Origin of the sequence: Chromatocurvus halotolerans (assembly GCF_004340525.1) — a bacterium.
GTDB classification, from domain to species: domain Bacteria; phylum Pseudomonadota; class Gammaproteobacteria; order Pseudomonadales; family Halieaceae; genus Chromatocurvus; species Chromatocurvus halotolerans.
Genome location: NZ_SLWX01000001.1, coordinates 230686 through 288356 on the forward strand (window position 1 = coordinate 230686; position 57671 = coordinate 288356).

The 57671-nt window shown below is 64.2% G+C and carries 52 protein-coding genes and 1 riboswitch (2 of these 53 only partly in view); of the genes, 26 read left to right on the forward strand and 26 right to left on the reverse strand.

What is annotated here, in order from left to right; translation table 11 throughout:
- Positions 1-761, reverse strand: the beginning of a protein-coding gene (locus tag EV688_RS01055; protein ID WP_205686570.1) for a BCCT family transporter. It extends 889 nt beyond the left edge of the window; only the first 761 of its 1650 coding nucleotides appear in the window; its start codon is at positions 759-761; the stop codon falls past the left edge of the window.
- Positions 762-1000: 239 nt separating this feature from the next.
- Here EV688_RS01055 and EV688_RS01060 point away from each other — a divergent pair, with 239 nt between their 5' ends.
- The 5 genes from EV688_RS01060 (at position 1001) to EV688_RS01080 (ending at position 7670) form a co-directional block, all read left to right on the forward strand.
- Entirely contained in the window at positions 1001-2725 is a 1725-nt protein-coding gene (locus EV688_RS01060; RefSeq protein ID WP_117316488.1) for a potassium/proton antiporter, read from the forward strand.
- Positions 2726-2744: 19 nt separating this feature from the next.
- Positions 2745-4436, forward strand: coding sequence for an alpha/beta fold hydrolase (locus tag EV688_RS01065; RefSeq protein ID WP_117316490.1), 1692 nt, complete (start codon positions 2745-2747; stop codon positions 4434-4436).
- 147 nt (positions 4437-4583) lie between these two features.
- Positions 4584-5798, forward strand: a complete 1215-nt coding sequence (locus EV688_RS01070; RefSeq protein ID WP_240624290.1) for a lytic murein transglycosylase — start codon at positions 4584-4586, stop codon at positions 5796-5798.
- A complete protein-coding gene (locus tag EV688_RS01075; protein WP_117316491.1) occupies positions 5785-6612 on the forward strand; it encodes a glucosaminidase domain-containing protein in 828 nt (275 codons plus the stop codon). Before EV688_RS01070 ends, EV688_RS01075 begins: the two co-directional genes overlap by 14 nt.
- Entirely contained in the window at positions 6609-7670 is a 1062-nt protein-coding gene (locus EV688_RS01080; RefSeq protein ID WP_117316493.1) for a polysaccharide deacetylase family protein, read from the forward strand. Before EV688_RS01075 ends, EV688_RS01080 begins: the two co-directional genes overlap by 4 nt.
- A 12-nt stretch (positions 7671-7682) precedes the next feature.
- On the opposite strand, the gene folD is transcribed toward EV688_RS01080, so the two are convergent.
- Entirely contained in the window at positions 7683-8579 is an 897-nt protein-coding gene (folD, locus tag EV688_RS01085) for a bifunctional methylenetetrahydrofolate dehydrogenase/methenyltetrahydrofolate cyclohydrolase FolD (RefSeq protein WP_117316495.1), read from the reverse strand.
- Positions 8580-8681: 102 nt separating this feature from the next.
- Entirely contained in the window at positions 8682-9431 is a 750-nt protein-coding gene (locus EV688_RS01090; protein WP_131917523.1) for a lipoyl protein ligase domain-containing protein, read from the reverse strand.
- 181 nt (positions 9432-9612) lie between these two features.
- On the opposite strand from EV688_RS01090, the gene EV688_RS01095 reads away from it, so the two are divergent.
- Complete coding sequence (locus EV688_RS01095) at positions 9613-12513, forward strand: DUF748 domain-containing protein (RefSeq protein ID WP_117316499.1); 2901 nt, start codon at positions 9613-9615, stop codon at positions 12511-12513.
- 12 nt (positions 12514-12525) lie between these two features.
- Here the strand turns inward: EV688_RS01095 and EV688_RS01100 are convergent, their stop codons facing one another.
- Both EV688_RS01100 and EV688_RS01105 read right to left on the reverse strand, forming a co-directional pair.
- A complete protein-coding gene (locus EV688_RS01100) occupies positions 12526-13056 on the reverse strand; it encodes a SprT family zinc-dependent metalloprotease (RefSeq protein WP_117316501.1) in 531 nt (176 codons plus the stop codon).
- A gap of 9 nt (positions 13057-13065) precedes the next feature.
- Complete coding sequence (locus tag EV688_RS01105; protein ID WP_117316503.1) at positions 13066-14766, reverse strand: class I adenylate-forming enzyme family protein; 1701 nt, start codon at positions 14764-14766, stop codon at positions 13066-13068.
- 204 nt (positions 14767-14970) lie between these two features.
- On the opposite strand from EV688_RS01105, the gene EV688_RS01110 reads away from it, so the two are divergent.
- A complete protein-coding gene (locus tag EV688_RS01110; protein ID WP_117316505.1) occupies positions 14971-15996 on the forward strand; it encodes a phosphotransferase in 1026 nt (341 codons plus the stop codon).
- Between the two features lie 10 nt (positions 15997-16006).
- The gene (locus EV688_RS01115; RefSeq protein WP_117316507.1) at positions 16007-16771 is read left to right on the forward strand and encodes a crotonase/enoyl-CoA hydratase family protein; all 765 of its coding nucleotides are present in this window, start codon (positions 16007-16009) and stop codon (positions 16769-16771) included.
- 43 nt (positions 16772-16814) lie between these two features.
- Here the strand turns inward: EV688_RS01115 and EV688_RS01120 are convergent, their stop codons facing one another.
- Both EV688_RS01120 and EV688_RS01125 read right to left on the reverse strand, forming a co-directional pair.
- Positions 16815-18500 carry a DUF3336 domain-containing protein gene (locus EV688_RS01120; RefSeq protein WP_117316508.1) on the reverse strand — a complete coding sequence of 562 codons (1686 nt, stop codon included), beginning with the start codon at positions 18498-18500 and terminating at the stop codon, positions 16815-16817.
- 118 nt (positions 18501-18618) lie between these two features.
- Entirely contained in the window at positions 18619-20181 is a 1563-nt protein-coding gene (locus tag EV688_RS01125) for an acyl-CoA synthetase (RefSeq protein WP_117316510.1), read from the reverse strand.
- Positions 20182-20258: 77 nt separating this feature from the next.
- Here EV688_RS01125 and EV688_RS01130 point away from each other — a divergent pair, with 77 nt between their 5' ends.
- From EV688_RS01130 to EV688_RS01165, 8 genes are read left to right on the forward strand one after another with little or no spacing between them, the layout of a single operon-like run.
- Complete coding sequence (locus tag EV688_RS01130; protein ID WP_117316512.1) at positions 20259-21044, forward strand: putative hydro-lyase; 786 nt, start codon at positions 20259-20261, stop codon at positions 21042-21044.
- A 16-nt stretch (positions 21045-21060) separates the two neighbouring features.
- On the forward strand, positions 21061-21801 hold the full coding sequence (locus EV688_RS01135; protein ID WP_117316514.1) for a 5-oxoprolinase subunit PxpA: 741 nt from the start codon (positions 21061-21063) through the stop codon (positions 21799-21801).
- Positions 21798-22472, forward strand: coding sequence for a 5-oxoprolinase subunit PxpB (gene pxpB, locus EV688_RS01140; RefSeq protein ID WP_117316516.1), 675 nt, complete (start codon positions 21798-21800; stop codon positions 22470-22472). The genes EV688_RS01135 and pxpB overlap by 4 nt, the downstream gene beginning before the upstream one ends.
- 5 nt (positions 22473-22477) lie before the next feature.
- Positions 22478-23410, forward strand: coding sequence for a 5-oxoprolinase subunit C family protein (locus EV688_RS01145; RefSeq protein ID WP_240624317.1), 933 nt, complete (start codon positions 22478-22480; stop codon positions 23408-23410).
- Positions 23407-24243 (forward strand): glutamate cyclase domain-containing protein, encoded by an 837-nt coding sequence (locus EV688_RS01150; protein ID WP_117316520.1) that lies wholly within the window; start codon positions 23407-23409, stop codon positions 24241-24243. Before EV688_RS01145 ends, EV688_RS01150 begins: the two co-directional genes overlap by 4 nt.
- Positions 24244-24268: 25 nt before the next feature.
- Positions 24269-25126: a D-amino acid aminotransferase gene (locus EV688_RS01155; protein WP_117316522.1), complete on the forward strand. Its 858-nt coding sequence runs from the start codon at positions 24269-24271 to the stop codon at positions 25124-25126.
- Positions 25126-26208 (forward strand): alanine racemase, encoded by a 1083-nt coding sequence (gene alr, locus EV688_RS01160; RefSeq protein ID WP_117316524.1) that lies wholly within the window; start codon positions 25126-25128, stop codon positions 26206-26208. Before EV688_RS01155 ends, alr begins: the two co-directional genes overlap by 1 nt.
- On the forward strand, positions 26205-27749 hold the full coding sequence (locus tag EV688_RS01165; protein WP_117316526.1) for a Ppx/GppA phosphatase family protein: 1545 nt from the start codon (positions 26205-26207) through the stop codon (positions 27747-27749). The genes alr and EV688_RS01165 overlap by 4 nt, the downstream gene beginning before the upstream one ends.
- Here EV688_RS01165 and EV688_RS01170 read toward each other — a convergent pair.
- The 3 genes from EV688_RS01170 to EV688_RS01180 are packed head-to-tail and all read right to left on the reverse strand — an operon-like array spanning position 27727 to position 30767.
- On the reverse strand, positions 27727-28506 hold the full coding sequence (locus tag EV688_RS01170) for a general secretion pathway protein GspB (protein ID WP_117316529.1): 780 nt from the start codon (positions 28504-28506) through the stop codon (positions 27727-27729). The two genes, EV688_RS01165 and EV688_RS01170, sit on opposite strands and share 23 nt — an antisense overlap.
- A gap of 11 nt (positions 28507-28517) precedes the next feature.
- Complete coding sequence (locus EV688_RS01175) at positions 28518-30179, reverse strand: ExeA family protein (RefSeq protein ID WP_117316531.1); 1662 nt, start codon at positions 30177-30179, stop codon at positions 28518-28520.
- Positions 30180-30215: 36 nt separating this feature from the next.
- Entirely contained in the window at positions 30216-30767 is a 552-nt protein-coding gene (locus EV688_RS01180) for a PadR family transcriptional regulator (protein ID WP_117316533.1), read from the reverse strand.
- Positions 30768-30896: 129 nt separating this feature from the next.
- On the opposite strand from EV688_RS01180, the gene EV688_RS01185 reads away from it, so the two are divergent.
- Both EV688_RS01185 and msrA read left to right on the forward strand, forming a co-directional pair.
- Positions 30897-31862, forward strand: a complete 966-nt coding sequence (locus tag EV688_RS01185) for an NAD(P)H-dependent flavin oxidoreductase (RefSeq protein WP_117316535.1) — start codon at positions 30897-30899, stop codon at positions 31860-31862.
- A 46-nt stretch (positions 31863-31908) separates the two neighbouring features.
- Positions 31909-32478, forward strand: coding sequence for a peptide-methionine (S)-S-oxide reductase MsrA (gene msrA, locus EV688_RS01190; RefSeq protein ID WP_117316537.1), 570 nt, complete (start codon positions 31909-31911; stop codon positions 32476-32478).
- Positions 32479-32496: 18 nt separating this feature from the next.
- Here msrA and EV688_RS01195 read toward each other — a convergent pair whose 3' ends face one another.
- Positions 32497-33561, reverse strand: coding sequence for a 3-deoxy-7-phosphoheptulonate synthase (locus tag EV688_RS01195; RefSeq protein ID WP_117316906.1), 1065 nt, complete (start codon positions 33559-33561; stop codon positions 32497-32499).
- 143 nt (positions 33562-33704) lie between these two features.
- Between EV688_RS01195 and EV688_RS01200 the strand changes: the two genes are divergently transcribed.
- On the forward strand, positions 33705-35786 hold the full coding sequence (locus tag EV688_RS01200; protein ID WP_117316539.1) for an alpha/beta hydrolase family protein: 2082 nt from the start codon (positions 33705-33707) through the stop codon (positions 35784-35786).
- A 52-nt stretch (positions 35787-35838) separates the two neighbouring features.
- Complete coding sequence (locus EV688_RS01205) at positions 35839-36501, forward strand: glutathione S-transferase family protein (protein WP_117316541.1); 663 nt, start codon at positions 35839-35841, stop codon at positions 36499-36501.
- A gap of 47 nt (positions 36502-36548) precedes the next feature.
- Here the strand turns inward: EV688_RS01205 and EV688_RS01210 are convergent, their stop codons facing one another.
- Positions 36549-37769: a NupC/NupG family nucleoside CNT transporter gene (locus tag EV688_RS01210; protein ID WP_117316543.1), complete on the reverse strand. Its 1221-nt coding sequence runs from the start codon at positions 37767-37769 to the stop codon at positions 36549-36551.
- On the reverse strand, positions 37766-38419 hold the full coding sequence (gene udk, locus EV688_RS01215; protein WP_240624291.1) for a uridine kinase: 654 nt from the start codon (positions 38417-38419) through the stop codon (positions 37766-37768). Before udk ends, EV688_RS01210 begins: the two co-directional genes overlap by 4 nt.
- 209 nt (positions 38420-38628) lie before the next feature.
- On the opposite strand from udk, the gene EV688_RS01220 reads away from it, so the two are divergent.
- Positions 38629-40233 carry a hybrid sensor histidine kinase/response regulator gene (locus EV688_RS01220; protein WP_117316545.1) on the forward strand — a complete coding sequence of 535 codons (1605 nt, stop codon included), beginning with the start codon at positions 38629-38631 and terminating at the stop codon, positions 40231-40233.
- Here EV688_RS01220 and EV688_RS01225 read toward each other — a convergent pair.
- Entirely contained in the window at positions 40217-40762 is a 546-nt protein-coding gene (locus tag EV688_RS01225; RefSeq protein WP_117316547.1) for a DUF501 domain-containing protein, read from the reverse strand. The genes EV688_RS01220 and EV688_RS01225 overlap by 17 nt on opposite strands.
- 82 nt (positions 40763-40844) lie before the next feature.
- A riboswitch (cobalamin riboswitch) is annotated at positions 40845-41021 on the forward strand.
- Positions 41022-41117: 96 nt separating this feature from the next.
- On the opposite strand from EV688_RS01225, the gene cobO reads away from it, so the two are divergent.
- The 4 genes from cobO (at position 41118) to EV688_RS01245 (ending at position 44538) form a co-directional block, all read left to right on the forward strand.
- Complete coding sequence (cobO, locus tag EV688_RS01230) at positions 41118-41741, forward strand: cob(I)yrinic acid a,c-diamide adenosyltransferase (protein ID WP_117316549.1); 624 nt, start codon at positions 41118-41120, stop codon at positions 41739-41741.
- 4 nt (positions 41742-41745) lie between these two features.
- Positions 41746-42786, forward strand: a complete 1041-nt coding sequence (locus tag EV688_RS01235) for a FecCD family ABC transporter permease (protein WP_240624292.1) — start codon at positions 41746-41748, stop codon at positions 42784-42786.
- Positions 42783-43571, forward strand: coding sequence for a heme ABC transporter ATP-binding protein (locus tag EV688_RS01240; RefSeq protein ID WP_205686571.1), 789 nt, complete (start codon positions 42783-42785; stop codon positions 43569-43571). Before EV688_RS01235 ends, EV688_RS01240 begins: the two co-directional genes overlap by 4 nt.
- Before the next feature lie 109 nt (positions 43572-43680).
- Positions 43681-44538, forward strand: coding sequence for a cobalamin-binding protein (locus tag EV688_RS01245; protein ID WP_205686572.1), 858 nt, complete (start codon positions 43681-43683; stop codon positions 44536-44538).
- On the opposite strand, the gene sstT is transcribed toward EV688_RS01245, so the two are convergent.
- From sstT to EV688_RS01260, 3 genes are read right to left on the reverse strand one after another with little or no spacing between them, the layout of a single operon-like run.
- Entirely contained in the window at positions 44519-45754 is a 1236-nt protein-coding gene (sstT, locus tag EV688_RS01250; protein WP_240624293.1) for a serine/threonine transporter SstT, read from the reverse strand. The genes EV688_RS01245 and sstT overlap by 20 nt on opposite strands.
- A gap of 4 nt (positions 45755-45758) precedes the next feature.
- Positions 45759-46526: a class II aldolase/adducin family protein gene (locus tag EV688_RS01255; protein WP_420867053.1), complete on the reverse strand. Its 768-nt coding sequence runs from the start codon at positions 46524-46526 to the stop codon at positions 45759-45761.
- A 23-nt stretch (positions 46527-46549) separates the two neighbouring features.
- A complete protein-coding gene (locus tag EV688_RS01260; RefSeq protein WP_117316559.1) occupies positions 46550-47071 on the reverse strand; it encodes a winged helix-turn-helix transcriptional regulator in 522 nt (173 codons plus the stop codon).
- A 115-nt stretch (positions 47072-47186) separates the two neighbouring features.
- Between EV688_RS01260 and EV688_RS01265 the strand changes: the two genes are divergently transcribed.
- Complete coding sequence (locus tag EV688_RS01265; protein WP_117316561.1) at positions 47187-48422, forward strand: M24 family metallopeptidase; 1236 nt, start codon at positions 47187-47189, stop codon at positions 48420-48422.
- Between the two features lie 63 nt (positions 48423-48485).
- Here EV688_RS01265 and EV688_RS01270 read toward each other — a convergent pair whose 3' ends face one another.
- From EV688_RS01270 to EV688_RS01310, 9 genes are all read right to left on the reverse strand, one after another.
- The gene (locus EV688_RS01270; RefSeq protein ID WP_117316563.1) at positions 48486-50084 is read right to left on the reverse strand and encodes an isocitrate lyase; all 1599 of its coding nucleotides are present in this window, start codon (positions 50082-50084) and stop codon (positions 48486-48488) included.
- Between the two features lie 146 nt (positions 50085-50230).
- A complete protein-coding gene (locus EV688_RS01275; RefSeq protein WP_117316566.1) occupies positions 50231-51313 on the reverse strand; it encodes a hypothetical protein in 1083 nt (360 codons plus the stop codon).
- Positions 51310-52170, reverse strand: coding sequence for an ABC transporter ATP-binding protein (locus EV688_RS01280; RefSeq protein ID WP_117316568.1), 861 nt, complete (start codon positions 52168-52170; stop codon positions 51310-51312). The genes EV688_RS01275 and EV688_RS01280 overlap by 4 nt, the downstream gene beginning before the upstream one ends.
- Positions 52167-52535: a GntR family transcriptional regulator gene (locus EV688_RS01285; protein WP_117316570.1), complete on the reverse strand. Its 369-nt coding sequence runs from the start codon at positions 52533-52535 to the stop codon at positions 52167-52169. Before EV688_RS01285 ends, EV688_RS01280 begins: the two co-directional genes overlap by 4 nt.
- Positions 52536-52579: 44 nt before the next feature.
- Positions 52580-53452 carry a GIN domain-containing protein gene (locus EV688_RS01290; protein WP_117316572.1) on the reverse strand — a complete coding sequence of 291 codons (873 nt, stop codon included), beginning with the start codon at positions 53450-53452 and terminating at the stop codon, positions 52580-52582.
- Between the two features lie 98 nt (positions 53453-53550).
- A complete protein-coding gene (locus tag EV688_RS01295; RefSeq protein WP_117316574.1) occupies positions 53551-54735 on the reverse strand; it encodes a M48 family metalloprotease in 1185 nt (394 codons plus the stop codon).
- Between the two features lie 53 nt (positions 54736-54788).
- Positions 54789-56213: a ribosome biogenesis GTPase Der gene (der, locus tag EV688_RS01300; RefSeq protein ID WP_117316576.1), complete on the reverse strand. Its 1425-nt coding sequence runs from the start codon at positions 56211-56213 to the stop codon at positions 54789-54791.
- Positions 56214-56216: 3 nt separating this feature from the next.
- Positions 56217-57401: an outer membrane protein assembly factor BamB gene (bamB, locus tag EV688_RS01305; protein WP_240624294.1), complete on the reverse strand. Its 1185-nt coding sequence runs from the start codon at positions 57399-57401 to the stop codon at positions 56217-56219.
- A gap of 3 nt (positions 57402-57404) precedes the next feature.
- Positions 57405-57671, reverse strand: partial view of a YfgM family protein gene (locus tag EV688_RS01310; RefSeq protein ID WP_117316578.1) — the final stretch only. 396 nt of this gene lie beyond the right edge of the window; only the last 267 of its 663 coding nucleotides appear in the window; its start codon lies beyond the right edge, outside the window; the stop codon is at positions 57405-57407.

Here is a 57671-nt window from a genome sequence, read left to right on the forward strand (position 1 = left end):
ACGTATCGCACACCGCTCTCAAGCGGTGCGAGGGAACACAGCAGGAACACAACACTGACGCCACCGAGAATCGCGATCTGGGAGGCTGCACCAAAGGGCACACCGAAGACCGAGTGCATGCCACTGTTGATCTGAATCATGCCAAGCCCGAGCGTGGTGGCAACACCGAAGACGGTGGAGACCACCGCGAGTGTGTTGATGGCATGTCCCAGGCCCCCGTCGACACGATCACCCAGCGTCGAGCGGAAGGTCTCGCTGATCAGGCCGGGGCGCTGCTGCCGGAAACGCACGTAGGCGATCGCCAGACCGACCACACAGAAGTTTGCCCACTGATGAAAACCCCAGTGGAACAGAGAATAACGCATCGCCAGCCCGGCCGATGCGGGGGAACTGGGCTCTGCGGCGCGCAGCGGGGGATCCGCGTAGTGCGTCATTGGTTCGGCCACGCCCCAGAAGACAAGTCCTACCCCCATGCCCGCCGAGAAAATCATGCCCAGCCAGGAGCGGTAGGAAAACTCTGGCGCCTCGCCATCGGCGCCCAGGCGGATATTCCCGGAGTCACTCAGAGCGACTCCCACGCTGAACAGAAGAAATCCCGTGGTCACAAACAGGTACAGCCACCCGAAATGGGATGTCGTGAAATGCAGCGCAGCCTCCGCCGCGCCGGCAAACTGTGCCGGCATCACCAGGGCGAACCCGATGAACAGCACCAGTAGCGCCAGTGACATGCCAAACACCCAGCCCGGTCGAAAGTCCCGCACGCCTTGTCTCTCCTGTCGCCCGTCAATGTCACAGCTCGCCGCAGCACGGCGGGCGCGCAGTGTAACAAACGAGGGTCGCGGCCTCGCGTTGTGCCTCTGGCGCTGCTGGCGATAGCCATACACTGTCTGTATCCTGAAAAAACCCGTGTCTGGTTTCCCGTCCCCATGGCTCTGATCGATCAACCGATATTGCTGTTGCGCTGCAGGCCTGTCTTCCCGCCACGCCGCAGAGAAGCTCGATGCTGACCGAACCGAACCTCGTGCTCCTGTTCGGCGGCCTGATGCTGCTGGCAGGCATTCTTGCCAAGTCCGTGTCCGACCGGCTGGGCTTTCCGCTGCTTCTGCTTTTTTTGCTGGTTGGCATGTTTGCCGGCGAGGATGGCGTCGGTGGCATTGAATTCGACAGCTTCGAAACCGCATTTCTGGGCAGCAATCTCGCACTTGCCATCATCCTTCTAGATGGCGGTCTGCGCACCCAGATGGATACGTTTCGAACGGCTCTGGCTCCCGCTGGCGTGCTGGCCACCGTTGGCGTCGTACTTACCGCCGCCTGTGTCGGCGTCGCGGCCACGGTTCTCCTGGGGGTCGACTGGCGGCTGGGGCTGCTTCTTGGCGCCATTGTCGGCTCCACCGATGCCGCGGCCGTTTTCAATCTTCTTCGCCAGAGCGGGATCGCCCTGAACGAGCGGGTACGCGCGACCCTCGAAATAGAGTCCGGGGCCAATGACCCCATGGCAATCTTCCTGGTGCTGCTCAGCCTGCAGTTTATCGTTGCCGCTGACAGCATGGTGGAGCCGCTGGCGATAGCTGGGCTGTTCCTGACCCAGTTCGGCATCGGCGCGGCGGCGGGTCTTGTCGGTGGTACCGCACTGGCGCGCCTGATCAGCCGCATGCGCATGGCAGAGGGACTCTACGCATTGCTGGTCGCCTCCGGCGCGATCGCCATATTCGCCGGCGTCAATCATGTGGGCGGCTCGGGCTTCCTCGCGGTCTACCTGACCGGCATTATTGTCGGCAACAGCCGCGGGCGCGCCACCGAGCATGTCAAACTGGCAATGGACGGTCTGGCCTGGCTGGCGCAGGCGGGACTGTTCCTGATTCTGGGACTGCTGGTGAAGCCGTCGAACCTGCTGGATTCTCTCGTGGTGGCGCTGCTGCTGGCCGCGGTCCTCATGTTTCTCGCCAGACCGCTGGCAGTCTTCCTGTGCCTTCTGCCCTTCCGCTTTCCCCTGCGGGAAATGAGCTATATCTCCTGGGTGGGACTGCGCGGCGCCGTACCGATTGTGCTGGCAATCTTCCCCGTCATGGCGGGGATTCCCGAGTCACAGCTGCTGTTCAACGTCACGTTTGTGGTGGTACTCGCCTCACTGGTGATCCAGGGCTCGTCGATACCCCGTGTTGCGCAGTGGCTCAAGGTCCTTATCCCCTACCGCACACGCCCGATCGACTCGCACGAGCTGTGGATCGGCAGCAATACCACGGTGGAGCTGCTGGCGTTTACCGTCGAACCGGGTGCCGCTGCCACAGGCGCGCAACCGGCAAGGCTCGAGCGTCTCGATGTGCCTGGCCTGCAGCTGGTGCAGGTAGTGCGCGATGGTCGCCGCCTGCCCCTGGCCGACTCGCTGTTTTTCCAGGAGAACGACGTACTTTGGCTCCTCGCGGATCCGGGACACACGGAGAATCTGGCCAGCTTCTTCTCGCGCCGGGAGCGCAGCGGCGAACTGGCGAGCAGCAGCTTTTTCGGTGAGTTCATGCTCAACGGCGATTCGCCGGCCGCTGACCTCGCTGTATCCTATGGCCTGACGCTGTCACCCAGTCAGCGGGAAGCGTCCGTGGGAGAGCTGATTACCCGCGAAAAAGGTCGCCGCTGCGTCGTGGGTGACCGCATCGCCCTGGGTCCGGTCAGCCTCACCGTGAAAAGCATGGACGGCAGCCGAATTACCAGTGTCGGCCTCAAACTCTGACGTCAACAAGGAACCTTCGATGAATTCTCCCTGTCATGAAACCGCCAGCCGATGGCTGCTTGCCTGTCTCTGGCTGGTACTTGCAGCGACCGGCGCTGCAGCCGCGGAGCACCCGTCCAACGACATCAGCGAGGGCGATTTCACCATCCCCGACTTCGCTTACCAGGACGGCAGCCGGGAGGCGCTGACACAGCACTTCTACACCCTGGGCACGCCCCGTCGGGACGGCGACGGACGCGTGACGAACGCCGTACTGATCATGCACGGCACCACGGGCAGTGGCGCCGGCTTCCTGAGCGAGCGCTACTCCGGCGTGCTTTTCGGCGAGGGGCAGATTCTCGACGCGGCGGACTATTTCATCATCCTGCCGGACGCCATCGGCCACGGCCAGTCCAGCCGCCCCAGCGCCGGCGCTGCCGCTGACTTTCCGCGCTACACCTACGATGACATGGTCATGGCCCAGCACCGGCTGCTGACGGAGCACCTCGACGTGGATCACTTGCGCCTGGTGACCGGCACCTCCATGGGCGGCATGATGAGCTGGGTATGGGGCTATACCTTCCCCGACTTCATGGACGCCCTGATGCCCATGGCCAGCCTGCCGGTGGAGATCGCGGGGCGCAACCGCATGCTGCGCAAGATGATAATCGACGCGGTGAAGAATGACCCTGACTACCAGGGCGGCTTCTACACCACGCAGCCGGCGGGCCTGCGGGAAGCGATGTATCCGCTGATCTTCATGGTCTCGAGTCCGCTGCAGTACCAGAAACAGGCACCCACGCGGGAAGCCGCCGAGAGCATGCTCGACGGTCTGGTAGAGCGCTATGCGTCACGTCTCGACGCCAATGACCTGGTCTGGGCGTTTGATGCCTCGCGTTTCTATAATCCCGCGCCACACCTCGAGAAGATCACAGCCCCCCTGCTCGCCATCAATTCTGCCGATGACCAGGTGAACCCGCCGGAGCTGGGCCTACTGGAATCGCATACAGAGCGCGTGCCTCAGGGTGAGGCGGTCACGCTTGCCATATCACCGCTGACCCGCGGACACGGTACCCATTCCCTCCCCAGCCTGTGGGGCCCCTACCTGTCGCGCCTGCTGGCCGCAACCGGGCCGGAGACAGCCACGGCCGCTCCCGGCGCACTCACGACGCCCGCTGCCGACGTCTGGCAGGCGCGCGCACCCGATACCTACACGGCGCGCTTTGAGACCACGGAAGGCCTGTTCCGTATCCGGGTGAAGCGCGAGGACGCACCGCGCGGTGCCGACAGATTTTATCAGCTGGTCAGCAACGGTTTTTACGATGGCGTACACATCAACCGGGTTGTCGAGGGCTTCATCGCACAGTTCGGGCTGCATGGCGTGCCACAGATCAACGCCCTGTGGAAGCGGACCACCATCGCCGACGACCCGGTCAGGCGCAGCAATATCCGCGGCACGGTCGCCTTCGCGATGACCGGCGAGAATACCCGAACGACGCAGGTCTATATCAACACGGCAGACAATACACGGCTCGACAGCGACGGTTTCGCCCCCATCGGCGAGGTCATCGAGGGGATGGATGTGGTTGATCGCCTGTACGGGCTCTATGGCGAAAACGCCGGTGGCGGACTGCGCGGCGGTCAGCAGGGCCCGCTGGAAGCCGGCGGCAGCGACTTCATTGACCGGCATTACCCGCTGCTCGATGTCATCCGGTCTGCCAGCGTGGAATAACCCGGTGGGCGCGGCGCCAGTCCGGCGCTGCGGCCACGACCCGGAACACCCGCGGGATTGCCAGCCGAGAAAACCCCGCGTCAAGCCTTTTTTAACGGCGCAGGGTTGGTATCGTAGGGCTCTTGACGCAGAGCAGGGTCCGCCCACGTGAAACCATTTGCCTTACGCCGCTATTTTGCCGCCATGCTTCCCCTGGCGGCACTCGCCACGGTCCAACCGACGGCTGCAGCCAGTGATTTTTCTGCCTGCCTGACATCTCTCCAGACCCAGGCACGCGACGCCGGCGTCAGCGAGACGATTCTGAGAGAGGTTGTGCCCGGGCTGCAGCAGCAGGAGCGCGTGATCAGCCTGGATCGCAGTCAGCCCGAATTCCTGCAGACCTTCGCGGAATATCTGGCGCTGCGGGTGACGCCAGAGCGCGTGGAGCGTGGACGCGCACTGCTCGCAGAGCACCAGTCCTTCCTGCTTGATCTGCAGCAGCAATATGGCGTGCCGCCGCAGTATCTGGTGGCTTTCTGGGGCCTGGAAACGAACTACGGCGGCTACCTTGGCCGCATGCCGACCCTCGACTCACTGGCCACTCTCGCCTGTGACGCACGGCGCAGTGAGTTTTTCTCGAGCGAGTTCATCGCGGCCCTGCAGCTGATGCAGCGTGAATCCCTGCAGCCGGATGACATGCAGGGATCCTGGGCCGGCGCCGTGGGCCACACCCAGTTCATGCCGTCTTCCTATCTGCGCTACGCCGTTGACGGCGACGGTGACGGTCGGATCGACCTGTGGCGCAGCAGGCAGGATGCTCTGGCATCCGGCGCCAACTACCTGCAATCCCTGGGCTGGGAGCCCGGCCTGCGCTGGGGCCGCGAGGTACGACTGCCCGCCGACTTTCCCTTCCAGCTGGCCGGTCGGCGCGACCAGCGCCGCCCCCTGAGTGAATGGGCCGGGCACGGCGTTGCGCGCAGCGATGGCGGCAGACTGCCCGACGTCGCGGTTGATGCGGCGCTCCTGGTGCCGGCAGGCCACCTCGGTCCTGCGTTTCTGATCTACCGCAATTTCGATGTCATCATGCGCTGGAACCGCTCGGAGCTGTACGCGATTGCCGTCGGCCACCTTGCAGACCGCATTGCGGGCGGCGGCGGGCTGCAGGATGGCGCTCTCTCCCAGAAACCCCTGCGCAAGACGGATATCGAACTGGCGCAGAAAACCCTGAATGCGCTGGGCTACGACGCCGGCCCGGTCGACGGTGTACTGGGCTCTGCGACCCGCAGCGCACTGCGGGAATTCCAGCTCGCCAACAACATGACCGCGGACGGCTACCCGAACCCATCAACACTGGAGGTCATCGCCACCCATGACAGTCGCTAATCCCTTTCAGCGGATCCCCGAACGTTTCCGAACCGCCGCCTATGTACTGACGGGCCTGCTGGCAGCCATCCTTCTCTGGCTGTGGCTTGGGGCGGAACGCGACCGCTTTGGAGACCTGCCGGACTTTGCCGCCATGGAGGAAGACGTTCCGGCGATGAAAACCGCGTTCTACGCTTACCTGACGCCCATGGTCATACACCACAATGACGCTATCCGCGAACAGCGCGAGCGTCTCGATGAGGTGCAGCAGAAAATTGCGCAGGGAGGCCCTCTCTCCGGCGCCGACCGGCGCTGGCTGGATACGCTGGCCGGGCAGTATGAGCTTGAACCCGACGAGGACGCGACGCCGCAGACGCTGGTGAATCGCCTGCTCCGGCGGGTGGATACCGTGCCGCTCGAGCTGGCGCTGGTGCAGGCTGCCAAGGAATCAGGCTGGGGGCGATCGCGCTTTGCCGTGGAGGCCAACAACCTTTTCGGTCAGTGGTGCTACGTTGAGGGATGCGGGATGGTACCGTCGAATCGCCCGGCGGGCGCGACCCATGAGGTTGAGGTATTCAGCAGTGTGTCCGAAGCCATGCGACGCTACATGAACAACCTGAACACCCATGAGAGCTACAGCGACTTTCGTCGCCTGCGCCAGCAGCGGCGCGAGAGCGGGAAGCCGTTGACGGGCATGGCGCTGGTCAACGGGCTGACGCTTTACTCGGAACGCCGGGAGGCCTACGTCGAGGATATCCGCGCCATGATGCAGCAATATCGTCGTATGCAGGCGCAGGCCAGCGCCCAGGCAGAGACAGAGGAAACGGCATCGTGAGACGCCCCCTGCTGACCCTGCTGGCGTGCATCCTGGCAGTGAAGGCAGCGGCGGACCACGGTGTGATACTGATGTATCACCATGTCGATGAGCGCACGCCCGCAAGCACCAGCGTTACCCCGGCGCAATTCAGGCAGCACCTGGACTTCATCGAGGAGAACGGGTTTGCCGTGGTGCCCCTCCCTGTGCTCCTGGATAGCGTCTATCACGGGGGTACCTTGCCAGCGAATGCCGTTGCCATCACGTTTGACGACGCCTATGAGTCCGTTTACCGCGAGGCCTTCCCGGAGCTGCAGTCCCGCAACATGCCGTTCACGGTTTTTGTCGCCACGGACGCGGTAGACCAGCAGCAGCAACACAGCCTCAGCTGGGAACAGATGCGTGATCTCGCCGACTCCGGGCTTGCCGCCTTCGGCGCGCATTCAGTGACGCACTCCCACCTGCTTCAGGGCAGTGAGCGCGGCGCCTCGAAGGCCTGGGTTGCCCGGGTCGAGGCGGAGGTCGATGACAGCGTCGCGCGGCTTGAGACCGAGCTGCCGGGGACTTCAGTCACCGCGTTTGCCTATCCCTTCGGCGAATACTCAGCGGCGCTGGAAGCCGTTCTCGCGTCCCGCAACCTGTATGGACTGGCGCAGCAGTCCGGTGCTGTCGGCCGCACCACGCCAGCGACCGGGATACCCCGATTCCCCATGGCAACGGGCTACGACAGCACCACACGCCTGGCAACCGCACTCAACGCTCGCCCGCTGCCGGTGTCGGACGTTGAAGCCGGCGACACGTTGATCGCTCAGGGCGATGCAGCGCCCGACAGCCTGCGCTTCAAGCTACCCGCCGACGGGCCCTACCGGCGCGATGCCCTGGCCTGCTACAGCAGCAGCGGTGATGCCCTCACGATCAGCATGCGGGACACGACGGTGACCGTCGCCCTGCCCGACCTGCGGCCCGGTCGCAACAAGATCAACTGCACGGCCCCGTCGACCGAAAAAAGCGGGGAGTTTTTCTGGTATTCCCGCCAGTGGGTTGTGGCGGACAGCGAGGGTGCCTGGCTGAGCTACTGAGCTAGGGGGCCATCAGGGAAGCTCACAGGACACCCCCGCCTGCCGGCACGCCGCAATCACCGTATTGCGGAGGAGGCAGGCGATCGTCATCGGGCCGACGCCACCCGGCACCGGGGTGATTGCCGAGGCAACCTGGCAGACCTCGTCAAACGCGACATCACCCACCAGGCGTGACTTTCCACCCTCGACAGGCAGCCGGTTGATGCCAACGTCCATCACGACGGCGCCCGGCGCCACCCAGTCCCCACGCACCATCTCGGGACGCCCCACCGCAGCGACCACGATATCCGCTCTACGGCAGACAGCGGGCAGATCACGGGTGCGGGAGTGCGCAATAGTTACCGTACAGCTCTCCTGCAGCAGAAGCTGCGCCATGGGCTTGCCGACAATGTTGCTGCGGCCGATTACCAGGGCGTTCTGCCCTGACAGATCACCGTGAAAATGCTCCCTGAGCATGAACAGGCAGCCCAGCGGCGTACAGGGCACCAGCGCGCCGGGCGTGCCATTGGCAAGCTCGCCGGCATTCAGGGGATGGAAGCCGTCCACATCTTTCTGCGGTGAGATCGTCTCGATGACCCGCTGCTCATCGATATGTGCCGGCATGGGCAACTGTGCGAGGATTCCATGGATCTCGGGGTCGCGATTCAGCGTGTCGATCAGCTCCAGAACCTCAGCTTCGGACACCGAGGCATCCAGTCGGTATTCACGGCTGAGCATGCCCGCCTCGTTTGTCTGCCGTCCCTTGTTGCGAACGTAGATGTCACTCGCCGGATCCTGGCCGACCAGCACCACCGCCAGGCCAGGGCGCAGGCCGTGGGCCTGCTGCAGGCGCGAGACCTCGATGGCCACTGTCTCGCGGAGCCTCCTGGCGGCTGCCTTGCCATCGATAATGTGTGCTGTTGCCTGCATAGCTGCGGGGTTTCCTGTTCTGGACCAATAATGATCACCACCCCGAAAGGTGGGACCGGCAAGGCGCCGAGGGTAGGGTTTCTCTGCGGTGTAGGCAAGGCATCACCGGCACGCATGGCCGGGATTTTCACAGTCCAGCGCCTGTCGAACGAGAGGCAGAAAGGTCTCTTCGACCCCTGCGGCCAGCGATGCCGTGGCGGTCGACCCCCGGGCCGGCACCAACTCCATGAGTGACGCATTTATCCGGGCCAGATGCTCTCCCTGCTCCTGCGGCTTGCCAAGCAATGCGCACAGTGCCCGCCAGTCCGCCCTGTCAAGGTGCAGGCCAGCGACCAGAGTCGAGGCCGCTCGCGTGCGAATCTGTGCAATGCCGAGGATCTTGCGTGTCGCACGCTCGCTGCTGCCAAGCTCGCCGTGACCCATCGCCGCGTAGCATGCCCAGTCGATATCCCGGGATTCCGCCTCGCGACGCGACGCAAGGATCGTCTCCCGGTCAGGCAGACTGCTGTCAACGCCAAGCTGCGCGAGCATGTCCTGCCAGAGCCCTCCGAACCAGCCGTAAGCCGGCACCGGCTCCATCGCACCCAGGGGATGATTGGCCGGCAGGATCAGGCTGACACCCAGCATCCACGGGCCGGCATAGACGATACCGCCACCGGAGCGGCGGCGGACCCAGCTGACACCGGCCGTCTCGAGACGCTGCTGCAGTGCCCTGTCCGGGGGCTGCGAGAGCCCGAAAATCACCGCCGGCTCACGGTAATGACAGATCAGCACCCGGGGATTCGGATCCCGGGCACGCGTGTTGGCGGCCAGCCAGTGGATCTCCGCCTGTGCGGAATCACAGTGAAACACCTGCATGTCCATTCACAAAAAAACGCGATGCGCGGATGTTGGCATGATCGGGTCCTGCTTTCGGGGATAGGCGTTGCGCTCGTGGCACTGCAGCGTGTCAGCTTGCAGGCCGGCGGCGAGTAGGTGACCATCATACGCGATGACACCTCTGCCTGGGTGATCAACAGACAGCGGAGACACTATGCTGAAGCGCATCGTTCGTATCCTGGCCACCGTCTACCTCAGCTACCTGGCCTTCTGCCTGCTCATTCTCATGCCCGCCATGAATGCGCTGGCGCCGCGTCTCGTCGAACAGAGTACCGGACGTACACTCACCAGCGAGCTGATCCTTTTCAACCCGTTCACGCTGACGCTGGAACTGCGCGGCATGGCGCTCAACGCCAGGACCGAGGGTGAGCCGGCGCTGGTGGGATTTGATCGGGCACGGGTGAACCTGTCCACCGCCAGCCTCTGGAGTGCGGGTATCGTCATGGATGAGATCCTGCTTCACGGACTCGCGGTGCACACCCGTCGGCTTGAGGATGGCGATTTCAATCTCAGCGATCTGATCCCGGCTGAGGCCGCGGACGACGCGACGGCAGCAGAGAGTGAAACCCCGGACGAGCTGCCGGCCTTCACCGTTCACCGCATCGACTTCCAGGCCGATCACCTGGAATTTGCCGATGAATCCCGCTCGCCTGTCTACCGCACCTATATTGACGACCTTGCCTTCACCGTGCGCGACCTGTCCACCGTGCGGGAGGCCGGCAGCCCGTACCGCCTGTCCGTGGTGGCCGAGCACGGCGGACGTCTGGACTGGCGCGGACAGCTATCGCTGGCCATGCGGGAAAGTGAGGGCGAGATTCAGCTGCAGGATATCGATCTGCGCCCCGCTTATCGCTACCTCGCGCCGCAGCTGGCATTCCGTGTCGACAGTGCCCTGCTGGACGTCAGCGGCGGCTACACCGCCTCGTGGCGGGATGCGCCGTCATTCCAGGTGGAGAACGGTAGCGTGGCGCTGCGGGCGCTGCATCTGCTGCCGGACGACAGGGAATCCCTGCCTGAGACCTGGGTAAAGCTGGATGCCCTGCATATCGACGGCATCGCCATCAACAGCGGGCAGCGCCGGGTCGACGTGGAACAGGTCGGCATCGATGCGCTGGACGTGGCGGGTTTCAGCGAGGGCGATACGCACAGCCTGCTGCCGATGTTCGCCAGTATCGATGAAGCCCCGCAAACCCCGCAGAACGCGGCTGATACGCCGGCGGCAAACGACGTGGAGGCCATCGACAGTGAGGCTCCCTGGCAACTGTCGCTGCAGCAGCTGGCGACCGCCAATACGCAGGTGCGCTGGCGATCCGACTACACCACGCCGGCACAGATCCACCTGTCGCCGGTGCAGATCGAACTGCGTGACCTCGACTGGCCCGCGCAGGGTGCCAGCCGTGTCGAACTTTCACTGCGCGCTAACGACCTCAGCGAGATGACCCTTGCCGGCAGCCTGGATATCGGCAGCGGCGATGGCAGCCTGGATTACCAGCTCCTGGGCCAGCCGCTGGCCTGGTTCAACCCCATACTGGCAGACTTCCTGCGCGCAACCATCGACGATGGTGACTTACAGGTTGATGGCAGCCTCACTCTCGCCGATTTTGCCCCCGTCGACCTTGCAGCCACCACGACGGTGGAGCGTTTCGCCCTGACAATCTTCGGTCGCGATACCGCAGCCCTGAGCTGGCGATCACTGACAGTGCCCGACGCCCGGGTCAATCTGCGGGACAGCTCCGCCGCCGTCGGCAAGGTCCTGCTGGACGGTTACCGCGGCAGCCTGCATATTTTTCCCGATGGTCGGCTCAACGCGCTGATGGCGCTGCCTGACACGGACACGTCCGCAGACGACGATGCGGCACCGGACGCGGACACGAGGGAAGACGGCGGTAGCGACGACTGGGCACTGCAGGCTGCGGGGCTGCGGCTTACCGATGCCCGCATCGACTTCGAGGACGAGTCACTGCCCATTCCGTTCCGTACGCTGATAGAGCAGCTGGAGGGCTCTGTCGGCCCTGTGGACAGTGCCCGCCCGGAAGCGCCGACAGAGCTGACCCTGAAAGGCTCGGTCGACGGCTACGCACCGGTGACCGTAGACGGCAGCGTGGCACCCTTCGCCGAGACAACCGCAATGACGGTGAACCTGCGTTTCAGCGGCGTGGACATCGCCAACCTGACGCCCTACTCCGGCACCTATGCCGGCTATGCCATCGACGCCGGCACGCTCAACCTCGACCTTGGCTACGTACTGGAGGGTGACAGGCTGCGCGGCGACAACCACATGGTCATCTCACAGATGGTGCTGGGAGAACCTGTGGACAGTGACCTCGCGCTGGATCTGCCCCTGAAGCTGGCGCTGGCGCTACTGACAGATACCCGTGGCGTCATCGACCTTGAAGTCCCGATAACGGGCAATATCGACAACCCCGAGTTTTCGCTGGGCATGGTCATCGGCCGAGCGCTGCGCAATGTCCTGACCAAGACCGTGACAGCGCCCTTCCGGTTTCTGGCCAACCTGGTGGGGAGCGACCAGGATCTGCAGACCCTGGCCTTTGTCGCCGGCACCGACAGCTTCAACGATGAGACGCGTGCGAAGCTCGACAGTCTGGCCGATGCGCTGGAACAGCGCCCGGCGCTCGGTGTGCTTGTCAGGGGCAGTACAGATCCGCAGGCTGACCTGCCCGCGTTACGCGAGCAGGCGCTGCGGCAGCAGCTCCTCGCCGACGGCCTGTCTGAGGATGACCTGGTGGCGCAGAACGCCGCGTGGAAAGCGGCTCTGGCGGCGCGGTACCAGGCCATGGATGAGATCGCCGCAGAGGGCAATTCCGGCGAGGAAACCCCTGCGGCAGAGGATCTCCCCGCTGAGACCCTGCGACGGGCGATACTGGCGGCCGTCGGCATACCCACGGAAACGGTGGAGACGCTGATTCGCAGCCGCGCAGCCACGGTGAAGCGCTATCTGGTTACCGAGTGCGGCATCGCCGCGGATCGCCTGACCATCAGTGGCCGCGCCGAGGAGAGGATGCTCGCCGGCGCGGTACTCGATGTCAGCACCTGAGCCGGCGGCGGTTCATCCCAGATACTGCAGCTCGCGGCGACACTGCAGACAGGCGTAGCGAGCACGACCCGCGCTGACCCGATTGTGCCGGGTGGTGGAGAGCTCATGCTCCCTGCAGCCACAGTGGTAACGATGACGTCGCTGCTGACGCCGCGGCAGGCCGCTAAGGTCGAGGTCAAAGGTTACGGCGGGCTCCACACCCAGGGCGCGCATAATGCCCTGCCACTCGGGCCCGTGGGGCCTGACGCGACGCCCCGGCCAGGCCCGATAGACCGCGTAGTGGGCAACCTCGTGCGGCACCGTGGTGGCGAGATTCTCGCTGAAATATCGGGCGAATATCCAGGGGTTATAGCGGATGCGGCAGTGATCGCCACGGCCGATGAACTGGCCGGCACTGCGTCCAGCGAGATCGAAGTCAACGGCCACCGGAGCGAGGTCCACGCCGGTGACTGTCGCCGCCGCCTCCGTCACCCTGCGGGTTGCCTCCCTGACGAGCTCGCAGCGCCCGGCATTCAGAGTCTGTGGACTCGCCGATTCAGACATGCCCGCCCACTAGCTGGCGTCCTCAACGCGAAGCTGCTCGCGAAGATCCCGCTTCACGAACTTGCCGTTGGCGTTACGCGGCAGCGGCTGGTCGACGAACCACAGGTAGCGCGGCACCTTGAACGGGGCGATGTGCTCCTTGCAGTGTTCACGCAGGCCGGCGGCATCGACGTGCTCACCCGGCGCCAGGTAGACTGCCGCACCCACTTCCTCGCCGAGTCGCTCATCCGGCACGGCGAATGCGACACATTCGGCGACCGCCGGGTGGTGGAACAGTGCGTTCTCCACTTCGGCGCAGTAGACGTTCTCGCCGCCGCGCAGCACCATGTCCTTGGCGCGATCCACCAGATAGATGAAGCCGTCCTCGTCCATGTAGGCGATATCCCCGGTATGCAGCCAGCCGTCGACAATAGTCTCTGCGGTGGCATCCGGACGGTTCAGGTAGCCCTTGATAACGGGAGCGCCGCGCACCACCAGTTCGCCGATATCACCGGTGGGCAGCGGTTCGCCGGAGGGGTCGACACAGCGCGCTTCCAGGGTAGGCAGCGCACGTCCCACGCTGGTGGGCCGGTCGACGAAGAACTCCGCACTGACCGCCGCAATGATGCCGCAGGTCTCGGTCATACCGTAACCGGTGTTAGGTCGGGCACCACGCATGTTTTCGCCGACTTTTGCCACCAGGTCGGGCTGCATCGCCGCCCCGCCGCCGCCGATGGACTGCAGGCTGGATGTGTCACGGGTGGCGAAATCCGGGTGCATCATGATTTCCCGGGCCATCATCGGCACCGCCGTGAACGCGGTGATCTTCTCGGCCTCGATCAGGCGCAGCGCCTCCGCCGGATCCCATTTGTACATGTGCACCATCTTGCCACCCGTCAGGGTCACCGCATGGGCAACGCAGTTGTTGGCGGTAACGTGGAACAGGGGCGTCGCAATCAGGGCACTGGGCGCCGCCGGTGCAGACTGGCCGCCGGGGGATTCACCCCGGGCCAGCGCCAGTGCCGCCGGCTGCACGGAATTCACGAAAGCGACATTCAGCAGATTGGTCACACAGCCGCGATGGGTGAGCTGTGCGCCCTTGGGCTTGCCGGTGGTTCCCGAGGTGTAGAAGATGCAGGCGTCGTCATCGGGATCGACACTCGCCTCGGGCATCTCGGCCGGGGCATTGATCAGCTCGTACCAGTCGGTTGCCCAGGCCGGCAGGTCGTGATCAATGCGCACCCCCACCACCTTCAACCCGGGAAAATCGTCACGGATATCAGTGAAGCGCTGCAGCCGCTCGGCGTCAGCAATGAGCACCTTCGGCGTGGCATCCTCCAGACCGAAGTGCATTTCCCGGGCAACCCACCAGGCGTTCATGCCGACCACAACAGCTCCCATGGAGGTGATCGCCCAGTAGGCCAGCATCCACTCAGGATAGTTGCGCATCGCTATCGCGACCCGGTCACCGGGCTGCACACCGTTGACAGAAAGCCAGTTGGCAATCGACGCGGTGAACGCATGCGCCTGTCGATAGGTGCATCGCTCGTCGCGGTACACGAGATACTCATTGTCGCCATGCCCGGCCGTGGACAGCCAGAACTCCCGCAACGATGGCGGCGCATTGGCGTAAGCACGCAGAGGAATGCCGCGAACATCAACGGTGGTAACTTCAAACATCTGTCCCGGTGACGTCAGCTGCTTCCAGGCCTGGTCGAGTTCTTGGTACATGCACTGCTCCTGGTGAGTGTTTTATGGAGTGAGAGGATAGCGGTCACGAGAACCGTTCTCAATGGCAAATACAGGCATTTGCGCGCGCAGGCGACCCGCTGTCACCTGCTGTGCATTTTTTTGCGCCCGCCGGTCATTGTTCGCGGTCGATGTCGCGAACACACTGCGTGGTATCCTCCTGCCAACACCCCGACGGAGAAGCGGATGAGCGCCCAGACCCTCGATACCGAACGCCTGCAGCCCTATCTGGAGCAGAACCTGTCCGGATTCAGCGGCACACTGACAGCAGAGAAATTTGCCGGCGGACAATCCAACCCCACCTTTCGGCTGTCCGCGGGTGGTCGACAATACGTGCTCCGGCGCAAACCCCCCGGTGAGCTGCTTGCGTCCGCGCATGCCGTTGATCGTGAATTCCGGGTCATCAGCGCCCTCGGGGAAACCGATGTCCCGGTGCCGCGCGCCTACCTGCTGTGCGAGGACGAAAGCATCATCGGCTCGATGTTCTACATCATGGAATACCTCGACGGACGCGTATTCTGGGATCCGACACTGCCGGAGATCACGGACAATGCCGAGCGCGCGGCGATGTACGACGAAATGAATCGTGTGCTGGCCGCGCTGCATAGCGTCGACGTGGACGCCGTCGGCCTGTCCGACTTCGGACGACCCGGCAACTACTACGCGCGGCAGATCTCGCGCTGGACAAAGCAGTACCGGGCCTCCGAGACCGAGCACAGCGACGCAATGGAAGCGCTGATCGCGTGGCTGCCCGAGAACATGCCGGCGGATGATGGCGCCGTGAGCCTGGTCCATGGCGATTATCGGCTCGACAACGTCATGTTTCATCCCAGCGAGCCGCGAATTATTGCAGTGCTGGACTGGGAGCTATCGACACTGGGTCACCCGCTTGCCGATCTCGCCTACCAGGTCATGGCCTGGCAGCTGCCGGGGGATGCCGGACTGCGCGGTCTGCAGGGCGTCAATCGCCCGTCCCTCGGTCTGCCCGACGACAGCGAGTACATTGATGCCTACTGCCGGCGCACCGGTCGCGAGGGCATCGATCACTGGAATTTTTACCTGGTGTTCTGTTTTTTCCGCCTGGCGGCCATCCTCCAGGGTGTCAAGAAGCGCGCCCTGATGGGCAACGCCTCCAGTCCGGAGGCCGAGGCCAAGGGCGCCCTGGTAGAACCCCTCGCACGCTTTGGCGTCGACCTGATCCATCAACGTTAAGGAAACCCACATGACCGATGAAGTACTGACCGCCGTTGCAGACGGCATTCTGACCATCACGCTCAACCGTCCCGCCGCAAAGAACGCCGCCAATCGCGCACTCGCCGAGGGGGTGTCGGCGGCGATTGACCAGCTGGAAGCAGACGACAGCCTGCGTGTCGCCATACTTACCGGGGCCGGCGGCACCTTCTGCTCCGGCATGGATCTCAAGGCCTTCGTGACCGGGGAATTGCCCGTTGTCGAGGGACGGGGCTTCGCCGGCATGGTGGAATACCTGGCAAAAAAGCCGATTATCGCCGCGGTTGAGGGCTATGCCCTGGCCGGCGGTTTCGAGCTTGCCATCAGCTGTGACCTGATTGTTGCGGCGGAGGATGCGAAGTTCGGCATTCCCGAAGTCAAACGCGGCCTGGCCGCCGCGGCCGGGGGACTGGTGCGACTGCCGAAACAGATTCCGCCGCGTATTGCCATGGAGATGGCGCTCACGGGCGAGTTCATCAGCGCGCAGCGCGCCTACGAGCTGGGTCTGATCAATCGCGTGGTGTCGCCGGGCAGCGCGCTCGAGCAGGCCACGGCGCTGGCAGAGGCGATCGCCGCCAACGGGCCGCTGGCGGTGGCCGCATCAAAAAAGGTGGTGGCCCTGGCGGAGGACTGGACAAGGGACAACATGTTCGCGAAGCAGAACGCCATCACGCAGCCGGTCTTCACCAGCGAGGACGCCATAGAGGGAGCGACGGCTTTCGCCGAAAAACGCGCCCCGAACTGGAAGGGGCGCTAGCCCTGAATCCCTGGGGCCACGGGCACTCGGAGCCGCGCGTAAACTAGGCGGCCTCGTCTTTATCCGCGCTGCGTTCGCCGCGATCCGCTGATGACCGCGGCGTTTTCTTCCGCGGCACACTGGCACTGCCGGCGGAGCGCTTGCGGGCGCGGGCCTTCGCCGTGCTGCCGTCCGGGTTCCGCGCCAGCCGCTGCGAACCGGTTTCACGCATCGCCTCGCGATCGGACCGCGTCGGCGGCGGTCGGCGCCGCGACGATCTCGGGCGGTGGTAGCGATCCCCCTCGGGGCGCAGATCGCCATACTCAAAGCGGTGCAGGATCTCTTCCATGGTGCGGGAAATCCGCGTGCACAGGCGAATGGACTCGACGTGCGGAAAGGCCGAAAACTCGCCACCGCGCATCAGATCGACCAGTTCCTTTTCCGTCAAGTGTGACAGAATCTTCGCCGGGTTATACCAGCGGAAACTGGGCACGATGTTGATATCACCACTGTAGTCCTGGTCCATCAATGCGTGCACGCCGTTGAGCAGCAGATTGAATCGCGGCCAGTTATCCCCCTGCCGCTGCGCCACACCGCGGTAGAAGTTGAGCATTTCGCGCCCCATGCCCACACCAAGCGAGCCGAGCGCCGCGCCGACGCGACTGCGCGGCTTGCCACCCCTCAGGAAGGGCGTGGCGATGGGATTGACCATGCTCACGATGTAGTGATTCGTGCTGTAAAGGCGCGACAGGCGCTTGGCGGGCAGATCATCGGCAATGGAACCATCGACCCATTTGCGCGTTGGCAGGTAGGGCTGCGCCTCGCCGTGTACGTTCTTCGCCATCAACATGACCGGCGGGAACACCCCGGGTACCGCACAGGACGCCATCACCGCGGAGCGGATGTAGACATTGGGCGAGGTAATGGCATTCAGCAGCCGTGACCGCTGGTGCGGTTCAGCAGGTGCCACGGTGATGCTGATCTGGCGACCGGTTTTCTCGTACGCCTCCTGGAAAGTCATATCGGGCATGAGTCGGGCAATGATCTTGACCAGGTCGCCGACATCAATCTGCGGACTGCGACCGAGAAACATGCGGGAAAAGACGCTGGCCTCGCGCTCGGCTTCAAAGTGCACGTTCGCGGGATCAAAGAACTTTTTCAGCTCCCTGTCCGTGTGCGTCCCGAGAACCCCCGCTACCAGCGACCCTGCACTCGCACCGGAAATCACCCGGGGCAGCAATCCCTGGCTAAGCAGAGTCTTCACCACACCGAGGTGGTAGAAACCGAGAACGCCACCCCCGCTGAGCATCAGCGCGGAACGTCCGAAGCAGATATTGGCGCGATAGAAAAAATCCATCTTGTCCTGCACGTCGATCTTGCTGTTGTCGAGATCGGCGATGAATCGCAGGGAGTCGTCTATCTCTTCAATATACTGCTCTATCAGGTGTTTGGTGCCGAACTTCGCGCGCTGGTACAGCGTGCTGCGGCCCATACCGCCCATGTTGCCGTGGATGCCCTCATTCAGGTTGAAAAGCAGGCCCTGGTAGTCCTGACGCGATCGAAGGCTGCGCAGCCGGTCGAGGCGCAGGCGTATCTGACCGTAATCGTACTGTCGGGTCTGATCCACTTCGCGCCAGCGCTTGGCGCCACTGAGCTCGTCATGCTTGAGGGCAAGCTCGCGCCAGCTGTCATAGGTCTCGCACTTCGCCATCTGACGTTCGAGCTGCGCAAGTTTGCGGGACTGGACCATTCTCTACCTCAACACTTTCCATCGGGTGGACAGCGCCTAGTGTAAGCGAATCCTGACGCCCATGGGTAATCGCGGATTTCCCTGCCAGCCGCCGCCGGAGCGGCCCGGCGGTGCCCGCTCAGCGATCTTCCTCCGAGCTTTCGCCGGAACGGGTCGCGCCGCGATATTCCTCGACCAGGTGTCGCTTGTAGAGCTTGCCGTTGTCCATGCGCGGCAGCTGCGGATGAAAATCCAGCGAGCGCGGCAGCTTGACATGGGACAGGCGCTCGCGCAGCCACTCCATCAGCTCGATGGCCACCTCGTCCGTCGCATCCACCCAGTTCTGCGGCTGAACCACCGCCTTGACCTCTTCGCCGAACTCGTCGTGCGGCAGTCCGAATACCGCCACGTCCGCCACCTTGCCGTGGGTGATGAGCAGATTCTCGATTTCCTGCGGATAGATATTCACGCCGCCGCTGATGATCATGAAATTCCGGCGATCCGTGAGATAGAGAAAGCCGTCGTCGTCGAGATATCCGACATCCCCGGTGGTCGCCCAACCGCGCTCGTTGAAGGCGTCGGCGGTTTTCTCCGGCTCGCCATGATAGCGGAACGATGCCTGCTCTCCCGAGAAATACACGGTGCCGATCTCGCCACTGGGCAACTCCCTGCCCTCGTCATCGACGATATGTACCTGTCCCACCAGCGCCGGCCCCACCGAGCCCTTGTGCGTGAGCCAGCTTTTCGAGTCGATGATGGTGGCGCCGATACCCTCGCTGGCGGCGTAATACTCGACGATCACCGGCCCCCACCACTCGATCATCTGCTCCTTGATTTCCACCGGACACGGAGCCGCCGCATGGATGGCAAACTGCATGCTCGATACATCGTACTTTTCACGCACCTCCGCCGGCAGCTTGAGCATGCGAATGAACATGATTGGCACCCACTGACTGTGGGTGGCGCGATGTTCCTCGATCAGCCGCAGCGCCTCTTCGGCATCGAATTGCTCCATCACCACGGTGGTTCCACCCTGGTACAGGGTCATCATGTTGTAGTGCAGCGGCGCGGCGTGATAGAGCGGCGCCGGCGAGAGATACACGGTCTCATCACTGAAGCCGAAGGCAAGGCCCAGCGATCCGGCAAGCGGATGCGGTGCATTGACATCATCGCTGTGGGGGGCAATGAACACGCCCTTGGGTTTTCCCGTCGTCCCGGAGGAATACAGCATGGGCACGCCGTTGGCCTGGTCATGGATGGGTGTCTCGGGCTGGCGGTCGACCGCCTCCTCCCAGGCCTCGAAGCCGTCCACGACGCCATCCACCATCAGGAAGTGGGCCACGCCCGGGGCGCGCTCGTGCATGGGCGCGGCTGTCTCTGCCAGCGAATGCGAGGCAACGAACAGCCTGGCACCGCAATTTTCCAGTATGTAGGCGGTTTCCTCCTGCTGCAGATGCGTGCTGATCGGCGTGAATATAAGTCCTGCCCGCTGCGCCGCCCAGCAGATCTCGAGAAACTGCCGACAGTTGTCCAGCATCATGGCAATGTGGTCGCCACTGACCAGACCCAGCGACCGGAACAGCTGCGCACCCTGGTTCGAGCGCTCATCCAGCTCCCGGTAGGTAACAATCTCGCCGGAGCCACCCATGATGATGGCGGGCTTGTGCGGATAGGTCTCTGCGGTGATGCTCGGATGCGGCATGGGGCTCCCTCGTGCGTTGACGGCCTTATCAGCGTTACTATAGGGCCTGTAACACGCCCCGTATAGCTGGAGAGTGCATGCCCGACACCCACAGTCCCCACGCCATCCGCGCCCGGATCCGCAACGGCGAGCACTCCGGCAATACGTCCGGTCTCGCACCGGGCTTTGTCCAGTGCAACCTGGTGATACTGCCGCAGGCGCATGCGCACGATTTTCTGCGTTTCTGCCAGGCAAATCCGCGACCCTGTCCGTTGATCGCGATGAATCCGTCGCCCGGTGACCCGACACTGCCCGCACTGGGAGATATCGATATCCGGCGCGACGTGCCGCGCTATCGTGTGTTCGAGAGCGGCAGGGCCGGTGACGACACCGCCGATATCCAATCGCTGTGGCGTGAGGACCTGGTGGTGTTTGCGCTGGGCTGCTCATTTTCCTTCGAGGAAGCGCTGCTGGCCGACGGCCTGGACGTGCGCAACGTCAGCGAGGGGGTGAATGTTCCCATGTATCGCACAAATACCCCCTGCACCCCGGCCGGCCCCTTTTCCGGCAACATGGTGGTCAGCATGCGCCCCTTCCTGGCCGCAGATGCCATCCGCGCCATACAGATCTGCACCCGCTTCCCCTCGGTGCACGGCGCCCCGGTCCACCTGGGGGACCCGTCAGCCATTGGCATTGGCGATCTTTCCAGACCCGATTTCGGCGATTCGGTCAGCGTTAAACAGAGAGAAATGCCGGTGTTCTGGGCCTGTGGCGTGACGCCGCAGGTCGCCCTGGAAAACGCGCGCCTGCCCTTTGCCATCACCCACAGCCCCGGCTGCATGCTTGTCACCGATATGCGCAACAGCCAGCTGGCGATTCTTTGACATCAGGAACGACGACATGCTTTTGAACTGTGATTTGGGCGAGAGCTTCGGTAGCTGGTGTATGGGCATGGACGCCGATGTCATGCCGCACATTGATCTGGCCAACGTCGCCTGCGGCTTCCACGCCGGCGACCCGATCGTCATGAGCCAGACCATCGCCCTCGCCCGTGAGCACGGCGTGCGACTCGGCGCGCATCCGGCCTATCCCGATCTGGTGGGCTTTGGCCGGCGCTCAATGCGGATGTCCGCGGAGGAACTGCGCAGCAGCCTTCTCTACCAGATCGCAGCGCTCGACGGCATGGCGGCCAGCGCTGGCACAGCCATCGGCTACGTCAAGCCCCATGGTGCACTGTACAACGACATGATGGCCGACAGCGCCATTCGCGAGACGGTCATGGCGGCTGTCGCCAGTTTCCACAGGCCGCTCAAGCTGATGCTGCTGGCCACTTCGGAACAGGCACACCACCGGGAAGCCGCCGCCGCACACGGCCTTGAGCTGTTGTTCGAGGCGTTTGCAGACCGCTGCTATGACGACACCGGTCACCTTCTGTCGCGCCGCGTACCCGGTGCCGTGCATGGTCGGGAGCGCATGCTGCAACAGGTGGCAGACCTGCTGGAGAACGGCTGCGTGACAACCGACACCGGCAAACGCCTGTCACTGTCGGCTGACACACTCTGCGTGCATGGCGACAACCTGGAAGGGGTTGCCGCCATCCGCGAAATTCGCGCGCTGGTAGACCGGCGGGCCGCCTCGTGAAAATCCACGCGGCGGGCGAAAATGCGCTGATCGTTTACCTCGGCGATGCCCCCGGCAGAGAGGTTGCGGCGAGGGTCAGGGCACTCGTGTCCGCCCTGCCGACGGCACTGGGCGAGCTTCTGGTCGACATGATTCCCTCCTATGCGTCCCTGCTCGTGGTCTACGACGCCCTGGCCACCGACCACATGCAGGTGCGCCGCTGCATCGAGAGCGTGGCATTAGGGGCTGACAATGACGAGAGCAGCGGACGCTGCGTAACGCTCCCCGTCTACTACAGCGAGGAGAGTGGCGCCGACCTGAGCGCGGTTGCCGCCCGTGCCGGGCTGTCGGTCAGCGACGTTATCGAGCTGCATTGCGCGACCGAGTATCGCGTTTACGCCATTGGCTTCGCGCCGGGGTTTGCCTACCTCGGCGAACTGGATGAGCGCCTGAAGACCCCCCGCCTGAAGACACCGCGACAGCGCGTGCCCCGCGGTGCCGTGGCCATTGCCGACAGGCAGACAGCCGTGTACCCGGCGGTGTCACCGGGCGGCTGGAACCTCATCGGCAGCTGTCCGACGCGCATGTTCGATCCCGGGCGCGACCCGAGCATGCCCGTCGCGGTGGGCGATCGCGTGCGCTTTGAGTCCGTCAGTCGCGAGGAATTCCTCCGCGCCGGAGGCGAACTGTGAGCGGCATGGAGATCCTCTCACCGGGCATTCTCAGCCTGATTCAGGATAGCGGTCGCCGCGGCTACTATCGTCTTGGCCTCACCGACGGCGGACCCGTCGACCCCCAGGCGCACGCACTGTGTAACCGGCTGCTGCAGAACAACGCCCACGCGGCCACGGTGGAAGTAACCCTTGGTGGCCTCGAAATCGCCGCCGGCGTCGGCACCTGGATCTGCGTCACCGGCGCCCCTGTGCCGCTGACCATCAATGGCAATGAGCGACCGCGCTGGCAGGTCCTGCGGGTCGCCGCGGGCGACCGCATTGCCCTGGGCCATGCCGAATCCGGCTGCCGTGCCTACCTCGGGGTCGCCGACGGCTTCCGGATTGCGCCGGTATTTGGCAGCTGCGCAACGGTGGTGCGCGAGGGCCTCGGCGGACTCGACGGCAACCGCCTGAAGGCGGGCGATCTGCTGCCCTGCACCGCGGTCGCGGAACGCGCCCCGCTGCGGCTGCCGCCCGGCCAGGAGCCGCGCTACCCGCGCGGCGTGACGCTGCGGGTCATTCCCGGTTACCAGGAAGCGCACTTTCCGCGCCTGCAGCAGCGTCGATTCTTCGCCTGCCCATTCAGCGTCAGCCAGCGCGCCGATCGCATGGGCTACCGGCTGGAGGGGCCCACCATTGGCTGCGACATCGAGGGCATTCTCTCGGAAGGCATCTGCCAGGGCGCGATCCAGGTCCCGGCAGACGGGCAGCCCATCGTCCTGTTAAATGACCGTCAGACCATTGGCGGCTACCCGAAAATCGGCTCTGCGCTGTCTCTGGACTGCGCGCAACTGGCGCAGCAGACGCCCGGTGCGCCGGTGTATTTCACTCCGATAAGCCAGCACGATGCGCACAACGCCCTGCACCTCGCACAGGTCTTTGATGCCAACCGCCGACTTGAGGAATACCGGTTATGACCAGCAATGCGCTCGACACCGCGGTCGAGGCGCTGCTGGTAGCGCGCGACCTGCGCGGCATGGCACGGGTACGCGCTGCCCTGAACCCGGGCTACGTCAGGCGCGCGGCGCAGCAGCTATACCACAGCCGGCGGGTGATGATCGGGACGGGATTTCCGGTTGCCGGCACCTTCGAAACCGATGGTCCGGTGGGCGCCATAGCGCTGTATCGCAGCCTGGAGGCACTGGGAGGCCAGTGCTGGCTGGTCTGCGCCGAACCACTGTGTCGCGAGCTGGCAGATGATTTTCGCGTCCTGCCGCTTCTGGCGCTTACCGAGGCGGCGGCCCGCGAGGAAGCCACAAGGCGCCTCGCCCAGACTACCCCCGACGCCATTGTCTCCATAGAGCGCCCTGGACGTGCCGCCGATGGCGCCTACTACAACATGCGTGGCGAGGATATCAGCGCCGCCTGCGGCATTTTCGATCCCTACCTGGAACAGGCCGACTGCCCCACCATCGCCATCGGCGACGGCGGTAACGAGATTGGCATGGGCAATGTCGCCGACATCATTGGCCAGCTGGATATCACCGGCTCGTCCACAACCTGCGACGAACTCCTGGTCGCGGACGTGTCCAACTGGGGCGCCTATGGCATCATAGCCTACCTGGGGTTCTGGTCCGGACGCGACCTGCTCGGCGATATCCGGCCGCGGGAGATTCTCGCCTATCTGTCGAGTCGCGGCAGCGTTGACGGCGTCAGCCGCGAAAACACGTTGACGGAAGATGGCCTGGACGCCGCCGAGGGCGAGTCGGTCATCGCGCAGCTCCAGGGGCTGATCGCAGAGCTGGCATGACCGCACAGATTGAGGCACAGACACGATGACATCCGTATACCTTAACGGCGACTTTCTGCCGATGAGCGAAGCCCGCATCTCGCCGATGGACCGGGGCTTTCTGTTCGGCGACGGCATCTATGAGGTGATCCCCTCCTACAGCGGTCGGCTTGTGGGCTTTGGCCCGCACATGCAGCGCATGCGCGATGGTCTTGCCGAGCTGGAGATCCGCACCAACATGGACGAGGCCGCCTGGCGGGATATCGTGGAAACCCTGGTGCAGCAGAATGGCTCGGGCAATCTCGGCGTCTATCTGCATGTCAGTCGCGGTGCGGACAGCAAGCGTCACCATGCCTACCCGACATCGGTGGACGCCACCTGCTTCGGCTTTACCTTCGAGATTCCACCGCCCCCGGTGGCTGACAAACAGCGGGTCACGCCCTACAGGGTGAGCACCGCCGAAGATCTGCGCTGGAAGCGTTGCCACATAAAATCGACGGCACTGCTCGGCAACGTGATGCATTATCAGCAGGGGCACGCTGCGGGCGCCCAGGAGACCATCCTGTACAACAGCGACGGCGAGGTGACGGAAGCCGCGGCGTGCAACGTGTTCGTCGTTCGCGGTGGTGTGGTCGCCACGCCGCCGCTGGACCACCAGAAACTGCCGGGCATCACGCGGCTCATGCTGCTGGATATCCTGCGCCGGCACAGCGACATTCCGGTCGAAGAGCGCGTGGTGACGGTTTCGGAGCTGCTGCAGGCAGATGAAGTCTGGATCACCAGCTCCAGCAAGGAGATCGCACCGGTGACGATGATTGACGGCAAGCCGGTTGGTGCCGGCGAGGTTGGCGACGTCTGGGCTGCGGCACAGGGCCTGTTCGCGGCGCACCGCTACGACTACTGATGACCCGTCCCACCCGCGCCAGGATCCATCTTGACAACCTGCGCCACAACGCCGCGATAGCCGCCGGACTGGCCCCAGCCTCCCGACTGATGGCCGTGGTTAAGGCGGATGGCTACGGCCACGGCGCTGAATCTGTGGCCGCTGCACTGGATGATCGCGTCGCTGCATTCGCCGTGGCCTCGCTGGAGGAAGCGGTGCGTCTGAGAGACCGCGGTATCCGGCGTCCCATTCTTCTGCTGGAAGGGGTGTTCGAGGCATCGGAAGTGGCCGAGGCCGCTGCTATCGGCGCCTGGATCATGCTGACCTGCGAGGAACAGCTTCGCTGGCTGCAGGAGGCAGCACTGACTCAGACGGTCACCTGCTGGCTCAAGGTAGACACCGGCATGCATCGGCTGGGTGTGACACCACAGCGCGCGCCAGCGTTTCTGCAGGCGCTGCGGGAGACCCCGAATGCCGGACCCGATACGGTCTTGTGCACGCACTTCTCACGCGCTGACGAACTCGGACAGGGCGAGACCCGGGAGCAACTCGCCTGTTTCCTCGCGCTCTGCGACGGCCACGACTGCCTGCGAAGCGCGGCCAACTCTCCCGCCGTTCTCGCCTGGCCAGAGACCCACCTGGACTGGATTCGCCCGGGGTACATGCTCTACGGTGACTCCCCCTTTAAGGAATCGCTGCCCCAGGCCGCGGCACTGAAACCCGTGATGACGCTGGAATCGAAAGTGATTGGCGTCCGCGATATCGCGGCTGGCGATGCCGTGGGTTATGGCGCCACCTGGCGGGCAGAGCGTGCGTCACGCATCGCGACGGTGACCGCGGGCTACGGCGACGGCTATCCGCGCACGGCAGGAAACGGCACGCCGGTGCTGGTCAACGGACAACGCGTGCCACTGGTGGGTCGCGTCTCCATGGACATGCTCACAGTAGATGTGACCGATGTTGCAGCGGTGCATGTCGGTGACCCGGTCACGCTGTGGGGTGAGGGACTGCCCGTGGGCGAAGTCGCCCGACATGCCAGCACCATCGGCTACGAACTGGTAACACGCATGCCGGCACGCGTGCCGCGCGAGGCCATCACATGAAAAGTCCCACACCCACAACAAACCCCTTGCCGGATGGCAGCCAGCTCGCCGCGCTGGACATCGGCAGCAATTCCTTCCATCTCATTGTTGCGCGTATCGAACACGGTGAGATGCGACCCATACAGATTCTTGCTGAAAAGGTGCAGCTGGGCGCCGGGCTGAGGGACAACCGCCTGTCTTACGACGCCATCCAGCGCGGCCTTGACTGCCTGTCGCGCTTTTCCCAGGTGCTGCAAAGCGTCGAGACCGAACGCATCCGTGTGGTCGGCACCAATGCCCTGCGTCGTGCCCGTAACCGGCGTGACTTCACTGAACCGGCAAAGCGCATACTGGGCTGCCCGGTGGACGTGATCTACGGCCGCGAGGAGGCTCGCCTGGTCTATCTTGGCGTCGCCCACTCCCTCGCCGATGACGCCGCAGCGCGACTGGTAGTCGATATCGGCGGTGGCAGCACGGAGTTTGTGATCGGCGAAAAGTTCGAGCCCCGGCGGCTGGAGAGCCTGCAGATGGGCTGCGTGTCCTATACGGATCGCTTCTTCGCCGACGGCAAGCTGACCAAGTCCGCGTTCAAGCACGCCTACGATCGCGCCTGTGTCGAGGTTTCCCATATCCGCAAGAGCTTTCGTGCCCGCCACTGGTCTGAATGCGTAGGCTCCTCGGGAACGCTGCAGGCGATCGAAACGATCGTCAATGCCCAGGGCTGGTGTGACAGCGGGATTACCCGGAAAGCCTTGCAGCGGCTGCGCAAACAGCTGCTGCAGTTCCCGGATTTTGACAGTATCGCGCTGGAAGGACTCAGCGAGTCCCGCCGCTCCGTCATCGCGGCCGGTGTCGCCATCGCCGAAGCGCTGTTCGACGTGCTGGAAGTGGACAGCATGCGAACCTCGCGGGGGGCACTGCGCGAGGGCGTACTCTACGACCTCATGGGGCGCCTGCAGCATGAAGACGTCCGTGAGCGCTCGGTCAATGCCATGATGCAGCGCTACGCCGTGGATGATGACACGGCGACCCTGGTTGCCCGGCGGGCTTGTATGCTGTTCAAGGCGACGGCCGAAGCCTGGCAGCTCACGCAGGCGGACGGCGACCTGCTGCACCGGGCCGCCCTGACCCATGAGATCGGCATGTCCATTTCGCACAAGCATTTTCACCGCCATGGCGCCTACCTTCTGCGCAACTCGGACATGGCGGGATTCTCCCAGGGCGAGCAGGTGAACATGGCGCTTCTGGTCGCCGGCCATCGCGGCAAGGTGCGCAGAGAACTGTTCGACGATGTCGGCACGCCGGAGCGGCGGCGCCTGCAGCGCATGCTGGCCATCATCCGCCTGGCATCGCTGTTCAAATACGTGGAGCAGCTGGAGGAGCTGCCCGACTTCAGCATCGAGGCGAGCGACACAATACTCAGGCTTGGCTTTCCGGATGGCTGGCTGGCGCAGCATCCGCAGACCCTGCACGAGCTGGATCAGGAGCAGCGCCTGTTCCGCAAACTCGACCTGAGCCTTGAGATCGGCGAGCGGACCGCTACAGATTCACCCAGCTGTTGAGTGCCTTCAGGCGGAATACGGTACCGCGGTAGCTGAGAATGACAGAGTCGGGCAGGATTTCCCGCACGCTCACACCGTCGACACTCTCACCCTCCCGACGACGCTCGCGGTTGATAAAGACCGCAGACTCGCCGCTGCTGCGGTAGTCGTGCTGCGAATACATGAGCGTGGGGACGCCATCCCGGAATGCCTGCGAAAGCTCCTCAAGCATCGGTGCCGGGTGCGCTGCAAGCTCCCGGCTGTCGAGTGCCGCTTCCGCGCGCGCGACCAGGGCATCGATATCCGCTTCGGCCTGGGTCTCGGCTACGGCTTCATCATCAGCCGCCGCGTCGTCCGATGCCTCGCCTGGCAGCTCGTCCTCTTTGTCCGGCGCGGGCGATGCGCGCGCGTCGCGATACAGATCCCGCACCGCGTCACCTGCCGCATCTGCATTACTCGCCGCCGGAATTTCCGCTGACGATGGCGGCGCTGAGCGGGGCGCGGACGGCACCGGCAAGGGCACCGGGGGAGTGAGGCGGGCGGCCGCGGGAGGCGTCGCAACCGCGTTCTGCCCGCGACTGCCATCGACGGCATCCGGCCGACTGAGAAGCAGCCAGGCGATCACGGCCAGCGCCAGACCAAGTCCCAGCAGCAGAACCGGCACCCAGGGAGAACGGGGCGCCTGCTGCTTCGCAAGACACGCGGCAGCAGCAAGGCGGGCGTCGTCGGCGTCCCGCTCCTGCCGCGAGCGCTCAAGAGCATCCAGAATGAACGACACAGGTGACTCCCTCAGTTGATGGACCGGGCCAGTGGCCAGGCACCGCGCTCCCGCAGGGCATCCATGCGCGCATGAAGCGCCTCGCCCCCCGGAACCTGCCCCGCCATTCGGTTCAGTTGCCGCAGCGTCTGCTCGCCAACCAGTCCGTCGTCGTTCAGCCCATGCCGGCGCTGGAACAGCCTGACCCGCTGCTCCAGCTGCGGCGAGTAGCGATCCGTGGTCAGGGGCTGCGCCTGGCCGTCGAGCACCGCAAACAGCTCCGCTACCGAAGCCACGGCGGCGCCCGCGTCGCCCGGACCGAGCACCCCCTCGAATGCCGGCGGCGCCTGCCAGAGATAGCGATAACCGCCGCGCCACAGGGGAGCCAGCGCCGCCAGATCGACCTTCTCGACACCGTTCACCGTCGCCAGCAGCGCGACATCATGTTCCAGGGCAATGACAAGCGCCGCGCGGGCCTGACGCTCCCTGGATACCAGATCCAGAACCAGCGGGTGACCCAGCGCCTGCAGCTCCTGCCAGGTGTCTGCACCCGCGCTGACGCAGCGAAGGCTTCCACTGTTGCCGTCTCGGCAGGGTGCCGCCGGCATCGCTGCATCGGTGTACAGCGACCAGAGTGCCGACAGCGCGTGCTGGCGATCGTGCAGCACGGTGTCAGACTGCGCCTCGGACGCCGACACCTCTTGCGACCCGGACACCGGCACCCTGGCTTCCGTCATCACTGCACCGGCTGGAGCGCGCAAATCAGCGGGCTGACCCGCCGACACCCCCCACCACCACAGCAGCGCAGCGGTCGCGGCGGCAATCGCCGGGAGGGCAATGAGCCAGCCGAGACGCCTGCCTCCTGCTGCAGGCGCCCTGCCCTCTCCGGTGACTTCATGGACCGCCGCGCGCAGCAGGCGCGGGCTGACCTGCGTTGCGCGACGACCATAGGCGCCGAGTAACAGCCGGTCACAGAGCAGGTTGATGACCCGCGGCACCCCGCGGCTATAGCGATAAATGCCGCGCACCACGGCGGGAGGAAAGGGTTCCGTTCCCGGCGCCAGTCCCGCCACCTGGAGCCTGTGTCGAATATACGCCGAGGTTTCCTCGCGACTCAGGGGTTCGAGGTTGAAGCGCGCCGTAACACGCTGGTTCAGCTGGCGCAGCTCGGGGCGACTCAGCATCGTCGCCAGCTCCGGCTGACCGATGAGGATGATGTGCAGCAGCTTCTCGCTGTCCGTCTCCAGGTTGGTCAGCAGGCGTATCTGCTCCAGCACGTCCACACCCAGATGCTGTGCCTCGTCGATCAGCAGGACTGTCTTGTGCCCCCGGGCGTGATTGTCCAGCAAAAACCGGTGCAGCCGGTCCGTGAGCATCTTCAACGTTGTCGCCCCGGAGGGATAATCGATGCCCAGCTCGTCGCAGACGCTGGCAAGCAGTTCGGTGGCGCTGAGCGCGGGATTGAGCACAACCGCAATATCCGTATTGTCCGGCAGCTGTTCCAGCAGGCAGCGGTTGATCGTCGTCTTGCCGGTACCCACCTCTCCCGTGAGCACCACAAAGGCACCGCCGGCGCCCACTCCATAGAGCAGGTGCGCGAGGGCATCGCGGTGGCGGTGGCTCATGAAAAGATAGCGCGGGTTGACCGCTATGGAAAACGGCGCCTCACGCAGGCCGAAGTACTGCAGGTACATAGATCTCGCTGGGCGGATGCTGATCGCAAACGCGCATTATGCAACAGGGGACTGCACGTCTGCGAGCAGGCGCAGCGACTCGTCACACCAGGCGAGATACTGCTCGCCGTGGCGGATGCCGGCGAGCAGTGCCAGGTAGACACCCTTGCGCCTCAGGGGCAGCGTATCCGGGTCTGCGTAGTGGCGTCGGCGAATGCGCTCGTACAGGAACAATCGTCCCATCATGTGCTCCCGGCGCGCCTCCAGCTCCGCACGCAGATGCGGCAGATTGTTGTCGGACAGGTTATACAGCTTTACCAGCAGGTCGTCCTTGCTTTCGCGCACCCGGCTGGTGGCAAACACCCAGTCGTCCAGCACGTCCCTGCCCGCTGCGGTCAGCGCATAGAGTTGCTTGTCCGGCTTGCCCCGCTGCGAGACCCGGCGCTGGCAGAGCCAGCCCTTGTCGGCCAGTTTGCGCAGCTCCTGATAAATCTGCTGGTGGGATGCATGCCAGAAAAAACCCAGCGACGCATCGAAGGCCTTGGCGAGCTCGTAGCCCGACATTTCGTCTTCAATCAGCGCTGTCATGATGGCGTGTGAAAGTGCCATACGGGGCTTTCCGCGTGTTTTCTCCAGTGTGCATGATGCACCGTCGCCCTGCCTTATGCAAAACATTGCATATACGAAAGCGATACCCTAAGCTCCAGTCTCAGGACGTCAACCCTCAGGAGACTTTGCATGGCCCTACCACCCATTCTGCGCGACGGGCTGCGCCTACCCGTTGTCGGCGCACCCCTGTTCATCATCTCCAATCCGGATCTCGTCATTGCCCAGTGCAAGGCCGGCGTTGTCGGATCCTTTCCGTCGCTGAACGCGCGACCGGTGGAGGAGTTCGAGCGCTGGCTCCAGCACATCAAGGCGGAGCTGGATGCCTACAACGCCGCGAACCCTGACCAGCCGGCGGCGCCCTTTGCGGTCAACCAGATCGTCCATCGCTCCAATAATCGTCTTTACGAGGATCTGGAACTCTGCGTGAAATACCGCGTGCCGATTGTGATCACCTCGCTCGGTGCTCGCGAGGACGTCAACGAGGCCGTGCACTCCTACGGGGGAATTGTGCTGCACGACGTCATCAACAACCGCTTTGCCCACAAGGCAATCGAAAAAGGCGCGGATGGCCTGATTGCCGTCGCCGCGGGCGCCGGTGGCCATGCGGGCTCGACCTCGCCGTTCGCGCTGATACAGGAAATCCGCGCCTGGTTCGATGGCCCTCTCCTGCTGTCGGGCTCCATCGCCTCGGGCGACGCAATACTCGCAGCGCGCGCCATGGGTGCCGACCTGGCCTACATCGGATCGGCTTTCATCGCCACGCGGGAAGCCAACGCGGATGAGGCCTACAAGCAGGCCATCGTGGACTACGATTCCTCGGACATTGTCTACAGCAGCCTGTTCACCGGCGTCAGCGGCAACTACCTGAAGCCCTCCATCCGCAACGCCGGAATGGACCCGGACAATCTGCCCGAGGGTGACCCGAGCAAAATGGACTTCGGCTCCGGCGGCAATACCGACGCCAAGGCATGGAAGGATATCTGGGGCTGCGGACAGGGTATCGGGGCGGTAAAGGCCGTGGATTCCACGAGCGACGTGGTCGGCAGGCTGAGCCGGGAATACGCCGCGGCCATGCAGCGAATCCAGGCAGCCTGACACCCGCGTATAGTGTGCAGGACATTCCCGCAAGGAAACGCACACTATGCGCATATTGATAGCAACCGCCCTGCTTCTGGCAAGTGCCACCCTGCAAGCGGCCACCGCGGAATTCGCCGGTGGCTGTTTCTGGTGCATGGAGGCGGACTTCGAGAAAAAAGACGGCGTTCTGGACGTCGTGTCCGGTTTTACCGGCGGCACTCTGAAAAACCCCACCTACAGCGGCAACCACGACGGCCACTACGAAGCGGTACGCGTGACCTATGATCCTGACGAGATCAGTTACGACGAGCTGCTGCGGCATTTCTGGCGCAATATCGACCCGGTCGATAACGGGGGCCAGTTCTGTGACCGGGGATTCAGCTACCGCACGGCCATCTTTGTCGCCAACGATGCCGAACGAGAGGCGGCGCAGGCGTCACTGGAAAAAGTGGCGGCGCGCTTCCCCGACCAGAGCATCGCCACAGAGATCCTCCCCGCGAACACTTTCTGGCCGGTCGAGGAGTACCACCAGGATTACGCCGAGAAGAATCCGCTGCGCTACAAATACTACCGCTGGGGCTGCGGTCGCGACCAACGCCTCGAGGAGCTGTGGAGCGGGGATGATCCCTACTGAAGCGGGCCTGCCTCGTCGTCAGCCGCCTATGACGATACGCCTCTGCTGCACCGCCTCTGCCAGTCTTTTCAGTACATCACGGGTGGACTCCCAGGACATGCAGGGATCGGTAATGCTCTGACCGTACACCAGGGGCTGTCCGGGAACCACGTTCTGCCGCCCCTCCACCAGATTGCTCTCGAGCATCAATCCGAAAATACCGCGACTGCCTCGGCTTATCTGGGTGGCAACATCGCGGGCGACATCCACCTGACGCGCCGGTATCTTGCGACTGTTGGCGTGACTCGCGTCAATCATGATGCGCACCGGCAGCCCGGCGTTGAGGAGAAGTTCACTGGCATCGTCCACCGAGAACATGTCGTAGTTCGGGTGGCGACCTCCCCGCAGGATGATGTGGCAGTCCTCGTTTCCGGTGGTCTGGAAAATCGCGGAATGGCCCTGTTTCGTCACTGACAGGAAATGGTGCGGCTGGGACGCCGATTTGATCGCGTCTACCGCCACCTGTATGTCGCCGTCAGTGGCATTCTTGAAGCCCACCGGACAGGACAGCCCCGACGACAGTTCACGGTGTGTCTGGCTCTCGGTGGTGCGCGCGCCGATAGCGCCCCAGGACACGAGGTCCGCCAGATACTGCGGGCTGATGAGGTCGAGATACTCGGTGCCTGCGGGCAGGCCCATTTCCGCCAGGTCCAGCAGCAGTTTGCGGGCGAGGTGCAGCCCCTTGTTGATCTGGAAGGTATTGTTCAGGTCCGGGTCGTTGATCAGCCCCTTCCAGCCAACGGTGGTGCGCGGCTTCTCGAAATATACCCGCATGACAATACAGAGATCGGCGGCAAGCTCATCGGCGAGCTGCTTCAACCCGCGGGCATACTCGATAGCGGCTGCGGGATCATGGATGGAACAGGGTCCCACAACGACAACAAGGCGGTCATCCTCTCCCGCGAGCACGTCGTGGATGGCGCGCCGCGCGACCGAGACGGTGCCGGCCGCCGCGTCTGACAGGGGAACCTCGGCGACCAGCGCCGCGGGGGCGATCAGCTCATTGGTTTTCTGAATGCGCAGGTCATCGGTGGAGGACGTCATGACAGTACCGCTCGTTTTCATTGCTGGAACAAGCTGCGTAATATAGCACGCGGTGACTTCTGCAGTGACACCGACCCGGGTACCGAAACGTCCCGGGGTGCCTGACACGATATTTTTTCCAACCGTTTGCCCGGAGGCCATGCATGCGCTCACAACGCCTTTCTCAATTACCGCTGCTACCCCTGCTGCTCGGCCTGATCGGTACCCTCCTGACGGTATCGACCGCGCAGGCACAGACGCCTTTCTCACCCATGGATGTCTTTGAACTGGAGTGGGCGGACGACCCGCAGATATCTCCGGATGGCGAGCACGTGCTCTACCGCCGCATGGGCATGGACGCGCTCACGGATTCCCGCCGCGGCAACCTGTGGCTGGTGTCCGCGTCCGGCGAGGAACACCGCAAGCTCACCAGTTTCGAGGGCGCGGAGACCAGCGCGCGCTGGTCTCCGGATGGCTCGAGAATCGCCTACGTGCGCGAGAACGCGGACGCCGAAAGCAGCGATATCCACGTTTACTGGCTCACGTCGGGCGAGCACGCCCGGGTAACCCGCGTCAGCGGCACGCCCAACGAGCTGCGCTGGTCGCCGGATGGCGAGCAGATCGCCTTCAGCCTCACGGTCAAGAGCAAGCCCCCGCAGCTCGTCAGCATGCCGGAGGCCCCCGAGGGCGCAAGCTGGGCCGCAGCGGCGCGGGTCACTGACCGCATGTACCACGAGCGCGACGGCAGCGGCTACATCGAACCCGGCTTCACCCATGTGTTCGTGGCACCGGCGGACGGCGGCAGCGCACGCCAGGTCAGCAGCGGTGATTTCCACCACCGGCATCCGGCATGGAGCCCGGACGCAAAGCAGCTTTACGTGAGCAGCAATCGCAGTGATGACTGGGAACACGACTTCCGCACCAGCCACCTCTACACGATCGATGTCGACAGCGGCGACATTCAGCAGATTACCGAGGATGACGGCCCCGCCTCGCAACCCGTGGTCTCACCCGATGGACGCTATCTGGCCTGGCTTGGCTTCACGGATCGTCGCCGCGCCTATCAGAATACCGAGCTGCGGATCGCGAGCAGAGATCCCCAGGCTGGCGATACCGGCGAGGGCTTCCGCCGTCTCGCCAGGGATCGGGATCTGAGCATCGACGCGGCGACGTGGGCAGCTGATAGCAGCGGCCTGTATGTCCTGTACGAGGAAAGCGGCAGCACGCGTCTCGGTCTGGTGACCCTGGACGGCGACTTTCGGGAACTCGCCCGCGATATCGGCGGCACCAGCATCGGCAGACCCTATCCCGGAGGCTCGTTCTCCGTCTCTGCCAGCAACCGACTCGCCTTCAACATCACGCGCCCGGAATACCCGGCGGATGTCGCCATCCTTGACGGCACCCGGCAGACACGCCTGACCCACCTGAACCGCGAACTGCTCGCCTACCGTGACCTCGGCCGCACACAGGCCATCACCTGGGAATCCTCCGCGGACGGCCGGGAAATCCAGGGCTGGATCATTACGCCCCCCGGTTTCGATCCGGAGCAGCAATACCCGCTGCTGGTGGAAAACCACGGCGGCCCCATTCTCAATTACGGCGAACGCTTCTCGCCCGAGCTGCAGCTATTTGCGGCGGAGGGCTACGTGGTGTTCTACCCCAACCCCCGCGGCAGCACCGGCTATGGCGAGGACTTCTCGGACCTCCTCTACCACAACTACCCCGGTGAGGATTACGACGATGTCATGAGCGGTATCGACGCAGTCATTGAAAAGGGCTTTATCGACGAGGATCGCCTGTACGTTACCGGCGGCAGCGCCGGCGGCATCATGAGCGCCTGGATGATCGGCAAGTCCGACCGCTTCCGCGCCGCCGCCGTGGTCAAGCCGGTCATGAACTGGTACAGCAAGCTACTGAACGCCGACAACTGGTTCCAGTACTTCGAGGTTCGTTATCCCGGCGTGCCGTGGACAAACCAGGAGGACTACATGCGCTTCTCCCCCATCTCCCTGGTCGGCAACGTGAATACCCCGACCCTGGTCATGGTGGGCATGGACGACCTGCGCACGCCCCCCTCCCAGGCCAAGCAGCTGTATCATGCGCTGAAGTACCGCAAGGTCGACACCGTGCTGGTGGAATTACCCGGCGCCTCGCACTTCATCGGCAAGCGGCCAAGCCAGATGATCAGCAAGGTGCTGCATATTCTGGAGTGGTTCCGCCGCTACGATGCGCCCGCCCCGGATTGAGCCGGCTTCCCGAAACAACCCATTGGCTGACCGCCAAACAAGGACACAACGCATGATCACGCTGTACGGCTTTGCCTATTCCAACTACTACAACATCGTCAAGCATGCCCTGATGGCCAAGGGCATCGCCTTCGAGGAGCACAAGGTGTATCCCGGAGACGCCACGCTGCTGGATGCCAGCCCGCTGGGCAAGATTCCGGCCATCCGCACCGCCAACGGCGCAACGCTGTCTGAAACCAGCGTCATTCTTGACTATCTCGAGGACGCCTACCCGGAAACCCCGCTGCTGCCGGCTGACGCGGAAGCGCGGGGCAAGGTCCGGCAGCTGGCAAAGATTACCGAACTCTATCTCGAGCTGCCCGCACGACGCCTGCTGCCGTTTGCCCTCGGCGGTCGCCAGGCGCCGGATGCCGTAAAGGAAGAGGTGCGCGGCGTGCTCGAGCGCGGCATCGGCGCCATCAACACGCTCACACAGTTCTCGCCCTACTGCTGCGGCAGTGCGCTGACTACGGCGGATGTCACCCTGCGCTATGCCCTGGCGATCCCGAAGCTGGTCGGCCCGGGCCAGCTCGGCATGGATATCGTCGCCGCCATCGACGGGCTTGCCGAGTGGGACGCCATGATGAGCGAGGGTGATGTCGCCGCCAAAGTGGACGCCGACATGCAGGCCAACCGCGACGAATTCATGGCTTACGTGGCAAAAATGCAGGCGTGATCCGGGCCTTCACTGACGGGGCAGCACCGCCTGAGCCGGGTGCGGACTCACGCCAGCGACAGAAACAACCCGGCAATGGCGGCGCTCATGAGGTTGGCCATGAAACCGGCAAACACCGCGCGCAGGCCCAGCTCGGCGACATCGCTCCGACGCGAGGGGGCCAGTGTACCCAGCCCCCCCAGCAGTATCGCGATCGACGAGAAATTGGCGAAACCGCACAGGGCAAATGACACCACCGCCTGGCTGTGCTGACTGAGCTGGCTGCGATCCTCGTAGAAGGTGGTGAAGGCGACAAACTCATTCAGCACCAGCTTCTGGCCAATCAGGTTACCGGCCACGGAGGCCTCGCCCCAGGGCACACCGAGCATGAACGCCAGCGGCCGGAACAGGGTCCCGAGCAACAGCTCCAGAGACAGGGCCTCGACACCCACCGCATCCCCCATCCAGCCCAGAATGCCGTTCAGCAGGGCAATCAGGCCGATGAAGGCCAGCAGCATGGCGCCGATATTCACGGCCAGTGCCAGCCCATTCGCAGCACCGGCGGCGGCGGCATCGAAGACGTTGACGTGCGGCTCGTCCGCAATGCCGGTGGCAGCATCGGACACCTGCAGTGACTCCGTTTCCGGCAGCAGCAGTTTTGCCATCAGCAGGCCACCGGGCGCGGCCATGAAACTGGCGGCAAGCAGGTATTTCATCTCGACACCCAGAGCCACATAGCCCGCCAGCACCGAGCCGGCGACCGTTGCCATGCCGCCCACCATGACCGCAAACAGCTCCGAGCGCGTCATGCTCGGCAGGTAGGGTTTGATAACCAGCGGCGCTTCCGTCTGGCTGACAAAGATGTTTGCCGTCGCCGACAGGGATTCGGCGCGGCCAGTGCCCAACAACCAGCGCAGCGCACCGCCGATCACGCGAATCAGCCAGCCCATGATGCCGATGTAATAGAGAACGGCCACCAGGGACGAGAAGAAAATAATCACCGGCAGCACATGAAAGGCGAACACAAAGCCTATCTCGAACCGGCCAATGTCACCGAAAAGAAAATCGATCCCCGACTGGGCATACCCCAGTACACCCGAGACACGACTGGACAGCCATTCCAGACCCGCCCGCCCGGCAGGCACGTAAAGCACGATACCGGCGATAGCGACCTGCAGACCCAGTGCACCGCCCACCGTGCGCCAATTGACAGCACTGCGGTGAGCGGACGCAGCGTAGGCGATACCCAGCAACAGAACGATGCAGGCGACGCTGAGCGCCGTGGTCACGCCTTGATATCCGCAGTCGGGGACTCGCGCAGCAGGCCCAGCACCATGCTGCCCACCACATCCAGCGCCACCGCGTTGCGACCGCCCCCGGTAATGACCATGTCCGCATAGCGGGCCGTGTTCTGGATGAACTCGTAATACATGGGGCGCACGGTGTTTTCGTACTGCTCGGTAATGGACTCCAGCGTGCGCCCCCGGTCCTGCATGTCGCGGGCAATTCGGCGCAGCAGACAGATATCCAGCGGCGTGTCGACGAAGAACTTGATATCGAATTCGGCGCGAAGGCCGGGGTCGCTGAGCAGCAGGATGCCCTCGACAATCACTACCGGCGCCGGCCTTACCCGCTCCACGTCGGCAGCACGGGTATGTTGGCTGTAATCGTACACCGGCACATCCACCGCTTCGCCCCGGCGCAGACACTGCAGGTGATGCTGAAGCAACTCCTGCTCGAGAGCCGCAGGATGGTCATAGTTGACCTTCTCCCGTGCCTCGAGCGACAGGTGACTCTGGTCGCGGTAGTAGGCGTCTTCCTTGATCAGGGCCAGGCCGAGGAGAGGCTCCAGTTCGGCAACCCGCTCGCGTATTGTCTGGGCAAAAAGCGTCTTTCCGGAGCCGGAAGGGCCGGCAATCGCAATAAAGCAGGGAAGCAAGGAAGATCTCCAGTCACACGGCTGTCGGCGGGGAGTGTAATCCATGATGCGTCCCTGCGCATCGTGGCAAGCAATGAGGGCCACGCCCGGCATCGGCCCACGGCCTGTCTCGCCGGTCCGGGGCGGCGTTGCGCCATCTTCGACGGGTGATACACTGTCACACCTGACTTCGCAACCTGCGCAGTAACAGCGCATCCGGAGCGGCATACATGGACAGGAACTTCGATGACGCCAGAACCGGTGACCCCGTCATCGATGGCGCAGCGGCCGCAGTCACTGTCGAGGATCTCAGCAGCATCGTCGAGCACTCGCTGAATGAAATCTATGTGTTCGGCCTGGAAACGCTGCGTTTTCTCTACGTGAATCAGCCCGCCCGCGACAACCTCGGGTACGCCGCCTCAGAACTCGCCGCCCTCACCCCGGTTGACCTGAAGCCGGAGTTAACGCGTGAACAGTTCACAGACCTGGTCGCGCCCCTGCGCGACGGGCGGCAGGACAGGCTCGTCTTCGAAACGCGGCACCAGCGCAAGAATGGCAGTACCTACCCGGTGGAGGTTCACCTGCAGCCTGGCTATTATTCGGGCCAGCGGGTCGCCACCGCGATCATTCTGGACATCACCGAGCGCGCGCGGGCGCAGGAAGCGCGGGAAGCCATGGAGCGGCAGCTGCAGCAGGCGCAGAAAATGGAGAGCCTGGGTATTCTTGCCGGTGGCATTGCCCATGACTTCAACAACATTCTCACCAGCATACTGGGCTTTGCCGATCTGGCGATGGAGGACATCGACGGCGCGCATCCGGCGAGGGAGCATATTTCGGAGCTGGTCAAGGGCGCGCGCCGTGGTGCCGAACTCACCCAGCAGATGCTGGCCTATTCCGGCAAGGGCAAGTTTGTCGTCGAGCCGGTCAATCTGCAGAGCCTGATCGCTGACATGGGACGTCTGCTACAGGTCTCCATTCCACGCTCCTGCGGCCTGCACTATCACTTCGCGCCCACGCTGCCGGCGATACGCGCCGATGCGACGCAGATACGCCAGGTGCTTCTCAACCTGATCATCAACGCCGCGGAGGCCATCGGTCCGGAGACCTCCGGGATCATCAGCGTCACCACGGGAAGCCTCGACTGCGACGAGGATTATCTGCTCGACCTGTTTCCCAACGAATCCCTGCAGCCGGGGACTTACGTGTGCCTCGAAGTCTCGGACTCCGGCGCGGGAATGGATGAAACCACGCGCAAGCGCATCTTCGACCCTTTCTTCACCACCAAGGACACCGGTCGCGGTCTCGGCCTGTCGGCCATTCTCGGCATCGTGCTGGGCCACGGCGGCAGCATCAAGGTTTACAGCGAGCCGGGCGCCGGCAGTAGCTTCAAGCTGCTTTTCCCCGCGCTTGCGGAAGCGGCCGACAGCATGCTGACCGAGACCGCACCGGCGAATCACTGGCAGGGGGCCGGCAAAGTGCTTGTGGTGGAAGACGAGGATCTGGTGCTGGCATTGGCAGAACAGCTCTTCCGGCGCATGGGCTTTGAGGTGATCACCAGCACTGACGGTGTCGAGGGTCTCGCCGCATTCCGTGAGCACCACGCCGATCTGCAGCTGGTCTTCCTCGACATGAACATGCCCAACATGGGGGGCGAGGAGGCATTCCGGGAAATGCGCCGGATCAATGCCAGTGTCCCCACACTGCTGTGCAGCGGCTACAACGAGCAGACCGCGATCAACCGCTTCGCCGGCAAGGGCCTGGCCGGCTTTATACAGAAGCCCTACACCTATCGCACGCTCAGTGCAGTGGTGAAGGACGTTATCGAGGGGGGGTGACTACGGCAGCCACGCCCTGGTCTGCCGCGCCTTCGGCCCACAGGGCCTCCAGCATATTCCCAACGGTATTGGCCTCCACGAGGTGCGCGGCATACCAGGTGTGCAGGCAGCGTATGCGGGTGAAGTCCGCAATACCCCCGATGCCCCGCTGGCGGATGGCGGGCCACTGGCCGCTGGCGTCGAGGTGCACCCGCTCCGTGGCACTGAGAAAGGATTCGCGTCTCGCTATATGGCGGCGGTGATCGCTGGCCATCGCCGCCTGCAGCGCCGGATCGGCATCCACGCGAGCCTGCAGCCGGGCGATCGTGCCGCGCGCCTCTGCCTGGTCAATCCGGTAGTTGATGGCCGGATCAATCAGCCAGTACAGCGTTGGAAATGGCTTTGCATTCACCACAGACGCCACGCGGATGACCACCGGGTGGCCCTCGCCGTCGGCCACGGCGACCTCGCGCAGTCCGCGGGGCTCGCGGCCGAGTCGTTCGGCAATCTGCCGCAGGGTGTTGTCGTCAACTTGACATTCAGTATCCACGGGGCAGGATTCTACCCTATCCCGCGGCCACTGGGGGACAGGAACACAGGCTGAATGTTTGACTTTGCAAGCCCCTCGCCCTACAGTCTGCGCCGTTCAGGGTGCCTGCCGATGCGTGCCAAGCACAGCATCTGGGCAGGTTAAATGGGAAGTCTGGTGAGCGGCGTGGCACTGCCCCGCGGCAAGTCCAGCGCTGCCCCCGCAACGGTAAGCGACAGCGCGTCGCAAGCCCGATACCTGCCCTGACACACGCAACGATGGAGCGGAGGGCTTCGTGCAAGGTTGCCGAATGCCCGCGCATTTAGTTCCCTTCTGGCCCTCTCTCAATCGCCACCCGGCTATTGAGGCAATTGCCATGCATGACGACAACGACCAGAGCCAGCGCCGTGAGGCAAAACACCGACAGGCCATGGAAAAGCAGAAGGCCAGCGTGGATGCCAGTATCCAGGCGGCAGAGATCGAGCGCGGCGTGGCCATACTCCTGACGGGAAATGGCAAGGGAAAATCCAGCTCTGCCTTTGGCATGGTGATGCGCGCCCTCGGCTATGGCCATCGGGTCGGCGTCATCCAGTTCATCAAGGGACAGCAGCTGTCGGGGGAAGAGCTCTATCTGCGCGACAAGTGTCCGGATGTCACCTTCTATCAGATGGGTACCGGCTTCACCTGGGACACCCAGGATCGCAGCGGCGATATCGCCGCCGCCGAGCGCACCTGGGCCGAAGCGGTCCCGCTGCTGCGGGACCCCGCGTATGACCTGGTGGTGCTCGACGAACTCACCTACATGCTGGCCTTCGACTACCTTCCCGAGGCCGCGGTGCTGGCGGCCATCGCTGATCGCCCGCGGGAACAGAGCGTCGTGGTGACCGGACGCGGTGGCGGCAGCGCCCTGCAGGACATCATGGATACCGTCTCGGAAGTCCGCGACGTGAAGCATGCCTTTGCCAGCGGCATCAAGGCGCGCAAGGGCGTGGACTACTGATCCCGTGTACGGCGACCGCTCGTCCCGGGCCCGACGGGTTATCGCCGTACTCACCGGCCTGCAGCTACCGGCACTGCTTCTCGGTGTTGCCCTCGGCGTGGTCGCGCTCTCCCCCGACGAGCTGCTGGGCGCGCTGGCAGACATGCTGCGCGGCGACACCTCCAGCCAGGCGGCACTGATTGTCGGACATATCCGCCTGCCGCGAACACTGCTCGCCGCCGCCTGCGGCACTATCCTGGCTCTTTGCGGCGCGGTCACCCAGGGGCTGTTCCGCAACCCACTCGCCGATCCCTCGCTGATCGGCGTCACCGGCGGCGCCAGCCTTGGGGCGGCACTGGTCATGGTGCTCGCCGCACCGGCCGGTCTCGCGCTGATGCTGGGCCTGGTTTCCGCGGGGGCTTTCCTTGGCGGCGCCGCGGCCGTGGTTCTGGTCTACCGCCTGGCGACCGACAGCAGCGGCACCTCTGTGGCCACGATGTTGCTGGCGGGTATCGGCATCACCGCGCTGTCAGGCGCCGCAGTCAGCCTGCTGGAATTTCACGCCGACAACCAGATGCTGCGACGAATCAGCCTGTGGAAAATGGGCAGTTTCGACAATGCACGACTGCCGGAACTCGGTCTGGCGTTTGGCGTCACGGCCCTGCTCTGCACGGTTCTGCCGCGCTACGCCAGCGCGCTCAATGCCCTCCTGCTCGGCGAATCCGAGGCCTCTCATCTGGGCGTTGACGTGGCGCGGCTGAAGCGTCACCTGGTGGCCTGGGTCGCCCTCGGGGTCGGCGTGTCCGTGGCGCTGGCGGGAACCATTGCCTTTGTCGGCCTCGTTGTGCCGCACATGATCCGCCTGCTGACCGGTCCCGATCACCGTTACCTGCTGCCGGCATCGGCCCTGGCGGGCGCCCTGCTGCTGATGTGCGCAGATACGGCTGCAAGGCTGCTGGCGCCGCCGGCCGAGGTGCCGGTGGGCATACTCACCGCCCTGCTCGGCGTGCCGTTCTTCATGTCTTTGCTGCGTCAGCGGCGCCAGTTCGGACTGCCCGCCGCGTGACAACGCTGGCCCTTCACGACGCCAGTGCAGGGTGGGGGGCCTGCCCGGTACTCACCGGCATCAGCCTGCGCTGCAAGGCCGGCGATATTGTGGGGCTGCTGGGGCCGAACGGTGCCGGCAAGTCGACACTGCTGCGCCTGATTGCCGGGGATACCGACCTGCTCGCCGGCAGCGCAGAGCTCGGCAGCAAGCCTCTGGCGAGCTGGTCTTCGGCCGCGCGGGCCCGGTGCATTGCCTATCTGCCGCAGGCTTCGTCACTGACCTTCCCCTTCACTGTATCCGAGGTCGTCGCCCTCGGCCGACTGCCTCACGCCGGCGGACGGCAATGCGACATGACGCTGGTCGAGTGGGCGCTGGCGGCGACCGACACACAGCCGATCGCCAACCGTCTGTACCCTCTGCTGTCGGGTGGAGAAAAACAGCGGGTGCAGCTCGCCCGCGTACTTTGCCAGCTGGAGACGGACGCCAGCGGTGGATCCCTTGACGGCAAGCTGCTCCTGCTGGATGAGCCCACCGCCGCACTGGACCTGCGTCACCAGCAGGACCTTGTGGCGCTGCTGCGGCAGCTGGCCGGGCGCGGCTGCACGGTGCTGGTTGCGCTGCACGATATCAACCTGCTGTCGAGCCTGTGTCATCGCGTCATGGTCGTAGACCGGGGACACGGTATCGCCCTGGGCACCCCGGCCGAGGTCTTCTCGGCGGATTTCCTGCAGTCCCTGTATGGCACGCCGCTTTGCGTCAGCACCCACCCCACTGGAGGATACCCGCTTGTTTTTCCGCAATAGACCCGCACCATTGCCGATCGAACAAAGCCCCGGGTGCCTACAGCCAGCGCGCAGGTCCCATCGCCTCCGGGACCTCGCCGCGGTCATCGCGGGCGCCGTGGCTATGTTCATGGCGCAGCCGGGACTGGCGCAGGGCGTCACGGCCACCGGCAGCGATGGCGTCAGCGTGGCACTGCCAGCGCCCGCGGAGCGCATAGTCGCGCTCGCGCCCCACCTCGCGGAGAACCTGTTTGCGGCGGGTGCGGGCGACACCCTGATTGCCACGGTGGAGTACAGCGACTATCCGCCCGATGCGCGCGCCATCCCGCGCATCGGCGGCTACAATAGCCTGAGTATCGAGGCCATCGTGGCACAGCAGCCCGATCTGGTGCTGGCCTGGGGTTCCGGCACCGGTCATGACATCGTCCGACGACTGCGCGAGCTTGGCATTCCCGTATACAGTGACGAGATCGGTGAATTGACTGATATTGCCGACTCCCTGCGCACCCTCGGCCGACTCACGGGAAACCGCACGACGGCGGAGCGCAGCGCGGAAGGGTTCGAGAGTGAACTGGCAGGCTTGCGGGAAAGCGCCGCGGGCGACGCCACGCTCGAGGTGTTCTACCAGATATGGCACGACCCGCTGCAGACGATCGGCGGCGGTCACCTGATCAGCGAGGTGATCGCCCTCTGCGGCGGACGCAACATCTTTGGCGATGTGCGGGGTCTGGCACCGCGCATCAGCCGGGAAGCCGTGCTGCTGCGCAATCCCGACGTGATTGTCGCCAGCGGCAGCAGCGAGGACGTTGCCGCCTGGCTGTCGCAGTGGCGGGAGCTGCCGGGTCTGCGCGCCGTGGAAACGGGCGCGCTCTACGTTGTCAATCCCGACCTGATCGAACGGCCGACGCCGCGACTGCTGTCTGGCGCACGCGAACTCTGCGCGCGCTTTGACAGCGCGAGGGCATCCGCTAGGAGTGCTCCTCGCTGACGGACCGGCCCGCGGAAGATCCCGGCAGTGGCATGCGGTCGATCGCATAGGTATACACCACATCTGTGCTGGAATTCAGCGCAGTCTCGGCGGAATCCTGCAGCACGCTGATGACGAAGCCCACGGCCACTACCTGCATAGCGACGTCCAGCGGAATCCCGAACAGGGAGCAGGCCAGCGGAATCAGCAGCAGGCTGCCCGAGGGCACGCCGCTTGCGCCGCAGGCCGCCAGCGCCGACACCACACAGAGCACCAGGGCGGCGCCGAAGGACACGTCAATGCCCAGGGTATTGGTGGCGGCCAGGGTCAGCACGGTGATGGTAATTGCCGCGCCCGCCATGTTCACGGTAGCACCGATGGGTATGGTCATGCTGTAGAGCTCCTCGCTGATGCCGAGGGACTTCGCCAGGGTAAGGTTGACCGGAATGTTGGCCGCCGAGCTGCGCGTGAAGAATGCGGTGATCCCCGAGCCCTCGAGGCAGCGCAGCACAATGGGGTAGGGATTCTCGCGGGTGATGAGGAACACCAGCAGGGGGTTGACCAGCAGGGCCATCACCAGCATGGCCGACACCAGCAGCAGCGCGACGCTGGCATAGCCCGCCAGCGCGCTGGCGCCGGAGGTCGCCACCGTTGACGCCACCAGCCCGAAAATACCCACGGGGGCGAGCCGGATCACGTAGCGCACGACATCGGCAACGCCACCGGCCAGGGTTTCCAGGTTATCGCGGAAGGCCTGGGGCGCAGAGCGAAAGCTGACGCCAAGCAGCACGGCCCAGGTCAGGCAGCCGAGGAAATTCCCGGTCAGCAGCGCATTCACCGGATTGTCCACCAGTTTGAACAGAACATCGGAGAGCACGTCACCGACAGCGGCCGGCGGGGTGCCCTGTGCCGCATCCGCCAGTACCAGCGTCTGTGGAAAAGCCCAGCTCAGGGTCAGTGCCACCAGCGCCGCACTCACGGTTCCGACGAGGTAAAGCAGCAGTGTCAGAAAGGTCTTGCGGCCATCGTTGCCGCTTTCATGGCGGTTGGCAATGGCCGACATGACCAGCAGCATGACCAGCAGTGGCGCCACCGCCTTGAGCATGCTGACAAAGAGCTGCCCGGCGAGGCCAACCGCCTCGCCCGCGGTTGGCAGCATAAGCCCAAGAATGGCACCGAGAACGACGCCCGCAAGTATCTGGGGGACCAGGCCCCAGCGCATGGGATTCAATAGCACGGGATCAGTCCAGAAGGTCCGGCTGCTCGGCGACGATCACATCGTACAGGGGCTGGAAGCTGAACCAGCCCGCCAGCGTGGAGCCGACCGTCTCCCGCGTCTGCACGGCGTACTCGTGCGGAATGGGTTTCGGCGTGCCCGCGGCCTCGGCCAGGAGCTGCGCCTGGCAGCTGCGTTCCATGGTCACGAACCACCAGGCAGCCTCGTCGACCGATTCGCCAACCGTCAGCAGCCCGTGGTTCTGCAGGATGACCGCCTTGTTGTCGCCCAGCGTCGTCGCCAGCTTCTCACCCTCGGCCGGGTCGAGCACCACGCCGGTGAAGGCGTCGAGCAGCGCATGATCCTCGTAGAAGGCACAGGCATCCTGCGTCAGCGGTGCGAGTTTGCGACCCAGGCTGGCGAAGGCCTTGCCGTACAGCGAGTGCGCGTGTGCAGCCGCCGTGACCCGCGGATGTGCCATGTGAATGCGCGAGTGAATGGTAAACGCGGCGCCGTTCAGCAGCCCCTCTCCCTCGACCACATTACCCGCGTGGTCGACACAGAGCAGGTCCGAGACGCGCATCTGCTTGAACGAGCGCCCCATGGGATTGACCCAGAAATGATCGCCATGCTCCGGGTCGCGCACGGTAATGTGCCCCGCGACCCCCTCATCAAAGCCGAAGCGCCCGAAAATACGCAGCGACGCGGCCAGACGCTGCTTGCGCTTGAGGCGCTCCGCGCCGACGTCCTCAAAGGCGCTGGACGCCATGTCGTCGACGGCGTCGCGATTCATGATGATGTTATTGGCGTTCTGGTTCATGAGATCTTCTCCAGCAGGGGAAACTTCGGCAGTTTAACATCCCCGACACAGGTATGTGCGGCGTGCAGTGCCAGCGCCGGGCCGGCACGTGGCGACACGCCCTCCGGACGCAGAACCTCGCCGCAGTGGCTGCAGGTGAGAACCGGCTGGGTTCGCTCGCCACAGGCGTTGTGAACATAGTCCACGGGTGCGCCCTCGCCCAGATCCATCCACTCGTCGCCCCAGCGGCCGAGCGTCATCAGCACCGGATAGAGTGCAAGCCCCTTGCGGGTGAGACGGTACTCGTAGCGGACAGGGCGGTCGCTGTAGAGCACCCGGGTCAGCACGCCCTGCTCCACCAGTTTGCCGAGGCGCTCGGACAGGCGGTGCCGCGTGATGCCCAGACTGGACTGGAACTGGTCGAATCGTCGCGTGCCCAGAAAAGCATCACGCAGAATCAGCAGCGTCCAGCGCTCACCGACCACGGACAAGGCTCTGGCTACCGAGCATACCTGTCTGTCTATGTCATCCCAGCGCATGGGGTTCCTCCGATGTCCGGTGAGTATAGGCAAGCGGTCCCGCGGGGAAAACCACCGCCGGGCGAGTCCTGTTATCATGCCTGCGACGATACGCAGGCAGACGAGGGATATCGACATGACAACAGGCGTTGGCGGCAGTGATGCGGCAACCGAGCTCGAGGCCATCCGGCCCATGCTCGCGGGCATCGAACCCATCGCAGACTCCGAATACCGGGCGCGCCTCGCACGGGCACGCTCGCTCCTGGCTGACAGCGGTGCCGAAGCACTGTACTTGAATGCCGGCACCAACCTGCGTTACTTCACCGGCACGGTCTGGCCGCCGAGTGAACGTCTGGTGGGCGCCGTTCTCACCGCCGACGGCGAATTGCACTACATTGCGCCCGCCTTTGAGCGTAACACCCTGACAGGCTTCATGGTGACAGAGGGCGAGCTGCACTGCTGGGAAGAGCACGAAGATCCCTACCTTCTGGTGGCAAGCATCGTTTCGGTCGAGGGACGCGCGCCAGGTAGCCTTGCCGTGGACGAATCCGCGCCATTCTTTCTGGTGGATGGGCTGTGCCGCGCACTGCCGGATACCCGGGTGCTCGCGGCGACCGACATCACCCGCAGCTGCCGCGCGCGCAAAAGTGCGGCAGAGCTGGCGCTGATGCAGCGCGCCAAGGACATCACGCTGCAGATACAGCGCCATACCGCGCGAATTCTTCGTCCGGGCATCACCACAGCAGAGGTGACCGAATTCATTCACGCGGCACATCGCGCAGCGGGCACCCGGGGATCGTATTTCTGCATTGTCCTGTTCGGGCCGGACAGTGCTTTTCCCCACGGCGTTGCTGCGCCAAAGGCCCTCGAGGAAGGCGACATGGTGCTCATCGATACCGGGTGTCAGGTGGAGGGCTATATCTCCGACATCACCCGCAGCTATGTCTTTGGCGACCCCACGGAGCGCCAGCGGGAGATCTGGGCGACGGAAAAAGCAGCGCAGCAGGCGGCATTCGCCGCGGTGACGCCAGGCAAGCCCTGCGGCACCATCGATGCCGCTGCCCGCGGGGTTATCGAGGGCGCTGGCCTGGGTCCTGAGTACCGGCTGCCCGGATTGCCGCATCGCACCGGGCACGGGATCGGCCTGGATATTCACGAGGCCCCATACCTCGTCCGCGGCGACGACACGCCGCTGGTACCGGGCATGTGCTTCAGCAACGAGCCGATGATCTGTGTCCCCGGGCATTTCGGCGTGCGCCTGGAAGACCACTTCCATGTTACCGAAAACGGCGCGCAGTGGTTCACCCAGCCCTCGGCAGATATCGACGATCCGTTCAGGGACATACCGCCACCGCCGGGCAGCGCGGCCTGAGACGGCCCACAACGAACGCAAAAAAGGGCGGTAAACCGCCCCTTTTTCTGTCTGACGCTGCAATCAACCGAACTGGTTCATGGTGTTGTCCTTGCCACCGGCCTTCAGCGCCTGCTCGCCGGAGAAGTACTCCTTGTGGTCGTCGCCCATGTTCGATCCGGCCATGTCCTGGTGCTTGACGCAGGCAATCCCCTCGCGGATCTCCTTGCGCTGCACACCTTCCACATAGGCCAGCATGCCCGCTTCGCCGAAGTAACCACGTGCAAGGTTGTCTGTTGACAGCGCCGCCGTGTGATAGGTGGGCAGCGTAATCAGGTGATGGAAAATGCCGGCCTTGGCCGAGGCCTCGGACTGGAATGCCTGGATCCACTGGTCCGCTTCCTGCGCCAGCTCCGTCGTGTCGTACTCGGCCTTCATCAGCGCATCGCGCTCGTAGGCCGAGAGATCGCGCCCCTCCCCCTGCCAGGCGTCAAACACCTGCTGGCGGAAACTCAGCGTCCAGTTGAAAGACGGCGAGTTGTTGTACACGAGTTTCGCGTCCGGTACCTGGCGGCGGATCTCATCCACCATCGCGCCGATCTGGCCGACATGCGGCTTCTCGGTCTCGATCCACAGCAGGTCGGCGCCGTGCTGCAGGCTGGTGATGCAGTCGAGAATGACCCGAGCCTCACCGGTTCCCGCCTTGAAGCGGTAGAGACCGTTGGGCAGGCGCACCGGGCGCACCAGCTTGCCGTCCTTTTTGATCACCACATCCCCCTCGTTGACGTCATCCGCCGACCGCACTTCCTCGGTTTCCAGGAAGGCGTTGTACTGCGACGCCAGGTCGCCGGGCTCGCGGGAGACGGGGATTTTCTGGGTCAGGCCGGCGCCGAGGGAATCCGTGCGCGCCACAATCACGCCGTCGGGCACACCCAGTTCCAGGAAGGCGTAGCGAATGGCGTTGATCTTCGACAGGAAGTCCTCGTGGGGCACCGTCACCTTGCCGTCCTGGTGGCCACACTGCTTGGCATCGGAGACCTGGTTCTCGACCTGGATCGCGCAGGCCCCCGCCTCGATCATCTTCTTTGCCAGCAGGTAGGTGGCTTCCTCGTTGCCGAAACCGGCGTCGATGTCGGCGATGATCGGCACGACGTGGGTCTCGAAGTTGTTGATGGCGTCGAGCAGGCGCTTCTCGGCGACCTGATCACCGGCATCTCTCGCGGTCTGCAGTTCGCGGAACAGGTGGTTGAGCTCGCGGGCATCGGCCTGTCGCAGAAAGGTGTAAAGCTCTTCGATCAGCGCCGGGACCGTGGTTTTCTCATGCATGGACTGATCTGGCAGCGGACCGAATTCGCTGCGCAGGGCGGCAATCATCCAGCCGGACAGGTACAGGTAGCGCTTGCTGGTTGTGCCATGGTGCTTCTTGATGGCGATCAGCTTCTGCTGGCCTATAAAGCCGTGCCAGCAGCCTAGCGACTGGGTGTACTGCGCGGTGTCGGCATCGTAGGCCGCCATGTCGGCGCGCATGATGCCCGCCGTGTAGCGGGCGATATCCAGCCCGGTAAGGAAGCGGTTCTGCAGGCGCATGCGCGCCGCGTATTCCGGATTGATGTTATTCCAGGTACCGCCCTGCTGTGCACACAGCTGGGCAAATTCCGCCGTCGTTTCCTGATACGTCGCCATGGGATTTCCTCAAATGCCAGAACCAGTTCAATCGCCGTGCGACAACGCGCCAGCGACAATGGCAAAGAGTGTAGCCAGCAACGCGTCATAAATGAAATAGATGTATTATATCTTTGACATTCATAGTGAAAATAGTTGGTGCCCTGTCAGATTTCCCAGCGGTGCCGTCTCAGGGTGACAGCCAGGGTCGTCGCCAGCGCCGCGAAAACGAGTCCGGCAAGGAGGGACAGCCAGTCCACGGCAGCCCAGTCGGGCCCGAACAGGTAGAAGCCCACGCCATCATCGCTCTCCGTCAGGTGCGGCAGGTGCCGGCCAACGGCGTCGAGAACGACGCTGGTCCTAAGGAAGATCGACTCCAGCACAATCGCGCCGATCACCGGCACGACGGCGAGCAGAAAGGGCGAGCGCCTCGCCGCGGCGGAGGCCAGCAGCAGCCAGGCGCAGGTTGGCGCCAGCCACAGTGCACTGAGCAGCCAGCCCCCGATCTGGTCCACCAGCAATCGCGCCGGGGCCAGATTGCCCGCCAGCACCGCCATCGGCTGCATGTCGAGACGCCAGACCATCAGCATGGCGAGCAGCGTGGTCACAACCTGCAGCAGGATACTGATGGCGATGAGGATGGCCGGTGCCACGATGAGCGCCACGGCGAGTTTGCTGAGCACGCTCTCCCATTCGCTGACCGGCAGAGAGCGCCAGAACAGGATGCTGCGGTCCTTGCGGTCATCGTAAAGTGCGCCGAGCAGATACTGCGCAACCGCGATCATCAGCACCAGCAGCAGCGCGTTATGCAGCAGGTTCAGCAGCGGATTCAGGCTGCGAATGCGTTCATCCGTGGCCTCGCTGGCGGGCATCCCGCGATCCGTCACGGGCGGCGGGCTGAAGGTCCAGTCAAGGTCGAAGTCCCAGGCGGATTCCGGCACATCCTGCGTTGCGGGACGCGACGCCAGGTCGATGCTGTCCTCGGCGTCGCCGATGCCGACAGCGCCTCGCCGGTCCTCGCTGCCAGCGCGGATAATGATCCCCGGGCTTTCCCCGTCTGCCTGCTTTTCGATGACCTGGATGAGGGTATCTCCAAACACACTGATGCGATCGACCACGAGTACGCTCAGCAGCATAGCCACAGCGAGAAGCACGGCGAGTAGCAGGGGTGCCCAGAAGAAGGCACGCCGGTGCTCGCGCAGCTCGCGCTGCAGGAGTGTGAAAATACGCAGGGAACGGCTGCGGTTCATGAGCGCACCTCCCGGCTCAGTTTTGCCACAAACAGATCGGAGACCGACGGCGTGCGACAGTCGCCCAGGGGTGTCAGCAGGTGCCGCTCGACATCCTCATAGATGATGGCCTTGCCGCCGAGGATGCTGCGCTTGCCGACGTGGGGAATGCTTTCGGCCCGGGCCACGGCATCGCCGACACAGTGCAGCTCGACGAAGCTCGACTCCAGCTCCGCCAGCGGTCGGTTGAGGACGATGCGGCCATGATCCATGAACACCACGTGGGTCAGGATATTCTCCACTTCCTCAACCTGGTGTGTGGAGATGAGAATGGTGCGCTGTTCGTCGAAGTAATCGTTGAGCAGCTGCTCGAAAAAGCGCCGCCGGAAAAGAATGTCCAGGCCCAGCGTAGGCTCGTCCAGAATCAGCAGTCGGGCATCGATCGCCATGACCAGCGCCAGGTGCAGCTGCACGGTCATGCCCTTGGACAGCTCACCGACGCGGCGTGCGGGGGCGACATCGGTGGCGGCAAGAAAGGTTTCGGCGAGCGCGCGGTCAAAGCGGGGATGCAGGCCATTGACCGCATCCAGGAGCTGATCAACCCGCATCCAGCGCGGCAGCACGGCGGTATCGGCGATGAAGCTGACCTCCTCCATCAGGCGCGCGTGCTCACGCACAGGCTGCCTGCCCAGCACCGACAGCTCCCCCTGTGCCGGGGTCAGGCCCAGCAGCGCCCGCAGCAGCGTCGTCTTGCCGGCACCGTTGGGCCCGATCAGCCCCACCACGGCGCCGGCGGGAATATCGAGGTCCACATGATCGACGGCGGGCACGCCAGCGAACGCCCGGAACAGACCCCGCGCCTTAATGATGTCTGTCATTCCCTTTCGCCCCGTTCCTGCAGCAGCCGCTCGACCACTGCGTCCATGCCGAGACCCAGCATGCGCACACGCTGTGCAAATGCCGGGACCTCCTCTTCCAGAAACCGCGCCTGCTCGTCCTGCGTCAGTGCACTGCGCGCACCCTGGGTGACAAACATACCGAGCCCGCGACGTTTTTCCAGCAAGCCGATATCCACCAGCTCCTGATACGCCTTGGCAACGGTCAGGTGGTTGATCTTGTAGTCGGCGGCCACCTGACGCACCGACGGCACGGCCTCGCCCTCGGGGAAGGTCCCGTCCATCACCCGCTCCACGACAAGTTCACGCAGCTGGCGATAGATCGGCTGTCTGTCATTCCACTCCACTCGTTCAGTCCTTGCCGCGTTTCAGTCACTGCCGCCCGGGCGGCTCACTCGTCGCGCCGGTCGATGCGCCCCGAGCCCAGAATGGTCGTGCTTTTTTCCGCGTTACCGGCATACAGCACATTGCCGCTACCGAGTATCGTGACGTCCAGCTCGTCCTGCAGTTCACCAAGACGCGCATCGCCGGAGCCGACGATATTTACTTCTGCACGTCGGGCCGGGACACCGGCAAGGTCAACGCTGCCGGCGCCGACGATCGACAGCTCGAGGGTATCGACCCGGGTCGCGCTGTCCACCCGCATATCGCCAGAGCCCTGGACCACGGCATCCAACGCATCTGTCGAAAGGCTGCCCAGGAGGATATCCCCCGACCCCGCAATCACCGCCTCCAGAGAGCCGACATCAGCGGTGATGATGTGTATGTCGCGGGAGCCGGAAACACGCAGCGCCAGACTTTCGCCGCGGATATCATGCAGTCGCGCATTGCCGCTGCCTGCCACCGCGAGCCGCAGGTCGTCCACATCGAACGAGCGCATGTACACCGTCGCGGAGCCCATGACGTGCACCTCCGAGATCGCCGGCAGCGTCACGCGGAATTTGACATCCGCAAAGCTCTCCCGGCGGTGGCTGCGGCTGTAGCCCAGCACCAGACCCCGCGAGGTCGCTGTGTAGGGCACCTTGTCGAGATCCGCCTGTGACCCGCGTACCAGCAGGGCTGGAACATCGCCCTGGGTCAGCTCGACCTCCACGCCGCCGCGAATCTCAAGGCGGGTGACGTCCGGGATGTCGACCTCGACAGTCTCCTGTGCGAAAACCGCGCGACTGCCCGCCAGCAGCGCCGCGCAGACGAAGAAGGCAATCGCCGTCGCCAGCAGGCGACGCCCGCCAACCAGTATTTTCTGCCTGTGGGGATGAAACATGTCTCTCACCCTTGATGATGAATAGTGATGTGATGGTGTTATATCTAACTATAACACCTAATTCAGTCGATGCAAGGGATTTTCAGCAATACCGGTGCTCAAGGGCCGAGGTTCCAGTCCTTGCCGGGCGGGTGCGCGGCTTTCCACTCCATCGCCCGGCGCACCCGGCGCTCCACCGAGGGGTGGCTATAGAACAGTATTTCCTGCACAGGATGCGGCCGCGGGTAACGGTATTCGGCGGTTTTTACCAGGGCGCTGGCCAGGGCATCAGGCAGATTTACCGTCTGCAGCGAATAGATGTCCGCCTCGGTCTCGCCGATACGCACGACGCCATTGGTCACCGGCATGGCCAGTGTGCCAAGCACGGACAGCAGCAGGATCAGCACCGGAATGCCGCGCGGATCGTCGATCTGCCGGGTGTCGCTGCCCAGGAGTCGCGCAAAGCCCGGAAACAGGCGGTCGGCGAGAAAAAACAGGAGGATGGCCAGCGCGCTCAGGACAAACACCATGCGCCAGACGTGACCCAGCACATAGTGACCGACCTCGTGGCCGGTGACCGCGCGCACTTCGTCCAGCGAGGCCTGGGTCAGCGCCACGTCGGAAATCGCGATCCGCGCGGCGCCGCCGATACCGGACACGTTGGCAGTGAAATTGTTCGACTGACGCGAGCCGTCGTAGAGAAAGATGCGATCGGCCGGAATGTCCGCCTCGGCGGCCATCACCAGTACAGCATCCCGCACCGCGCCCTCGGGAACCGGCTGGTAATCATTGAACAGTGGCTCGATCAGGGTCGGTGAAAGCAGCAGGAGGGTCGCGGCGGCTCCCGCGGCCAGCCCGCCAGACCATAGCCACCAGCGCCGGCCAGCGCGGCGGATCAGCGCGTAAACACCGAGAAAGAACAGCGCCGCAAGCACAACATTGAGGGCCATGGCGATCGAATTCTGCAGGAAGAAGTCGGCGAGGGGCTGCTGGGTACGCTGGTAGCTGCGTTCATGCCACCACGCCTCGTAAACGGTCCAGGGCAGCGTGAGGATCGCCGAGACCAGAAAGAAACCGGCCGCGGTGAGAAAGGTGCGCAGTGCCCAGCGCCGCTTCTCAAGAAACGCCCACAGGCGGTCGGTGATACCCAGGCGCACGATAATCAGGGTGGCCACCACCGAGACCAGCAGGGACCAGAGAATCATCCAGTGACCCGCGGCCGTGTAGGCGGCGGACATGGCCAGCGCCTCCGAACCCAGGCCGTCGATATACGCGCGCGTTGCTGCTTCGGCATCCAATGGCATGCTGCCTCCCGCTGTGCTGTCGGATCAGTCGCCAGTCACCCGTAGAAAAGTCGCTAGCGGCCCTTCTTGCGCTGGCGCTTCTTCTTTTCCTGCTTCACGTGGGCCATCATGCGGCGCTTGCGCGCCACCTGGCGCTGGGTGAGCGCGTTGCGACGATCGGCATAGGGATTCTCACCACTGCGAAACTCGATGCGCACCGGCGTGCCAACCAGCTTCAGCTCCCGGGTAAACGCTTTTTCGAGAAAGCGCTGGTAGCTCGCGGGAATGCTGTCGGTCTGGGTGCCGTGAATCACGATGAGCGGCGGGTTGCGTCCACCGGCGTGGGCATAGCGCAGCTTGATGCGGCGCCCGTTGACCATGGGCGGCGCATGCGATCCCACGGCATCTTCCAGAATCCGCGTCAACTGGTTCGTGTTCAGCTTGCGCGTCGCCGACTGGTGGGCGGCGTCTATCGAGCGATAGAGGTGGCCGACGCCCGTGCCGTGCAGGGCGGAGATGAAATGGGTGTCGGCATACTCGGCAAACTGCAGACGTCGGCTGAGCTCGTTCTTTATCTGATCGCGCGTGTCCGGATCCAGCCCGTCCCACTTGTTGATGGCGATCACCAGCCCGCGCCCCGCCTCGATGCAGTGGCCCAGCAGGTGCATGTCCTGGTCCACGAGCCCTTCGTGCGCGTCCACCAGGAGTACCACCACGTGGGCATCGTCCACCGCCTGCAGCGTCTTGACGATGGAGAACTTCTCCACCACTTCGCGGATGTTCTTGCGCCGCCGGATACCCGCGGTATCGATCAGCGTGTACGCGCGCTCGTCGCGCTCGAAATCGATGTAGATGCTGTCCCGGGTCGTGCCCGGCTGGTCGTACACAACCACCCGCTCCTCGCCCAGCAGGCGGTTGACCAGGGTGCTCTTGCCGACATTCGGACGACCGACCACCGCCACACGTATACGGTTCTCGCGCTCGGCCAGCGCTTCCGCAGAGCCGTCGTCCGGCACCTGGGAAAGCACCTCGTCAATCAGCGCGCGCACGCCCCGTCCCTGACTGGCGGCGATGCCGTGCAGGTGGCTCACGCCAAGACGGTAGAAATCGCCGGTCGCCACCGAAGCGTCCAGGCCATCCAGCTTGTTGACTACCAGATGGAAGGCCTTGCCGCGGCGACGCAGCGCCTCGACCATGAGTTCGTCGGCGCTGTTAAGGCCTTCCCTCGCATCCACCAGAAGCAGGATGACGTCGGCCTCCTCCATGGCCGCCATGGACTGGTTTGCCATCGGCGCATCAATGCCGTGCTCGTCACCGGTGAGGCCACCGGTGTCGATCACAATGAAATCGCGATCGCCGCTGCGGCCCTCGCCATACTTGCGGTCCCGGGTAAGCCCCGGAAAGTCAGCGACCAGCGCATCCCGGCTGCGGGTGAGCTGGTTGAACAGGGTGGACTTGCCCACATTCGGGCGACCCACCAAGGCGATGACCGGACGCATACGTCATGTTTCCCTGGCGGTAATCTCATAGGCCATGAGCTTCCCGCTGTTGCCATACACGTAGAGCGTGCGCCCGTCACTGAGCATGTCTGCACGCGCACCCTTGCCATCGACTTTCTCGCGTGCGGCAAAACTGCCGTCAACCTGGGACATCAGATGCAGGTAGCCTTCCAGATCGACCACCGCGAGATAGCTGCTGACCGGTGTCGGCCTTGACAGCTCGCGGTACGCCAGAGCGCCCTGTTCCCAGCGAATACCCTGACCATTGCGCAGGAAGGCTTTCACGCTGCCGTCATCGTCAGCCACGTAGACGTTATTGAAGCCAACGGAGACGCCGGAGTAGGACGACACGTCGCGCTGCCAGATACGATTACCCCCGCGGGCTTCGATGGCGACGATGCGGCCCTGGTAGCTGGCCGCGTACAGCTCGCCGCCAACCAGGGCCATGGTGCCATCGATATCCACGATGCGCTCAATCTCCGAGCGCCCCTGGGGAATGGCCACGCGGGTTTCCCATTCGATGCTGCCGCTGCGGGCGTCGAAAGCCACCACGCGACCGCTGGCGAATCCCGCAAAGACGCGCCCGTCGCTGATGATTGGCGTGCTCGTGCCGCGCAGGGTCAATACCGGCACGTTGCTGTCATAGCTCCAGCGTCGTTTACCGGTGTCATGCTCGTATCCGTGCAGCTTGCCATCATAGGTCTGCACAACGACAACTCTGCCATTCCCCTGCGGCGGCGCCAGGATCTCGCCGCTGACCGGGATCGACCAGACGATCCCGCCATCACTGGCAGACAGACGCATCAGCTCGCCATCGGCCGTGCCCAGGAACAGGGAGTCACCGTAGTGGCCAACACCGCCTGACAGTGACTTCTCCAGACGTTTTTCCCAGCGCTTGTCCCCGCTGCGGCGCTCCACCGCGGCGACGCGACCATCGCTGGAGGCCACATAGATCCACTCATCCGCGATGACCGGCTGCAGCTTGTTGAGTCCCTTGCCCTGCCCGTTGCCAACGCCCACGGACCAGAGCCGTTCGAGACGGGCCGAAGGCTCGAAGTCGACCAGATCCGCAGGCCGACGCGGGTCCTCGTCGTCGTCCATGCTGAACCAGTCCTTGACCGTGGTGCAGGCTCCCAGGCACAGGGACAGCATGAGTACGCCGGCAAGGCGGAAAAACACCATTCGCATGCCTTATTGCTCCGGTCCGCGCGGCGCAACAGGGTTGAGATGCTCCAGCTTCTGCGACAGCACCGGCGGCAGCTGCCCGCCCTCCACGCTGCGCTGTGCCACCGCATAGGCGTCACGCGCCTCGTCCGGGCGATCAGCGGCCATCAGGATATCGCCGCGGGCAAGGGCATAGGCACCGGCGTACGCCGTGTCGGCGCCGCCATCGAGAATCGCCAGCGCCTGCTCGACCTTACCCTGTGCCGCAGTGACTCGGGCGAGCCGCAGCTGGGC

Bases quoted from the DNA above. Each gene is read 5' to 3' on its own strand.
- EV688_RS01155 (WP_117316522.1), top strand. From the start codon at position 24,269: ATGACATCCGTATACCTTAACGGCGACTTTCTGCCGATGAGCGAAGCC.
- EV688_RS01115 (WP_117316507.1), top strand. From the start codon at position 16,007: ATGACCGATGAAGTACTGACCGCCGTTGCAGACGGCATTCTGACCATC.
- EV688_RS01095 (WP_117316499.1), top strand. From the start codon at position 9,613: ATGCTGAAGCGCATCGTTCGTATCCTGGCCACCGTCTACCTCAGCTAC.
- EV688_RS01245 (WP_205686572.1), top strand. From the start codon at position 43,681: ATGGCGCAGCCGGGACTGGCGCAGGGCGTCACGGCCACCGGCAGCGAT.
- bamB (WP_240624294.1), bottom strand. From the start codon at position 57,401: ATGCGAATGGTGTTTTTCCGCCTTGCCGGCGTACTCATGCTGTCCCTG.
- EV688_RS01200 (WP_117316539.1), top strand. From the start codon at position 33,705: ATGCGCTCACAACGCCTTTCTCAATTACCGCTGCTACCCCTGCTGCTC.
- EV688_RS01265 (WP_117316561.1), top strand. From the start codon at position 47,187: ATGACAACAGGCGTTGGCGGCAGTGATGCGGCAACCGAGCTCGAGGCC.
- msrA (WP_117316537.1), top strand. From the start codon at position 31,909: ATGCGCATATTGATAGCAACCGCCCTGCTTCTGGCAAGTGCCACCCTG.
- EV688_RS01075 (WP_117316491.1), top strand. From the start codon at position 5,785: ATGACAGTCGCTAATCCCTTTCAGCGGATCCCCGAACGTTTCCGAACC.
- EV688_RS01105 (WP_117316503.1), bottom strand. From the start codon at position 14,766: ATGTACCAAGAACTCGACCAGGCCTGGAAGCAGCTGACGTCACCGGGA.
- EV688_RS01275 (WP_117316566.1), bottom strand. From the start codon at position 51,313: ATGAACCGCAGCCGTTCCCTGCGTATTTTCACACTCCTGCAGCGCGAG.
- EV688_RS01150 (WP_117316520.1), top strand. From the start codon at position 23,407: ATGACCAGCAATGCGCTCGACACCGCGGTCGAGGCGCTGCTGGTAGCG.
- cobO (WP_117316549.1), top strand. From the start codon at position 41,118: ATGCATGACGACAACGACCAGAGCCAGCGCCGTGAGGCAAAACACCGA.
- EV688_RS01135 (WP_117316514.1), top strand. From the start codon at position 21,061: ATGCTTTTGAACTGTGATTTGGGCGAGAGCTTCGGTAGCTGGTGTATG.
- EV688_RS01065 (WP_117316490.1), top strand. From the start codon at position 2,745: ATGAATTCTCCCTGTCATGAAACCGCCAGCCGATGGCTGCTTGCCTGT.
- alr (WP_117316524.1), top strand. From the start codon at position 25,126: ATGACCCGTCCCACCCGCGCCAGGATCCATCTTGACAACCTGCGCCAC.
- EV688_RS01280 (WP_117316568.1), bottom strand. From the start codon at position 52,170: ATGACAGACATCATTAAGGCGCGGGGTCTGTTCCGGGCGTTCGCTGGC.
- EV688_RS01290 (WP_117316572.1), bottom strand. From the start codon at position 53,452: ATGTTTCATCCCCACAGGCAGAAAATACTGGTTGGCGGGCGTCGCCTG.
- EV688_RS01100 (WP_117316501.1), bottom strand. From the start codon at position 13,056: ATGTCTGAATCGGCGAGTCCACAGACTCTGAATGCCGGGCGCTGCGAG.
- EV688_RS01175 (WP_117316531.1), bottom strand. From the start codon at position 30,179: ATGTACCTGCAGTACTTCGGCCTGCGTGAGGCGCCGTTTTCCATAGCG.
- folD (WP_117316495.1), bottom strand. From the start codon at position 8,579: ATGCAGGCAACAGCACACATTATCGATGGCAAGGCAGCCGCCAGGAGG.
- EV688_RS01295 (WP_117316574.1), bottom strand. From the start codon at position 54,735: ATGCCATTGGATGCCGAAGCAGCAACGCGCGCGTATATCGACGGCCTG.
- EV688_RS01120 (WP_117316508.1), bottom strand. From the start codon at position 18,500: ATGGTCCAGTCCCGCAAACTTGCGCAGCTCGAACGTCAGATGGCGAAG.
- EV688_RS01255 (WP_420867053.1), bottom strand. From the start codon at position 46,526: ATGAATCGCGACGCCGTCGACGACATGGCGTCCAGCGCCTTTGAGGAC.
- EV688_RS01185 (WP_117316535.1), top strand. From the start codon at position 30,897: ATGGCCCTACCACCCATTCTGCGCGACGGGCTGCGCCTACCCGTTGTC.
- EV688_RS01180 (WP_117316533.1), bottom strand. From the start codon at position 30,767: ATGGCACTTTCACACGCCATCATGACAGCGCTGATTGAAGACGAAATG.
- EV688_RS01165 (WP_117316526.1), top strand. From the start codon at position 26,205: ATGAAAAGTCCCACACCCACAACAAACCCCTTGCCGGATGGCAGCCAG.
- EV688_RS01195 (WP_117316906.1), bottom strand. From the start codon at position 33,561: ATGACGTCCTCCACCGATGACCTGCGCATTCAGAAAACCAATGAGCTG.
- EV688_RS01060 (WP_117316488.1), top strand. From the start codon at position 1,001: ATGCTGACCGAACCGAACCTCGTGCTCCTGTTCGGCGGCCTGATGCTG.
- EV688_RS01260 (WP_117316559.1), bottom strand. From the start codon at position 47,071: ATGCGCTGGGATGACATAGACAGACAGGTATGCTCGGTAGCCAGAGCC.
- der (WP_117316576.1), bottom strand. From the start codon at position 56,213: ATGCGTCCGGTCATCGCCTTGGTGGGTCGCCCGAATGTGGGCAAGTCC.
- EV688_RS01130 (WP_117316512.1), top strand. From the start codon at position 20,259: ATGCCCGACACCCACAGTCCCCACGCCATCCGCGCCCGGATCCGCAAC.
- EV688_RS01125 (WP_117316510.1), bottom strand. From the start codon at position 20,181: ATGCCGCATCCGAGCATCACCGCAGAGACCTATCCGCACAAGCCCGCC.
- EV688_RS01145 (WP_240624317.1), top strand. From the start codon at position 22,478: ATGGAGATCCTCTCACCGGGCATTCTCAGCCTGATTCAGGATAGCGGT.
- EV688_RS01110 (WP_117316505.1), top strand. From the start codon at position 14,971: ATGAGCGCCCAGACCCTCGATACCGAACGCCTGCAGCCCTATCTGGAG.
- EV688_RS01220 (WP_117316545.1), top strand. From the start codon at position 38,629: ATGGACAGGAACTTCGATGACGCCAGAACCGGTGACCCCGTCATCGAT.
- EV688_RS01205 (WP_117316541.1), top strand. From the start codon at position 35,839: ATGATCACGCTGTACGGCTTTGCCTATTCCAACTACTACAACATCGTC.
- EV688_RS01270 (WP_117316563.1), bottom strand. From the start codon at position 50,084: ATGGCGACGTATCAGGAAACGACGGCGGAATTTGCCCAGCTGTGTGCA.